Source organism: Nocardia sp. NPDC058633 (assembly GCF_042717045.1).
In the GTDB taxonomy this organism is placed as follows: domain Bacteria; phylum Actinomycetota; class Actinomycetes; order Mycobacteriales; family Mycobacteriaceae; genus Nocardia.
This window is the reverse complement of record NZ_JBHXRA010000014.1, coordinates 56,280-112,145: the sequence shown is the minus strand read 5'-3', so window position 1 is coordinate 112,145 and position 55,866 is coordinate 56,280. Positions and strand designations below refer to the sequence as shown.

The window sequence follows — 55,866 nt, the reverse complement described above, 5'->3', positions numbered from 1 at the left end:
ACGCCGTGCAGAAGTCCGGCGCGCCGTACGACACCGTGGTCAAGCAGGAGAGCTGGCTGTCGCAGCTGCTGCTGTTCATCGTGCCGATGGTGCTGCTGGTCGGCCTGTTCATCTTCGTGATGTCGCGCATGCAGGGCGGTGGTCGCGGCGGCATGATGGGCTTCGGTAAGTCCAAGGCCAAGCTGCTGACCAAGGACATGCCCAAGACCACGTTCTCCGACGTGGCCGGTGCCGACGAGGCCGTCGAAGAGCTGTACGAAATCAAGGATTTCCTGCAGAATCCGGCCCGCTACCAGGCACTCGGCGCGAAGATCCCCAAGGGCGTGCTGCTCTACGGACCGCCGGGAACCGGTAAGACGCTGCTGGCCCGCGCGGTCGCGGGCGAGGCCGGGGTGCCGTTCTTCACCATCTCCGGTTCGGACTTCGTCGAGATGTTCGTCGGTGTCGGCGCCTCGCGCGTGCGTGACCTGTTCGAGCAGGCCAAGCAGAACAGCCCCTGCATCATCTTCGTCGACGAGATCGACGCGGTCGGCCGCCAGCGCGGTGCGGGCCTCGGCGGCGGTCACGACGAGCGCGAGCAGACGCTCAACCAGCTGCTCGTCGAGATGGACGGCTTCGGCGATCGTTCCAACATCATCTTGATCGCGGCGACCAACCGCCCCGACATCCTCGACCCCGCGCTGCTGCGTCCCGGCCGTTTCGATCGGCAGATCCCGGTGGGCAATCCCGACCTGGCCGGTCGCCGCGCGATCCTGCGCGTGCACTCGGCAGGCAAGCCGATCGCCCAGGATGCCGATCTCGAGGGGCTGGCCAAGCGCACCGTCGGCATGTCGGGCGCCGATCTGGCCAACGTCATCAACGAGGCCGCGCTGCTCACCGCCCGTGAGAACGGGTCGGTCATCACCGGCGAATCGCTCGAGGAGTCGGTCGATCGGGTGATCGGTGGCCCGCGCCGCAAGAGTCGCATCATCAGCGAGCACGAGAAGAAGATCACCGCCTACCACGAGGGCGGCCACACCCTGGCTGCCTGGGCGATGCCCGATATCGAGCCCGTCTACAAGGTCACCATTCTGGCTCGCGGTCGCACCGGCGGCCATGCCATGACGGTGCCCGAGGACGACAAGGGCCTGATGACCCGCTCGGAGATGATCTCCCGGCTGGTCTTCGCGATGGGTGGCCGCGCCGCCGAGGAACTGGTGTTCCACGAGCCGACCACCGGCGCGTCCTCCGATATCGACCAGGCGACCAAGATCGCTCGCGGCATGGTCACCGAGTACGGCATGAGCGCGCGCCTCGGCGCGGTGCGCTACGGCCAGGAGCAGGGCGACCCGTTCCTCGGTCGCTCGATGGGCGTGCAGCCCGACTACTCGCACGAGGTCGCTCGGGAGATCGACGAGGAGGTGCGCAACCTCATCGAGGCCGCGCACACCGAGGCGTGGTCGATCCTCAGCGAATACCGCGAGCAGCTCGACGCCTTGGCCACCGCGTTGCTCGAGCGCGAGACGCTGCACCGCAAGGATCTCGAGACGATCCTGGCCGGTGTCGAGAAGCGTCCGCGGATCACCGCGTTCAACGACTTCGGTGATCGGCACCCCTCGGACAAGCCGCCGGTGAAGACGCCGGGTGAGCTGGCTGTGGAGCGCGGCGAGCCGTGGCCGCCGGTGCAGCCGGCGCCGGTGCCTGTGCCCAACGGGGCGACCCCGCTGGAGCCTGCCAATGGGTACCCGGGTCAGCCGCCGTACGGCCAGCCCGCACCGCCTGCGGCCGGTTACCCGCTGCCCGCCGCGCCGACCCAGGCGTTCCCCCGGCAGTCGGGGACGCACGGTTCGCGGCCCGATTACGGTGCACCGGCCGGGTGGTCGGCTCCCGGTTGGCCCCCGCGCGACGAGCAGCAGCAGGCACCACAGCAACAGCCGCCGCAACAGCAACAGCCGCCGCAACAGCAACAGCCGCCGCAACAGCAACAGCCGCCGCAACAGCAACAGCCGCCGCAACAGCAACAGCCGCCGCAGCAATCCCCGCCGCAGCAGCAACCTCAGCCGCCGCAGGATCAGGGCAGCGCTTGGGGACGCCCCGAACAGCAGCAGCAGCCGCGCCACGCCAATGACGGCTTCCAGCCATGGGGTGCCCAGCCGCAGCCGCCGGTGCGTGATGCCGAGCCGGAGAACAAGGACTGGGAAGGGCCGAACGGCCGCCACTGACCGGCGGCCAACTACGCTCGAACGTCGAATGCCGGACAGGTCCGGCATTCGGCACTGGTTCTCGGACTACGCTCGGCCGTCGAATGTCGGTACCGCCGACTTTCGGCTCTGGTTCTCGGCCCGCCCGCCTCTGGACTGAGCGGAGGGTGCGACGAAGGAGTACCCGGAGGGAGGGAAGAGGCGGGGAACAGGGCCGAGAACCGGCGGCACCAGCCGCCAATTTACGGAGGTGCGGAGAAGTTGTCGGCCAACAAGCAGGATCTCGATCCGGCAGGTGAACTGGGTGCGACGAGTCCGTCGGCGCTGACGGCGCTGGCGACCGGTTTGCCGTTCGATCAGGTGCGAGCCGAGAACGCGGTGCGTGAGCTGCTGCTGGCCGTCGGCGAGGACCCGGACCGGCCCGGCCTGCTCGACACGCCCGCGCGCGTGGCGCGGGCCTACCGGGAGATGTTCGCCGGGCTCTACACCGAGCCCGATGCGGTGCTGGCGACCACGTTCGACGAGGGCCACCAGGAACTCGTGCTGGTTCGCGACATCCCCATGTTCTCCACGTGTGAACATCACCTCGTCTCGTTCCACGGGGTGGCGCATGTCGGCTACATCCCCGGCCCGCACGGCCGGGTGACGGGGTTGTCGAAGCTGGCCCGTGTCGTCGATCTCTACGCCAAGCGCCCGCAGGTGCAGGAGCGGCTGACCAGCCAGATCGCCGACGCGGTGATGCGCAGGCTGGATCCGCGCGGTGCGATCGTGGTGATCGAGGCCGAGCATCTGTGCATGGCCATGCGGGGAATCCGCAAGCCCGGCGCCAGCACCACCACCTCGGCGGTGCGTGGCCAGCTGCAAACCGACGCTGCCTCGCGATCCGAGGCGCTGGACCTGATCCTGCGCAAATGAGCGAGCCATTGGTGACCGCCCGCGACCACCGCTCGTGTGTGGTCATGGGGGTGGTCAACGTGACCGCTGATTCCTTCTCCGACGGCGGTCGCTACCTCGATCCCGAACTCGCGATCGCGCACGGTGTCGAGCTGTACGCCGCGGGCGCCGACATCGTCGATGTGGGTGGTGAATCCACCAGGCCGGGCGCCGACCGGGTCGATCCCGCCGCCGAGATCGCCCGGATCACCCCGGTGATCCGCGGGCTGGTCGCCGCGGGTGTGCCGACCAGCGTGGACACCATGCGCGCCGAGGTCGCCGAGGCCGCGTTGGCGGCGGGTGTCTCGGTGGTCAACGACGTCTCGGGCGGTCGCGCCGACCCGAACATGGTGAAGGTCGTCGCCGAAGCTCGCGTGCCGTGGATCCTGATGCACTGGCGAGCGGGCGCCGACTACCGGCACACCGGCCCCGCCGACCACTACGACGATGTGGTCGCCGAGGTTCGCGCCGAGCTCGGCGCCCAGGTCGAACTGGCTGTCGCCGCCGGCGTGACCCCGGACCGCCTGATCCTCGACCCCGGCCTGGGTTTCGCCAAGAACGCCGAACACAACTGGGAACTGCTGGCCGCCCTGCCGGAACTGGTGGCAGCGGGCTTCCCGATCTTGATCGGCGCCTCCCGCAAACGTTTCCTCGGTGCGCTCCTGGCCGATGAATCCGGCCCCCGACCACCCGACGGCCGAGAAACCGCCACCGCAACGCTGTCCGCGCTGGCGGCCACCCACGGTGCCTGGGGCGTGCGAGTCCACGACGTTCGCGCCTCGCTCGACGCGATCTCGGTCGTCGACGCCTGGAGTCGAGCCAGCGCGTCACGAGCTGCCGCACGAGGAGCTGTTCGGTGACCGCCGCTGCCATCCGCTCCGACCGGGCGACTGTCCACAAGGTTCACCTCGTCCGCATCCGAGTCACCATCCGAGGAGCTGTTCGATGAACTCGCCTTTGCTGCCGCCGCCCGCGGGCAGGCCCGCCTCTTCGCGGATCGAGTTGCGCGGGCTGACCGCGTTCGGCAGGCACGGCGTGTTCGATTTCGAGCGCCGCGACGGCCAGGAGTTCGTCGTCGATCTGACGGTATGGGTCGATTTCGCGGCGGCCGCCGCGTCCGACGACCTCGCCGACACCGTCGACTACGGCGCCCTCGCCGAGCGGGCCGTGCGCATCGTGACCGGTCCGCCGCGCGATCTGATCGAGACGGTGGTCTCCGAGATCGCCGACGACGTGATGGCCGATCCGCGGATCGAGGCGGTGGAGGCGGTGGTGCACAAGCCGTCGGCGCCGATCCCGCACACGTTCTCCGACGTGCGCGTGGTGGCCACCCGGTATCGCACGGTGGCCCCGGAGTCGCGGCGATGACTCGCGCGGTGCTCTCGATCGGCTCGAACATGGGCGATCGGCTCGCGCATCTGCGCAGCGTGCTCGATGCGCTGGGGCATCGGACCGTAGCGGTCTCGCCGGTGTACACCACCGCGCCGTGGGGCGGTGTCGACCAAGACGACTACCTCAATGCTGTTGTCGTAGCAGAGGATTCGGCTTTCGATGACTATGCCTGGCTACGTTTCGGGCAGGAACTCGAGCAGTCGGCGGACCGCGTCCGCGAGGTGCGCTGGGGTGCGCGCACCCTCGATGTCGACGTGGTCCAGTGCATCGACGACTCCGGCGTCGCCATCGCCCGCGACACCGATCCCACGCTGATCCTGCCGCACCCGCAGGCCCACAACCGGGCCTTCGTGCTGATCCCGTGGCTGGCGGTCGAACCGTCCGCGCACCTTCTCGTCGACGGTGCCGCCCGCCCCGTCGCGACCTTGCTCGCCGAACTCGCCCAGGCCGAACGAGACGGCGTGGTGCGCACCGATCTGGTGCTCGGCGACGAAAGCGCCGGCTCGTGCTGAAACCCACCCGGCTCCTCGACCTCGCGCTGAACGTGGTGGTGGCCGCCGCGGTCGCCTGGGTCGCCACCCGGTTCGCCTATTCCAGCTTCCCGTCGATCTCGGTGGCCGCCGGTGCCTCGCTGCTGCCGGTCGCCGCGATCGAGGCGGCGCTCGGCTTCGCGATCAAGGCCAAGATCGCCGATGAACAGATCGGCGACGGCTCTGGCCAGATGCATCCGATCAATGTCGCCAGGGGAGTGGCGTTGGCCAAGGCGTCGTTGCAGGTGGGTTCGCTGGCCGCCGGTGTGTGGCTGGGCTTTTTGCTGTGGGTTTTCCCACAGCGCGCGACGGTGACGGCCGCTGCCACCGATTCGCCGGGCGCGGTGGTCGGTCTGCTGGCCGGTTCGGCACTGGTTGCTGCGGCTTTGTGGCTGGAGTATTGCTGCCGGGCGCCCGAGGATCCACACGACGATCCCGCTACTACGTAGCAACTTGCGAATGGAATCACCCCGCCCTTTGGTGGGCCGACCAGCCGATTCCGGCTACCCTGGCCCTCATGGTTTCACCCTCCCGCAGCACGGCGCCCCGACGACGGCGGGACGACGCGGGAAAATTCTTCGTCGGTTTCCTCATCCTGCTCGGCCTGACGGCCAGTGTTTTCCTGATCTTCAGCGAAAACGTCCAGTACGTGCGGATCGGCCTGGTAGCCGCCCTGTGGGCGGCGGTGATCGGCGCGCTCGCGGCCACCCGCTACCGCAAGGACGCGGCCGTCGACAAGGCCAAGGTGCGCGATCTGCAGACGGTGTACGAGTTGCAGCTCGAGCGGGAGATCAACGCGCGCCGTGAGTACGAGATGGGTGTCGAGGCGCGGGTGCGCGCCGAAGTCGGCGCCGACAACTCCGAGATCGCCGCACTGCGCGCCGAGCTGACCCTGCTTCGCCAGAATCTGCAGGTCCTCTTCGACGGTGCCCTGCCCGACGAGCAACCGGCACTGCAGGCCGACGCCGTGCGGATCGATGCGTTGCCCGCCGGTGGCTTCAATGCTTTCGACGAGCCCGACCACGATTTCGACGATAGCCCCGAGGATGCCACCGCGGCCTGGTTCGGCCCGTGGCAGCAACCGCCCAGCGCACTCAAGCCCGTCTTCATGCAACCGGTTTCGGCCAATTTCGCCGACCCCTACGACGATCCGGTCACCGCCGAAACCTCGGCGATCCAGCTCGACGAATACGCCGAAAGCCAGGCCGCCGCACCCCAGCCCGCCCCGTCGAAGACGTCGTCCAAGACCCCTCCGCCCCGCCTGTCCTCCCCGAATACCCGCAAGGTGAGCGACACGACCCCGGTGGCCGAGCCCGCAACCGACACCACGCAGAGCAATGGCGAGCCGTCGACCACTACGGAGTCGGGACCGGTCGTTGCCGAGTCCGCCCCGGCGCCCGTCGCCGAAGTCGAGCCGGCCCCGGCCGCCGAGCCCGCCGCCGCTCAGCCCCCGGCGACCCGCCCCGAGAAGGCCCCGTCGGTCGGCACCAGCTCGCGCCGACGCCGCCGGGCCGAAACCGAAGGCACCACCCGACTGTCGGTGGCCGACATCATGGCCAACCTCGAATCGGAATCCACCCGCTGACGCCGCAGATCACGCCACCCCGCTCGCTCCGAGGCGCGGCGAGGCGGAATGAGCGATAGATCACTGGGGTGCGCGTAGCGACCCGACCGGATATCCCTCTATCCTCGACTTCGTAACGTCTGGTACCCGCACCGCGGGACTGGAACGCAATCGAGAGGACAACGTTGACCTCGAGAAGTGTCAACCCTGATGGCGCGAACACGAGTGTCGACCCAGCGCCCGCACGACTGACGGTAGGAATCGTCTCGGCGGGACGAGTGGGTTCCGCACTCGGCGTAGCGCTCGAGCGAGCCGGCCATGTGGTCTTCGGTGTCGCCGCGATCTCCGACGCGTCGGTGCATCGCGCCCGTACCCGACTGCCCGAGGCCCAGGTGCTGCCGATCGAGCAGATCGCCCAGCACAGTGAACTGCTCCTGCTCGCGGTTCCCGATGCCGAACTGGCGGGCCTGGTCCGCGGCCTCGCCGCCGCCGCGGTGGTTCGTCCCGGCACCATCGTCGTACACACCTCCGGTGCGAACGGCGTGGCGATTCTGGAGCCGCTGACCGAGCAGGGCGCGCTCGGCCTCGCGATTCACCCCGCGATGACCTTCACCGGCCACGACGAGGACATCGCCCGGCTCGCCAACGCCTGCTTCGGCGTCACCGCCGCCGACGAGGTCGGTTACGCCATCGCGCAGGCGCTGGTGATCGAGATGGGTAGCGAACCGGTCCGGGTCGAAGAAGACCGGCGTTCGCTCTATCACGCCGCTCTCGCCCATGGCAGCAATCACCTGGTCACGGTCATCGTCGACGCGGTCGCCGCGCTGCGCGAGTCCCTGTCCGGCCCCGGCCTGCTCGGTCAACCCCTGGTCGACGACCAGCCGGGCGGCCTGCCCGAACGCCTGCTCGCCCCTCTCGCTTCGGCCGCCCTCGACAACGCCCTGCGCCGCGGCCAGGCCGCGCTGACCGGGCCGGTCGCCCGTGGCGATGTCGCCGCCGTCGCCGCCCATCTCGCCGCACTCGCGCAGGTCGACGATCGCCTGGCCGAGGCCTACCGTGCCAACTCGCTGCGCACCGCCGAACTCGCAAGAACCGATCCGGCACTGCTGGAGCTCCTCGCCAAGGAAGGCCACTGATGGAACCCCGAGAAGTGCACCACCACCAGGGCGGCGCGCGCGCCACCGGCGCCTTCAAGGCCGGCGTCCTCACCGTGCACCACAACCCCGAGGTGCTCGAGACGGTCGCCAAGGCGTTGCGCGGTGCCGGTCGCACGGTCGGTTTCGTGCCGACCATGGGCGCGCTGCACGAAGGTCATCTGGCGCTCATCCGCCAGGCCAAGCTCGCCAATCAGGTCGTGATCGTCTCGATCTTCGTCAACCCGCTGCAGTTCGGCGCGAACGAGGACCTCGACGCCTATCCGCGCACCCTCGACGCCGACCTCGAACTGCTCCGCGTCGAGGGCGTCGACCTGGTCTTCGCGCCGTCGGTGTCGGACATGTATCCGGACGGCATGCGCACCACGATCGCGCCGGGCCCGCTCGGTGCCGAGCTCGAAGGTGGTAGCAGGCCGACACATTTCGCGGGCATGCTCACCGTCGTCGCGAAGCTGCTCAACATCACCCACGCCTCCGAGGCGTACTTCGGTGAGAAGGACTACCAGCAGCTCACCCTGATCCGGCAGATGGTGCGCGACCTGAACATGGACGCCAAGATCGTCGCCTACCCGACCGTCCGCGAGCCGGACGGCCTGGCGCTCTCCTCGCGCAACCGCTTCCTCGACGCCACCCAGCGCGAGTCGGCGCTGGCTCTGTCGGCCGCGCTCGCCGCGGGCCGCCACGCCGCCGGCCTCGGCGCGGAGGCGGTCGTCCGGACCGCGCGCGCGGTGCTCGACGCGGTCGACGGACTCGACGTGGACTACCTCGAACTGCGCGACTCGAACCTGGGGCCGGTCCCCACCGCGGGCAACGCCCGGCTGCTGGTCGCGGCCAAAGTCGGCGACACCCGTCTGATCGACAACGCTCCCGTCGTGCTCGGCGCCCAGATCGACGGGCATCCGGACGCGAACTCCCTTCCTGCCTCGCAGGCACACTGAAAGGCGACGACGATGTTGCGCACCATGATGAAGTCGAAGATCCACCGGGCCACCGTGACCCACGCCGACCTGCACTATGTCGGCTCGGTGACCGTCGACCAGGACCTGCTCGACGCCGCCGATCTGCTCGAGGGTGAGCAGGTCTGCATCGTCGACATCGACAACGGCGCCCGCCTCGAGACCTACGTGATCGCGGGCGAGCGCGGTTCGGGCGTGATCGGCATCAACGGTGCCGCCGCCCACCTCGTGCACCCCGGTGACCTGGTCATCCTCATCGCCTACGGCCAGATGGACGAGGCGGAGGTCCGCGAATACGACCCCAAGGTGGTCTTCGTCGACGACCGCAACCGTCCGGTGGAGCTGGGTTCGGACCCCGCGCACGCACCGGAGGGCTCCGGCCTCACCTCACCGCGTTCCCTGTCGTTCGCCTGAGCGCGGCGGGGGGCTGCAACCATGCTGCTGACGATCGACGTCCGCAACACCGGGATCGAACTCGGCCTGTTCTCCGGCAGTGGTGAACACGCGAAACTGGTGCGGCACTGGCGGATTCACACCAATCCGCTGATCACAGCCGACGAGTTCGCGATGCAGGTACGTGGCCTGGTCGGCGCCGACCTCGATCAGATCGTCGGCGTCTCGGCGCTGTCGACGGTGCCGCCGGTGCTGCGCGAACTGCGCGCCATGCTCGCACGCTACTGGTCCCATGTGCCGCACGTGCTGGTGGAACCCGGTGTGCGAACGGGCATTCCGCTGCTGGTCGACAATCCGAAGGAGGTCGGCGCCGACCGCATCGTCAACTGCCTCGCCGCCTTCCGCAGCTTCGGTGGCCCCGCGATCGTCGTCGACTTCGGGACCGCGATCTGCGTGGATCTGGTCTCGGCCAAGGGCGAATTCCTCGGCGGCGTGATCGCGCCCGGTGTGGAGATCTCCGCCGAGGCGCTGGTGGAACGCAGTGCGATGCGCCGCGTCGAGCTGGCAAGGCCGCGTTCGGTGGTGGGCAAGAACAGCATGGAGTGCATCCAGTCCGGCGCGATCTTCGGCTTCGCCGGCCTGGTCGACGGCCTGGTCGATCGCATCCGCGACGAATTCGAGGCGTTCGCGGGCACCGACGTCACCGTCGTGGCGACCGGGGCGGGCGCACCGCTGATCGTGCCGGAGTCGGAAACCATCGACTCCCACGTCCCGCACCTCACGCTGACCGGCCTGCGTCATGTCTACGAGCGCAACAAAAAGTAGACTCTGCTAAACTATCGCTCGTGATCTTCCGTGTGAGCACCCAGGAGTGTTGTCGAGGCTAATCTGCCTCGACCGTTCGAGGCTGACGTTTTTCCCTCGACCGATTCTCACCTCCTGGAGATGCGCTCATGCGTTCTTCTGTCCTTTCCCTTCCGTCCGCACGCGACGTCTATTCCGCGACGCCCCCGCTCGACCGGGCGATCGCCTCGGCGCTGCCGACCCGGTTGCGCCCCGCCGACCTGCTGCGGCTCACCGACGAGGGCGCCGAAGACATCCTCTCCGGCCGCTACGACCATCTCCTCCCGTCCGACGGCGTCTGGCCGACCGACGAGCGCTGGGCGACGCGCCTTTCCCACGATGACGAGGTCGATGTCTGGCTGATCAGCTGGACGCCGGGCAAATTCACCGATCTGCACGATCACGCGGGCTCACTCGGCGCCCTCACGGTGCTCAGCGGGGCGCTGTCGGAATACCGCTGGAATGGTTCGCAGTTACGCAGCCGCACGCTCGCCGCGGGTGATCAGGCGTCGTTCCCGATCGGCTGGGTGCACGACGTGGTGCGCGCGCCCGCCGCCGCCGAATCTGTCGGTCCGCTGGATCCCACGTTGAGCGTGCACGCCTATTCCCCGCCGTTGTCGGCGATGTCGTATTACGAAGTTACCGGCCGCGGCACACTGCGCCGCACCAAAACCGTCCTCACCGACCAGCCCGAAGGTGATCTGTGATGAGCCGTTCGACGATTGATCAGATGCTCGAGAACGCTCGCGCGCGGTTGCGCCGGGTGTATGTATACGACGTGGCCGCCGCGCTGGAGCGGGGCGCCATTCTGGTCGACATCAGGCCTGCCGCCCAACGAGTGCGCGAAGGCTCGCTGCCGGGCGCGCTGGTGATCGAGCGGAATGTCTTGGAATGGCGGCTGGATCCGACCTCCTCGGCGCGGTTGTCGCTCGCCGTCGACCACGATGTGGAATGGATAATTTTCTGCTCGGAGGGGTACACGTCGAGCTTGGCCGCGGCCGCCTTGCAGGAGTTGGGGTTACACCGCGCCAGCGATGTGATCGGCGGATACCAGGCGTTGAAGTCGGCGGGGTTGTCGACGGTCGGCATCGGCGTCCCGCATTTCGCCCGTGAGGTGGACGCGCTGGCCTCGCTGTAAGCGAGGCCCATGAATTGTGAAGTGCCTCACTGATTTTGTCGGGGGCGCGGGTAACTTCCCGCCCACCTTCGAGGCGACGCGCGCATATCGTGCGGCCGAGACCCGACGGCCGTGCTTCCGGAGCGCACGTCGAATACGCGGGCAGGCGGGGCGTGAGGCGGGGGAGCGGGGGTAAATGCATTTCCGGCGACCGCTAATGTTGTCGGATGTGAGCACTCCTACCCCCGCCTCGCCCGGCCGCGCCGCCACTTCCGCTGTGGACACCGATGTTCCCGAGCAGATGCGGATTCGCCGGGACAAGCGGGAGCGGTTGCTCACCTCTGGTGGTGAGGCCTATCCGGTAGTGGTGCCGCGCACCCATACGCTGGCCGAAATCCGGGCCGCCTACCCGGATCTGGAGGCCGACACCCAGACCGGTCTGCAGGCCGGTATCGCGGGCCGCGTCATTTTCGTTCGTAATACCGGCAAGCTGTGCTTCGCCACGCTGCAGGAAGGCGACGGCACCAAGCTGCAGGCGATGATCAGCCTCAACGGTGTCGGCGCCGACGCGCTGGCCGCCTGGAAGTCCGATGTCGACCTCGGTGACTTCGTTTTCGTGCACGGTGAGGTCATCTCCTCGCGCACCGGCGAATTGAGCGTGATGGCCGATTCCTGGTCGATGGCGGCCAAGTCGCTTCGCCCGCTGCCGGTGGCGCACAAGGAGATGAACGAGGAGTCGCGGGTCCGCGCGCGCTACGTCGACCTGATCGTGCGTCCCGAGGCCAGGGAAATGGCCCGTACCCGCGTGAATGTGGTCCGTGCGCTGCGCAACGCGCTAGAGCGTCGTGGGTTCCTCGAGGTCGAGACCCCGATGCTGCAGACCATCCACGGTGGCGCCGCCGCGCGCCCGTTCGTCACCCATTCCAATGCGCTCGACATGGACCTTTTCCTGCGGATCGCACCGGAGCTGTTCCTCAAGCGCTGTGTGGTCGGTGGCCTGGAGAAGGTCTTCGAGATCAACCGGAACTTCCGTAACGAAGGGGCCGACTCGACCCATTCGCCCGAGTTCGCGATGCTGGAAACCTACGAGGCCTACGGCACCTATGACGACTCGGCGACGATGACTCGGGAATTGATCCAGGAAGTCGCGCAAGAGGCATTCGGCACCCTCCTGGTGACACTTGCCGACGGCACTGAATATGATCTCGGTGGCGAGTGGACGACCGTCGAGATGTATCCCTCGCTGTCGGAGTCGATCGGTGTCGAGGTCACTCCGGAAACCACTGTCGAGGAATTGCTCGCACTCGCCGATCGGGTGGGTCTGGAAATTCCTTCCGGCAAGGGCTACGGTCACGGGAAACTGGTCGAAGAACTCTGGGAACATGCGTATGGCGACAAGCTCTACGCACCGACTTTCGTTCGTGACTTCCCGGTCGAGACTTCACCGCTGACCCGTCAGCATCGCAGCAAGTCCGGCGTCACCGAGAAGTGGGACCTCTATGTTCGCGGTTTCGAGTTGGCAACGGGCTATTCGGAACTGGTCGACCCGGTGATCCAGCGGGAACGCTTCGTCGACCAGGCCCGGTTGGCCGCGGCAGGCGATGACGAGGCCATGGTGCTCGACGAAGACTTCCTCGCCGCGATGGAACACGGCATGCCGCCGACCACCGGAACCGGTATGGGAATCGATCGCTTGTTGATGGCACTCACGGGTTCGGGAATCCGAGAAACGATCCTGTTCCCGATTGTTCGACCCACTAGTCGCTGACCAGTGAATTCACGGGATGAAGACCCCGTGTTGGAAATTTCGCATTTCGGGGTATTCTTGCCTCGGGTATTCGGCCTGGAGGCAGGCTTGACGATTTCGAGAGGACGTTCATCTCATGGCAAAGAAGGTCACCGTTAGCCTGATCGACGATGTCGACGGTGAGTCCATCGCGGACGAGACCATCGAGTTCGCTATCGATGGGGTGTCGTACGAGATCGATCTGTCGGACGCAAATGCGGCGCGCCTGCGTGAAGGCCTGGACGAGTGGGTGGCCAACGCCCGTCGTGTGAGTGGCCGTCGTCGGGTGAAGGCTGCCGGTGCACCCGCGCCGCAGGGCAAGAGCCGCGTTTCCATGGACCGTGAACAGAGCGCCGCAATTCGCGAATGGGCTCGCCGTAAGGGTCACAAGGTCTCGGCCCGCGGTCGTATCTCGGCGGAAATCACCGACGCCTACAACAAGGAAGTCGGCAAGAGCTGATTTTTTGGCGGGCCGGGGCCCGCGTGGTTCGCGGCCCCGCCGGTCCGGTCGTTGAGGCGCCGTTGCTTGCTCCTTCGTCGCCTACGCAACGGCACCTCAACAACCGGACGGCCGCGAACGGCAGGCTGCGCCTGCCTGCCCCTCCTCGGGGTCGGGGCGTGCGAGGCCGGGTTTTGTGGGTCAGCCGATGTCGGGCCGGGTTTTCGAGTCCAGGTTGTGTGGGGTCGGTGTGGTAGGGAAGTAGACTGTTGGCCGTGCACAAGGCGTTTCGAGTATCCGGTGGTGTCGCGCGGTGAGTTCTTTCCTGCGGTATACCGACGACACCGGTAAGCAGCATGAACTGGCCTTGGAGGCCGGGCAGCAGCGTGTGACCATCGGGCGCAATGTGCAGGCCGACCTCGTGCTCGGGTGGGACGCCGAGGTTTCGCGTCTGCACGCGGCCGTGGAACATCTCGGTGCGCACTGGACCATCGTCGATGACGGGCTTTCCCGTAACGGCACCTTCGTCAACGGCGAGCGGCTGGTCGGGCGACGCCGACTGAGTCCCGGCGACCGGATTCGGGTCGGGACCACGCTGGTGCATTTCTTCGATTTCGGCGGCGTGGTGGACGACGCCACGCATACCGCCTCCGGGTCCATCCCCACGATGCGCTCACTGACCGAGACCCAGCGCGCGGTGCTGGTCGCGCTGTGCCGCCCGTACAAACACGGCACCGGATTCGCTACGCCCGCGTCGAATCAGCAGATCGCCGAGGAATTGTTCCTCTCCATCGACGCCATCAAAACCCACCTGCGCGCCTTGTTCGCGAAGTTCGGGGTGGAGAACCTGCCACAGAACCAGAAGCGCACCCGACTTGCCGCGCTGGCCATGCAGAGCGGTTTGATCTCCGACCACGATTTGTGACCGCGACGCTCGCGTAGGTCGGTGAGCGCCTGAACTATGTCGTGGACGGGCGTCCGACGGTTGACTTACTCGTATCACCGGAGCGCGGGATCGACGCTCCGGACCACGAGTCAGGAGACATCGCATGTTCGCAGTTCGGATGGCCGCCCTGGTGCTGGCCCTGCTCAGCACCGGACTCATCGCCGGGGTGTTCTACGCCTACGCGATCTCGGTGATGCCCGCGTTGGCCCGCACCGGCGACCGCACGCTGATCGATGTCATGCAGAAGATCAACGTCGTGATCATCAACCCCTGGTTCATGTTCGGCTTCATGGGCACGGTCGGTTTCACCGCGCTGGCGGCCGCTGTGCACCTCGGCAAGGACCACCGCTCGACGCTGATCTGGATCGGAATCGCGTTGGCGCTCAACGTGATCGCGTTCGCCGTCACCGCGGGGCTGAACGTGCCGCTCAACGACGCGCTCGCCGCGGCGGGTGATCCCGGCTCGATCGTCGACACCGCCGCCGTCCGTGCGGATTTCGAGGCGACCTGGGTTCGTTGGAACATCGTGCGCGCGGTACTGCACACCGTGGCATTCCTGGTGCTGTGCGGTGCGCTGTTCGCCGCGGGGGTGCAGGAGGGCAAGTCGACTACGACCACGGCGACGGCATCGATGGTTTCCGGCCGGTAGCGCCACGCGATCACTGGAACGTGTTCCATGATACGTGGAACACGTTCTAGTGAGGAGTCGTTCATGCGACGTAGTTCGCTCCTGGCGCTGGCCGCGGCCCTGTTCGCTTGCCTACCCGCCACCGCCTCGGCCCAGCCACTGCCGGTGGACTACAACTTCTTCGCCGGCATCCCACCCGAACTCACCAACCCCGGCGGCTCGCTGCCCGGCGCGAACGACCCGACCTGCGTGCCCTCGCCCGAACACCCCGACCCGGTGGTCCTGCTGCACGGCACCGGCGGCGGAGCGCAGACGAACTGGGGCGTATACGCCCCGCTGCTGGCCAACGAGGGTTATTGCGTGTTCACCCTCACCTATGGCGCCTACGGCCTCCCGTGGCCCGTCTCGGCGATCGGCGGCATGCGCCCCATCGAGCAGAGCGCCGCCGAGGTCGCGGCCTTCGTCGACTCGGTGCTGGCCCGCACCGGGGCCGAGCGCGTCGATCTGGTCGCCCATTCGCAGGGCAATATCGTCGGCAACTTCTACATCAAACGGCTCGGCGGCGCGGACAAGGTCGGCAAGCTCGTCGGGATCGCGCCGCCCTGGCTCGGCACCAACGCGTTCGGGGCGGGCGATATCGCCCACTTCAGCAGGACGCTCGGCGCGGGGCCCGCCTTCGACGCGGTCAGCTCGTCGCTGTGCCAGGCCTGCGGTCAGATGTTCACCGGCTCGCCCTTCATGACCGCGCTGAACGCCGACGGCGTCTACGACCCGCGGGTCACCTACACCAATGTCGTCTCCGCCATCGACGAGCTGGTCGTCCCGCACACATCAGGCCTGGTCCCGGGACCGAATGCCACCTCGATCGTGGTCCAGGACGGTTGCGCGCAGGACTACTCCGAACACCTGGCCATCGCGGGCAGCCCCCGCGCGGCCGGACACGTGCTCAACGCCCTCGACCCCGGCAGACAGGCCGCGGTGCCGTGCGAGTTCGTCCCGCCCTTCACCGGATAGCGGCGGCTGCGCGGCGCGTGGCCGGGATGGTTCGGGCCCATGGCGAGATTTCGCTACAGGCAAAACTGAACAGGAAACGAATGCCGCGACGTGCGCGTTGTGAGTGAGTGACCATGTTGTCGCCGGTCTTCAATAGGGTGGACCGGCGGCGGCGGAATCCCCTGCCAACTAGAGTGGATGGCGGGGGCCGCAACCCCCGGGCTTCATGGCAGGCTGACGGCGAAAGTTGTCGGTCCGACGCCCTAGGTTGTATCGAGCATACTGCGGCGTCTGTTGCCAGAATGTCGGAGCAGGAGAGTGAGGGAGCGATGTTCGAGAGGTTCACCGACCGCGCGAGGCGTGTCGTTGTCCTGGCCCAAGAAGAGGCCCGGATGCTCAACCACAACTACATCGGCACCGAGCACATCCTGCTTGGGTTGATCCACGAGGGCGAGGGCGTGGCGGCGAAGTCGCTGGAGTCCCTTGGCATCTCGCTGGAGGGTGTGCGTAGCCAGGTCGAGGAGATCATCGGGCAGGGCCAGCAGGCGCCGTCCGGCCACATCCCCTTCACCCCGCGTGCCAAGAAGGTGCTGGAGCTGAGCCTGCGCGAGGCGCTGCAGCTCGGCCACAACTACATCGGCACCGAGCACATCCTGCTCGGCCTCATCCGCGAGGGCGAGGGCGTCGCGGCCCAGGTGCTGGTCAAACTGGGTGCCGACCTCAACCGTGTCCGTCAGCAGGTCATCCAGCTGCTGTCCGGGTACCAGGGCAAGGAGCCCGTCGAGGGCGCCGGCCCGCGCGGCGAGGCGGGCACTCCGTCCACGTCGCTGGTGCTCGACCAGTTCGGACGCAACCTCACTCAGGCGGCCCTGGAAGGCAAGCTCGATCCCGTCATCGGGCGCTCGAAGGAAATCGAGCGCGTGATGCAGGTGCTCTCGCGCCGCACCAAGAACAACCCGGTGCTGATCGGCGAGCCCGGTGTCGGTAAGACCGCGGTCGTCGAAGGCCTCGCGCAGGCCATCGTCAACGGCGAGGTCCCCGAGACCCTCAAGGACAAGCAGCTCTACACCCTCGACCTGGGTTCCCTGGTCGCGGGCAGCCGCTACCGCGGTGACTTCGAAGAGCGCCTCAAGAAGGTGCTCAAGGAGATCAACACCCGCGGCGACATCATCCTGTTCATCGACGAGCTGCACACCCTCGTGGGAGCCGGAGCCGCGGAGGGAGCGATCGACGCGGCCTCGATCCTCAAGCCGAAGCTGGCCCGTGGCGAGCTGCAGACCATCGGTGCCACCACCCTCGACGAGTACCGCAAGTACATCGAGAAGGACGCCGCCCTGGAACGCCGTTTCCAGCCGGTGCAGGTGGGTGAGCCGACCGTCGAGCACACCATCAACATCCTCAAGGGTCTGCGCGACCGCTACGAGGCGCACCACCGGGTCTCCATCACCGACAGCGCTCTCGTCGCCGCCGCCACCCTGGCCGACCGCTATATCAACGACCGGTTCCTGCCGGACAAGGCGATCGACCTGATCGACGAAGCGGGCGCGCGCATGCGCATCCGCCGGATGACCGCTCCGCCGGACCTGCGCGATTTCGACGACAAGATCGCCGATGCGCGTCGGGAGAAGGAAAGCGCGATCGACGCGCAGGACTTCGAGAAGGCCGCGCGTCTGCGCGACAAGGAGAAGCAGCTCGTCGCCAAGCGTGCCGAGCGCGAAAAGCAGTGGCGTTCCGGTGATCTGGACGTCGTGGCCGAGGTCGACGACGAGCAGATCGCGGAGGTGCTGGCCAACTGGACCGGCATCCCCGTCTTCAAGCTCACCGAGGAGGAGACCACCCGTCTGCTCCGCATGGAAGACGAGCTGCACAAGCGGATCATCGGCCAGGAGGATGCCGTCAAGGCCGTCTCCAAGGCGATCCGCCGCACTCGCGCCGGTCTGAAGGACCCCAAGCGTCCGTCGGGCTCGTTCATCTTCGCCGGCCCCTCGGGTGTCGGTAAGACCGAGCTCGCCAAGTCGCTGGCGAACTTCCTGTTCGGCGACGACGACGCGCTCATCCAGATCGACATGGGCGAGTTCCACGACCGCTTCACCGCTTCTCGTCTGTTCGGTGCCCCTCCCGGGTACGTGGGCTACGAGGAGGGCGGTCAGCTCACCGAGAAGGTGCGGCGCAAGCCGTTCTCGGTGGTGCTGTTCGACGAGATCGAGAAGGCGCACCAGGAGATCTACAACACCCTCCTGCAGGTGCTCGAGGACGGCCGTCTCACCGACGGCCAGGGTCGCACGGTCGACTTCAAGAACACCGTGCTGATCTTCACCTCGAACCTGGGCACCTCCGACATCTCCAAGGCGGTCGGCCTGGGCTTCACCCAGTCCAACGCCGAGGGCTCGAACTACGAGCGGATGAAGCTCAAGGTCAACGACGAGCTGAAGAAGCACTTCCGCCCCGAGTTCCTCAACCGCATCGACGACGTGATCGTCTTCCACCAGCTCACGAGCGAACAGATCGTGATGATGGTGGACCTGATGATCGCCCGCGTCTCGAAGCAGCTGAAGAACAAGGACATGGCCATGGAGCTGACCGATCAGGCCAAGAGCCTGCTCGCCAAGCGTGGTTTCGACCCGGTCCTCGGCGCCCGTCCGCTGCGTCGCACGATCCAGCGCGAGATCGAGGACCAGCTGTCGGAGAAGATCCTCTTCGGCGAGATCGGCGCGGGCCAGACCATCATGGTCGACGTCGAGAACTGGAACGGCGAGGGTCTCGGCGAGGATGCCAAGTTCACCTTCACCGGCAAGACGAAGCTGACCAAGGCGTCCGCGGGCGACGACAAGCCCGAGGTGGTTCTCACCGCCGCGGCCGACGGCACCGCGCCCGAGGCTGCCGCCTCCGGCGAGTAACCAGCTGAACGAACAAGCCCGCCCCCTGTATCAGGGGGCGGGCTTTTCGTTTCCCGGATCAGCCGAAGTGCTGAAGAAGCGCGGATTCATGACGCGCGGCGTGACCGAACACTTCGACCAGCACGGCGTAGTACTGGCTGAGGTAGTCCAGGCCCACGTCGCCGTCACGAAGCCAGATCCGTGGATACACGCCGATTTCGTCCATTCCCTTCGGGTCGTAGTGCGCGGCGAGCGTGTGGAACGGGGTCTTGCCCAGCAATTCCGCGGTGTCCGCCACGTTCTCCGGCGTCCATCCGCTGTATTCGTCGATGGGCAATGGCGTAGCGGTGAAGAACAGGTCGATACCGGTGTCCGCTGCTTCCAACAGGTACTTCAAACCCGCCCACGACTTGTCCAGGTACCCGCTCGGATCGGTGTCCGGCGGCAGGTACTCGGCGAGAAACTCCTCCGTGCAGTCTTTGTGCTTCATCACCAGTTCCAGATCTGCCGCGCTCACCCTGGTGAACGACATGATCACACCCATAACAACTTCCTTTCCCAGGTTGCGCCCGAAGTCAGCAGCGGGCTCCGACGACGCCCGCACCTCCGCGCGGCTGCCACGCTCGGTAGTGGTCGGCCGGTGCTGTCGGTGTCGTCGCGCCGGCGGCCCGGCCATCCCGCGACTAGGCGAAACGGCCGAGCACCGCAGAGTTCGTCGAAGACGCATAGGCGAAGAATGACCGCAACCGGGCATAGCCGTCGCCCAAGTAGTCGAGCGCTGCGTCTCGGTCGTCCCAGATATCCGGGCGCGCCGCCTCCTCGTCCATCAACTCAGGGGAGAAATGCTCGGCGAGTCGGTCGAAAGGCGTCGAGGTGAGGACCTTCGCTGCCGCGGCGACCTCTTCCGGGGTCCATACGCTGAGGCAGTCTTCTCGTTCGGTCGGCCGGTCTTCGCGCAAGAGATCGAAGTCGACGGCGGCCGCGGGGAACAGCAGGCGCAGTCCGTCCCATGCCTGGTCGAGGTCGCCGCACGGTTCGCCCTCGGCCAGGGTCGGCGCGTCGAGGAATTCATCGGGCACATCGGGTGATCCGGCGATGTGCTCGGCGTCGGTGGGCGAGATACGGGTGAAGACGAAAATGATGCTCACGAAGGAAGCTCTTTTCGGACGGAGTGGCCGGACCGTGGTGACGGTAGGAATCGCCGCTTGGCGATAGCTTGGCGTCTGCTTTCCGCTGGTTCGGCAACGCAATTCCGCGGCGTACGGTGGGAATTGCTTATCCAACCGACACGGGGGTGTTCGTACACATGACTGATTCCGACCGCACACTGATCGCCGTTCTGCTCGACCGTTCGGGCTCGATGCAGACGATCAAGGCCGACACCGAAGGTGGGTTGGCCGCCTACTTCGAACAGCAGCGCTCTGTGCCGAAGAAGATCGAGGTCACGCTCGCCCAGTTCGACACCACCTACGACGTGGTCTACGCGAATGTGCCGCTGGCGCAGGTGCCGCCGCCGAGCCTGCAGCCGCGTGGTGGGACCGCGCTCTACGACGCGCTCGGCAAGCTCGTCACCAGCGTGGGCACCGAACTGGCAGAGCGCCCCGAACACGAACGTCCCGGCACGGTCATCGTCGTCGTGCTCACCGACGGCCACGAGAACTCCAGCCGCGAGTGGACCCACGCCGGGGTGAAATCCCTCATCACCCAGCAGCAAGACGTCTACAACTGGACCTTCGTCTTCCTCGGCGCCAACATGGACGCCGTCGAAGTAGGCTCCAACCTCGGCTTCGACCCGGGCTCTGCCATCACCTACGCCCCGGTCGCCGGAGGTGTCCGTGGCGCCTTCGACGCCCTCTCCGCCTACTCCGCCCGCGCCCAGGCCGCCCCCGCGGGCGCCGCCGTGCGCACCAGCTTCTCCGCCTCCGAACGCCGACAAGCGGACGAGGGCAAGTAGCCCTACGCTGCGTCGAGAACGCGGATCCGCGTCGGACCCGCGCCGATCGACGGCAGTTCGGCGTGATCGCTCACGCGCTGATCTCCTTGCCGTTCGACTCCGACGACCGCACCGACGCCGAGGCCGCTGGGCGGGCGGGCAATCTGGCCGCCACGCGGAACCCACCGGAGGGCCGCGGTCCGGCCGTGAGGGCCCCGCCGAGCGCGTGCGCCCGCTCCCGCATCCCGATGATCCCGTTGCCGCCGATCCCGGTGCGGACAGTCGTCCCGGTCGGCCGGGTGTTGTCGACGGTGATGTCCACCGATTCCGGTGTGTAGCGCAGGGTGATCAGCGCTGTCGCGCCGGGCGCGTGCCGCACCACGTTGGCCAGCGATTCCTGAATGATCCTGGTTGCCGCCACATCGATCACGCTGGGCAGCTTCATGGGCGTACCGATGACCTTGGTGTCGACGTCGAGCCCGGCGGCGCGGGTGCGCTCGAGCAGCGCGTCGAGGTCGTCGAGAGTCGGCGCGGGAGCGCGCGGGGCGGGGCGTGCCGGCACGGGCGGTGCCTCGGCGACAGCGACGGGTTCCGGGTACTCCGGCACCACCGCCGCACCGCTGCGAATCGCGTGTAGCAGCGTATGTACCTCGGTCAGCGCCTCTTTCGACGTCGTCTTGATGGTCGCCAGCGCCGCTGCCGCCTGCTGTGGCTTGCGGTCGAACAGCTCGAGCGCCACCGACGACTGCACATTGATCAGCGAAAGGCTGTGCGCGAGAACATCGTGCAGCTCTCGTGCGATGGCCAACCGCTCCTCGGCCGCCGCCCTTGCCTGTTGAGCCTGTTCGTCGCGCTGGGCCGCCTCGGCCCGCTGCTCGCGCGCGAGCACCACCGCCCCTCGCTGACGCACGCCCTCGGCGATCGCGACAAGTACACCCATCCAGGCCAGCAGGCCGAATATCTGCCACACGTCGGTATGACGCCCGAGCAGGGCGGGCAACGGCCACACCATCATCAGGTAGCCGATCGCGACCACCGGGTATGTGCGCCAGCGTGATCCGGTGACGGCCGCCGACAGGAAGGCGATCACCAGGGAAAGCAAAATCGGCCCGTACCCGTAGTCGCGCAGCACGTAGGTCACCGCGGCGATCAACGCCACCAGCAGCACCGGTTCGGGTCGCACCCGCCGGAAACCGAGCGCGATCGGTCCCGCGAGCACCAGCAGATAGGCGAAAGCGTCCAGCGACCGCACCCCGGTTTGATGCGAATTCACGCCGGAACTTCCGACCAGCTGGATCACCGCGACCACCACTGCCAGGCCCCAGTCCTGAACGACCGAGCCACGCTCCCACTTCGCAGACGCTCCCACGTGCCCAACCCTATTGTGTCCACACGCCGCCCGCGTCGGCCTGCGCACGTATTTCCCGCCAGAGATGCCGCGCGCCACCGCCGGCCGGTCGACAGGCCCTTCGCGCCGAACGCTCGTGGTCGCTTGTCGACGGCCGACCACTCGCCATTTCTCGTGCGCGCGAAGCCGGTGGATGTGGCATCTCACCTGACCCGCGTCGGGTCAGGACCAGCCGGCGGGGTTCGAGGCCGACTCGCGGGAGATGCCCGAGCCGGTCTTGGGGAACTCGCCGAAGCGCTCGTTGTGCAGGTGGGCGAAGAAGTAGCACATTCGCTGGCAATCGGCGTCGGTGGACGCGGCCCGGGGGTCGGCGTCGACGGCGTCGTAGTAGTCGCGACCCATGGCCACGATGAAGCCGCGGGCGTAGAGGAAGCCGTCGTCGGAGCCGCCGGTGATCGCCTGGAGCTCGGCGCGGTCGATGTCGTAGAGCGCGCGTTCGGCGACGCGGTCGAGCGCGGTGAGTTCGGCGCTGGTGAAATCCGCTGACAGGGTGCTCAACTGGGCGAGAAACGCATCGAGGTGGGCGTCGAGTGCGCCTTCCGTCGATCGCAGGGCGGCGGCGGGCTCGGTACCGGTGGCCGCCCAGGCCGACGCGATCAGATTCCAGAATCGGGCGATGTCTTCGGGGGTGCTCGTCACTGGTCGAACGGTACTGCGGGGGTCCGACATACAGGGTTCCCGGATCAGGGCCCCAACAGGCGCTGGGCGAGTGTGGACAGCCCCGCGGTGACCTGTTCGGGCGACAACCCGCGTTCGCGCTGCTGGAGGTAGACCTCGGCCGCGAGTGGCGCCAGGACGGTATCGACCAGCGAATCAGGTTGTGGTACACCGGCTTCGACCAGTAGCGATCGCACGTGTACCGACCAGAAGCCGTAGGCGCCGGTGGCGAAACGAGCGCCACCGGTCTCCGCGCCCAGCGCGAGATGTGCGTGGGCGCTGAGCAATTCGGTCATCGCCGCGTAGAAGGCGGCGAGCCGATCGGCTGGGGCGGCGCCGGGTCCCAGTGGGGGTGCGCCACGCAAGAGTTGTTCCTGGAGGGCGCGTTCGTGCTCGTCGAGGAGGGCGACGGCGATCGCGTTGCGGTCGGGGTAGCGGCGGTACAGGGTGCCGCGGCCGACACCGGCGGCCTTGGCGATGTCGTCCATGGTGACCGCGCGGGGGTCCCGAGTGGCGAAGAGTTCGGCGGCGGCCGCCAGCACTTTCGCGCGATTGCGGGCCGCGTCGGTGCGCTCGGTGGGTGGCGGGGCATCCAGCGCTGCGCCGGTGAGCAGGTCGGATCGGGGCTCCATGAGTCGACTGTAGCCGAGAAACGAATATGTGGACAAGCTGTCCACTTGTGTTCTATCGTCGAGAAATCGACAAGCGGACATTCTGTCCAGTTAGGAAACGTCATGACCCATCTGCTGCACCTCGACGCCAGCGCTCGGGCGAACTCCCTCAGTCGCGAGCTCGGCGCCGACTTCGTCCGGGCCTGGCGCGACGCGGAACCCGGCGGCACTTACACCTATCGCGACCTCGCCGCCGAGCCGACGCCGTTCATCGACGAGGGCTGGACCGAACTCTGCGACGCCGTCCTCGCCGCCGGGGTCACCGACCTCGACCGGCTCGCCGAACTCGCCGTCACGCCCGGCGCCGAAGCCGCATGGCAGGTGGTGCGGCCGTTGCTGGCGCAGGTGCTGGCCGCCGACGTGATCCTGATCGGCACTCCGATGTACAACTACTCCATTCCGGCCTGTCTCAAGGCTTGGCTCGACCAGGTCACCTTTCCTCGAATGTCGCTGGGGGAGCGCAGGTTCGTCGTGGTGTCGGCTCGGGGTGGCGCGTACTCGCCCGGTGCGCCGAAGGCCGCGTTCGACTACCAGGAGCGCTTCCTGCGTGACTTCTTCGCGGGCCACTTCGCGGTCACCGACACGGTTTTCGTCCACGCGGAACTGGCCAATGCCGTCCAGGACCCGAACCTGGCCCACCTGCGCGAGGCCCACGAAGCCTCGCTCGCCGCCGCACGGTCCGAAGTACGTTCGCTCGCCGAGGAATACGCGCGATGAGCTGGTTGGTGCTCGGCCTGGCCGGGCTCGTCGAAATCGCCTGGTCGCAGACCATCAAGCCGACCGAGAACTTCACCAGACTCGGCCCCACGCTGCTCTGTGTCGCGCTCGGGTCGCTGGCCGTCTACCTGCTCTCGCGTGCGATGCAGACCCTTCCCGTCGGCACCGCCTACGCCGTCTTCACCGGGATCGGCGCGCTCGGCGCGATCGGTCTCGGCGTGCTCGTACACAAGGATCCGCTCAGCGCGGGCCGAGCGCTGGCGCTGGCGCTGATCCTCGGCGGCATCGTGCTCGCGCGCGTGACGAATCCCGAGTAACTCTGTGGCACACCCGATGCGAGGATCGGCCGGTCACGACCGGTAGAGTCGGCTGATGGACCAGCCAGTTCGCCCCCCGGACCTGTCCACGCGCCCCCACGAGCTCACGGTCGAGCGTGTGATGAAAGCCTCGCCCAGCCTGCTCTACGCGGCCTGGACCCAAGGTATGGACCTGTGGCTGGCCGTCCCCGGATCGGTGCTGATGCGACCCGCGGTCAACGAGCCCCTCTACTTCGACACCGGCTCGCCCGAGAAGCGCAACCCCCACTACGGCCGCATCCTGCTGCTGGAGCCGAACCGGCGCATCGAATTCACCTGGGTGACCGCCGCCACCGACGGCGTCGAGACCGTGGTCGCCGCCGAATTCCTCACCCAGCCGCGCGGCATCCGTCTGCGCTTGCGCCACTCCGGTTTCCCCACCGCCGCGATTCGGGATCTGCACCAGCAGGTATGGCCGGACAAACTGGAGCGTCTCGACGAGATCACCAGCGCCACCGTGTGACCGGTGGAGCAGGCCGAAACTTCGGCTCAGCACTGCCCGCCTCGCGTAGGTTCGAATCGCACACAACACCTGTCGAATCGAAGGGATCGCAATGCCGACTCGTAGCGCACGCACACTCTGGTCAGGCGGACTGCAGGACGGGTCCGGGCAGGTCGAGTTGGTCAGCTCGGGGGTGGGCAAGTTCGATGTGAGCTTCCCGCGCCGGGCGGCCGACACGGCCGAGGGCACCAGCCCGGAGGAACTGATCGGGGCGGCGCATTCGTCGTGCTACTCGATGGCGCTGTCGGCGGAGATCGCCAACGCCGGTGGGACGCCGGAAAGCCTGGACGTCAACGCCGATGTGACCCTCTCGCCCGACCCGGCCGGTGGGTTCCAGATCAGCAAGATCAAGCTCACCGTGCGCGGACGCGCGTCGGGTCTGGACGCCGACGGGTTCGCCGCGGCTGCCCTCGCGGCCAAGAACGGTTGCCCGGTGAGCAAGGCGCTCGCCGGTGTGGCCGAGATCGAACTCGACGCCGCCCTGGCCTGATCGGCAGATCGGCCGCGGCGGTATCGGAGCACCGATACCGCCGCGGCCGCACCGTACGATGGCTGGGGTGCTCACCGCACGATGACTCGGGTGCTCAGCGCACGATGACGGCGGTGCTCAGCGCTGGGTGAACCAACGATGCGCGGCGGGGGTGTACATGGCCGGAATCGCGATGACGACGGCCAGGACGTGCACGGTTCGACACCCTGCCAGCACCGCCGAACTGGGGGACATGCCCTCGAACAGCGTCGTGTAGTCGTCGGTGGACAACGCGACCGCCAGCGGCTCGATGATCAGCGATACCAGCCCGACCACGCCGATGCCGACGGTCAGTACAGCGCGCGCCACCCGACTGCCGTTCAGCATGTACAACGCGACCCCGGCGACGGCCAGGTAGATGGCGAGCCGGGGTAGCAGGCCCGTCGCGGTGGCGCCGAATTCGTCGCCGCCACGAACAGCGCGCAACAGGCCTTCGGCAACACCCGCGGCGAGGGCGGTGAGCAGTCCGACGAACGCGACGTTCACGGCGCGCGGGCGAGTGCTGGAAACAAGAAGGGCAGTGCCGGTCATGATGCCGACACTGCCGTTCTCCGCTGCTCGCGAGGATCACCCTGCGGTAGGAACCTTGTCCACTACCGGAGTGCTACGCCGCGAGGCGAATTCCGTGAGGGCCGCGAACGCCAGCCCCAAACTCACCCACAGCGTGGTGGTTTGGGCCAACGAGGCCACCCGGAAATTCCACAGCAGGGTGGCGGGGAAGTCGTCGGCCACTTCGTTCACACCGGGCAGCAGCACGTAGCCGACCGTGGTGACCACCACGAGCGCACCCACCCCGGCGATGAGCCGGAGCGTGTCCGACGCGGCGAGCGCGCGATAGGCGGCCACGGCCGCCGAGACGGCCAGCAAGCCGAGTACCACCGCCGCGACCCACAACCAGGTGCGGTCGTTGATGGTTTCCGGATCACCCACCGCGGGCGGGTTGGCCGGATACTTGAAGAACGGCACCACGACGATGGCCGCCCACGCGAGAACTGCTGCGGTCAGCGACAAGTGGGGCCCCGACAGCGTGGTGAACCGGCGTGCCACATTCACCGCCGACGCGAACAACGCGCCGAACGCCATGCCGGCCAAACCGAGCGCGAGGAACTGCCCCGCCTTCTGGCCCGACCTGCTGACCAGCGCTTCCTCGTCGCCGTGCGAATGGCCCTGCGATTGCGCGGCGTCGTGGCCGTGCTCGGCCGGAGCCGCGGCGGCTTCCTCGATGGCGATCGCGGCGTCCACCTGGGGCTCGCCGACGAAGTAGCCCACTGTCGCGGCCAGCAGGCCGGCGATCAGGCCGGCCAGCAGGCCGCGTAACAGCAGGGTCTTGAGTGATCCGATCAGTGGCACGGAACACCCAGCAGGTGACGTCCGTCGTGCATCAGCTCGTGCAGGAACATCCCGCTACGCGAGACGGCCCCCTGGTCGAATCCGACCAGGTACAGGGCGAGCAGTGCAAGCAGGACGACACCGACCGTGACGAGCACGGTTGCGAGGGTGTCGAGGCCGGTCGACCGGCTGGGTGAATGCGCGATAGCCATTCGGGTCCTCCTGTAGGGATACGCGTCCCACGGTTGAAGTGTGGTGCGAAGGTGCCGGTGTCTGGCTCCCCGGCACCGGAAACCCGGTACATGGATGACAGTGGCGCGACCGCTCCGGACTCACACCGGAATTACCGCGCACCCTCGCGGATGTTCCCTCGAACTGTGACAGCCGCGAGCCACTCACGTCAATACGCGCAACCGCATGTCCAGCGGAAACGCCGCTGTCAGGCCTTCGCGGGCACGTCGAGGACGACCTCGAACTCGAGCAGCGAGGCACCGGTCGACACCGGCTTGGGCCGTTCGCCGTCGCCGCCGTTTCCGGCGTGCGCCGCACGGGCCGGACCGTCACGCCACGCGGCGAACGACTCCTCCGAGTCCCATTGCGTCACCACGAAATACCGGTTGTCACCGGCGACCGGGCGCAGCAACTGGAAGCCGAGGAAACCGGGGGAGTTCTCCACCGCACCCGCACGCGCGGCGAACCGCTTCTCCAACTCGGGGCCTGCGCCCTCGGGAACCTCGATCGCATTGATCTTCACAACAGCCATGCCAGTGACAATACGACCGCTCGGGAAAGCTCCCGGTCTGGGGCACAATCGGAAAGGTGTTGTACGACGAAGGTGGGTCCGGCGTCCCGATCCTGCTGTTGCACGGGCTGATGGGGAGCGCGCGGACCTGGGCTGATCAGGTGCCGTGGTTGCGCGAATACGGGCATGTCTACGCCGTCGACGCCGCGGGGCACGGCCGGCCAACGCCCGCCGCGCTCACGACGGAGGCGTTCGTGGCCGACCTGGCCGAACTCACCGCCGCGATCACCGAACCGATGGTGATCGTCGGTCATTCGATGGGCGCGATCCACGGCTGGGTCTTCGCGGCGACCCACTCCGAGCGCGTGCGCGCGATCGTCGTCGAGGACATCGCCCCCGATTTCACCGGCCGCACCGCCGCCCACTGGGCCGAGCTGATCCACTCCTGGCCGCAACCGTTCGCCGATGAGCGAGCGGTGCTCGACTACTTCGGCCCGGTCGCGGGCGCCTATTTCCTGCGCGCCTTCACCGCGGCACCCGACGGCTACCGCCTGCACGGCGAGGTGGACACCTTCCGCGCGATCTCCGAGGAGTGGGGCACCCGCGATTTCTGGACCGAGTGGAAGTCGCTTCAGGTGCCCGCGCTGCTCATCGAGGGCGAGCACACCATCACCCCGCCGGGGCAGATGCGCACGATGTCGGAGGTGCATCCCGATGCGCAGTATGTGCGCATCGCGGGAGCGGGGCATCTGGTGCACGACGAACAACCGGAGGCATACCGCGAATACGTCGGCCGGTTCCTGCGCCGCGTCACGCGCTGAGCACGACCGCGGTCTCGCTGCTCGACCCGGCGCCGGTGCGCGCAGGCGGTCCGTGCCACCCTCGCGGACAACCCGCGAGTCGACTCGACGGTGAGTGCCGTACTACCCGGTGGCGCTTCCTTCGCCCGCGAGCGCGAACAGCCCGTCATCGGTCTGCTCGATCAGCCCGTCCACCAGCAACGAGTCCAGCGCCCGCGCGCGCTGGCCCGGATCTCGGGTCCAGGCCAGGTCGAGGCGGATCCGCTCGACCGGGCCCGAGGCGTCGCGCAGCACATCGAGTAGCCGCCCCCGTGCCTGCCGATCGGTGCCCTCGTACTTCTGCACCTTGCGCACCACGTCGGCGGCCGGTTTGCCCGCCGCGACCCACGCACAGCTCGGCAGTGGGCAGCGGGCGCAGTCGGGATTGCGGGCCGTGCAGACCAGAGCGCCCAGTTCCATCAGCGCCGCGGAGAAGGTCGCCGCTCGCGGTACCGGGGTCGGCAACAGCGCTTCGGTCTCCGCGAGGTCGCGCGTGGACGGGTTGCCCGGCTCACGGCCGTGCACCGCACGCGCGACAACGCGGCGAACGTTGGTGTCCACCACGGGAACTCGTTGACCGTAGGCGAAGCAGGCCACCGCACGAGCGGTGTACGCCCCGATCCCCGGCAGGCTCAGCAGCACCTCGACGTCGGCGGGGACCACGTCACCGTGCTCGGCCGCCAATACCCGCGCGCATTCGTGCAACCGCAACGCCCGCCGCGGATACCCCAACTTGCCCCAGGCCCGCAGCACCTGCGCCTGTGACGACGCCGCCATCGCCGACGGCACCGGCCAGCGCGCCACCCATTCGCGCCAGATCGGTTCCACCCGCACCACCGGCGTCTGCTGCAGCATGATCTCGCTCATCAGGATGTGCCATGCGGTCGCGTCCGGCTCACGCCACGGCAGCGCGCGCGCCGTGTCATCGAACCAGTCGAGCAGGGCCTGCGCGTCGATGCTCACCGTTTCCGTTTCCTCTGAGCCAGTCCCTCTTTGCCGCCGCGTAACGTGGCGGACTCGCTGGTAACCGAGTGCCTGTGCACAATGGTCGGTATGCCTGGTTCCAATCCGATAAGTGCCTGGAAGTCCTTGCGCGAAGGCAACGAGCGCTTCGTCAACGACACCCTGCAGCATCCTAGCCAGGGTGCCGCGGACCGAGCCAAACTCGTCAAGGGCCAAAACCCCCACGCGATCCTGTTCGGCTGCGGTGACTCTCGCGTCGCCGCCGAATTGATCTTCGACCAGGGGCTCGGCGACATGTTCGTGGTGCGCACCGCCGGCCACGTCGTGGACAGTTCGGTGCTCGGCTCGATCGAATACGGCGTCGAGGTGCTCAATGTGCCCCTGATCGTGGTCCTCGGCCACGACAGCTGTGGCGCGGTGAAAGCGACCATCGACGCGCTCGACGGCGGCGAGGTGCCCGGTGGGTTCATTCGCAGCGTCGTCGAGCGGGTGACGCCGTCGATCCTGGTCGGCCGCCGCGAAGGCCTCAATACGGTCGACGACCTCGAGGCACGCCACGTGGTGGAGACCAGCAAGCTGCTGATGCAGCGGTCGATGATCATCTCCCAGCGTGTTGCCACTGGTCAGGTCGCTATTGCCTGCGTCACCTACAAGCTGGAGGACGGGCGGGTACAGCTGCGGCGCACCGTCGGCAATATCGGCGAGGAGGCCTGAACCGGGACTTCGCACCTGGTTCGGCCCCCGACACGCCGAGGTCATCGAGCGCGCCCCCGCGCGCTGCGCTTACCTTTGAGGTGTGCTGGAACCGAATGGACCGCTGTCACCGGAGATCTACTGGCGCCGCCGTGCACTCGCGATCGGCGTCATCGTCGTGGCGCTCGCGATCGTGATCTGGCTCGTCACCCTGGTCGCGCGCGGTGGAGACCCGGCCGAGGCCGACAAGGCGGCCGGGAGTACCACCACGTCGGCGGAGTCGAGCACGTCGGAGAAGAGCGCGACTTCGAGCGCGCCCAGCAGTGGGTCGGCCGCGCCGAGCACGACCACGGGCGCGGCCCAGCCCGCGGCACAGCCGTGCTCGGATCAGTCGCTGGCGCTGAAGGTGACGGTCGGTCAGCCGACCTACCGCGTCGGCGACCAGCCCGCGTTCGGCACCGTGATCACCAACATCTCGTCGGCGGCCTGCTCGCGGGACCTCGGCGCGGGCCCACAGTTCCTGGTCTACACCCTCGACGGGCAGCGCAGGCTCTGGGCGAGCAACGACTGTAACCAGGACAACCCGGCGGAGATGAAAACGCTCGAGGCCGGTGAACAGCTCTCGTACAAGGGCACCTGGTTCGGCACCACCTCGCAGCCGCAGTGCGCGGGCGACCGGCTGCCGGTGCCCGCGGGCGCGTACATGGTCGTCGCGGAACTCGGCGCTGTTCGCAGCGCCGCCGAGCCCTTCAATCTGGCGTCCTGAAGCCAGGCTCGGCGCCTGTCCGGGCATTGTGCGGGTGCGCCATAGATCACATGTTCGAGATGGGTCGATTTGCAGTGTTCGCAGGATCGGCGACGCCGTCAATGGTCATTGGCAGCGAAAAAGGCGATCAGCGCTGATTCAGGCGGTTGCCGCGGTTATTCCACGGCCACCACCTCGCGGGGTGCGCGAGATTTGCGGAGTTCGGCCAATCGCAGCGCCGAGCGCAGGTCCCCGACCTCGTGAATCCGCATGGTGCCGGTCTTGGTCTTCTCCGAACCGGGCGGAACGAGCGCGGTGGTGAACCCGAGGCGCTCGGCTTCGGCCAGCCGCCTGCCGAGCCCGGTGACCTTGCGGACCTCGCCCGCTAGCCCTACCTCGCCGAGGATCACCCAGCCCGCGGGCAGGGCGATATCGGCCTCGGCGGAGGCGATGGCCAAGGCGATGGCCAGATCGGCGGTCGGCTCGAGCAAGCGCATGCCGCCGACGGTCGCCGCGTACACATCGTGCTTGCCGAGGAAGACCCGCCCGCGGCTCTGCAGCACCGCCAGCACCATGGCGACGCGGTTGTAGTCCAGCCCGCTCACGGCCCGGCGGGGCTGCGGAATCTCGGTCTTGACGGTCAGCCCCTGCACCTCGGCCACCAGCGGCCGTTTGCCGTCCATCGCGACGGTCACCGCGGTGCCGGGGACGGTGTCGGTGCGGTGGTGCAGGAACAGCCCCGACGGATCGTCGACGCAGGCGATGCCGTCGTCGTGCAGTTCGAAACAGCCCACCTCGTCGGCGCTGCCGAATCGGTTCTTGATGCCGCGAACCATGCGCAGCGACGAATTCTTGTCACCCTCGAACTGCAACACCACATCCACCAGGTGCTCGAGCGTGCGCGGGCCCGCCACATTCCCGTCCTTGGTGACGTGCCCCACCAGCAGCACCGCGATCCCGGTCGCCTTGGCCAGCGAGGTCAGCGCCGCGGTCACCGCGCGCACCTGGGTGACACCGCCGATCACCCCGTCCACCTCGGGCGCCAGCATGGTCTGCACCGAATCGACCACCAGCAGCGTGGGCCGCACCTGCTCCACATGCCCGAGCACGATCGACAGGTCCGACTCGGCGGCCAGATACACCCGGTCGTGCACCGCGCCGGTGCGATCGGCCCGCAATCGCACCTGTCCGGCGGACTCCTCCGCGGTCACATACAGCGCGGTCTCCTCGCGGGCCGCCGCCCACCGGAACGCGACCTCGAGCAAGAGCGTGGACTTGCCGACCCCCGGCTCACCCGAGAGCAGCACCACCGAGCCGGGCACCACACCGCCCCCGAGTACCCGGTCGAGCTCGCTCACGCCCGTCGACCGGGCCTGGGTGACCTTGGCGTCGATCTGCGACAGCGGCGCCGCCGCGGTAGTCGGCAGCATCGCCCGGCGACCGGGCGCCGCGGTGGACGCCGAGACGGCCACCTCGTTCACCGTTCCCCAAGCGCCGCAATCAGGGCACTTGCCCACCCACTTGGACACCTCGTGCGTGCACGCGGAGCACCGGAAGACTGCTTTGGTCTTGGCCACAGGCGCACCCTACGGACCGAGACCGACACAAAGAGAAGAGCCGCCGCGAAGTTCGCGACGGCTCCCTTGCACTGCTGGTCTCAGTGACCGCCCGCGCCCTCGGGGGCGGGGCCGGACTTCTCGTTCTCGATGCGCTCGACAGCGGCGGCGTCGACCGGGACCGACACCTGGACGGTGCCCGCGTCCTTGAAGTTGAAGGTGACGTTGTAGGTAAGGCCGGGGACGATGTCGGTGGCCAGGCCCGTGATCTCGATCGTGCCCGGCTCGGTCACCGGATCGATCGAGGGGGTGTCCTGGCCGGGGGCACCGGTCGGCGCGGCAGCGGAGGTGGTCGGCGCGGCCGACGTGGTGGTCGGCGCGGCCGAGGTGGCACCGTCGCCCGCGGGCGCGGCCTGGCCGGTACCCACGACCACGGTCTGCTGCGGCTTCAGCACGAACTCGGCATCGCCGCCGGGGCCGGTGATCGCGATCTGGCCCAGATCGGTGCTCACGCTGGTCAGCTCGTCGGTGACGGTCTCGCTGTTGTTGATGATCGACAGCGCGATCACCGCCTTGCCGCCCTTGTTGTGCTCGGCGGCGGCCTCGGGGTACACGATGTGCACGTTGCGCAGCGAGATGTCGCCGACATCGGCGTTGTTGCCGTTGATCGCGGCGGCCTGCGCCGAGGTCTGGGTGATCTGGCCGGCACTGCAGCCGGTCAGGGCGATGCCCGCGGCAGCGGCGAGCGCGGCAACCGTCACCATGCGACGTCGCGCCGACTGGGCGGTCACAGCTTTCAGGGCAGTCACGGTTTGTCCTCCATGTCGACCGGGCTCACTCCGTCCACACAGGGATCGGAGGGTAGTAACTAGGCAGCGTAGTAGTTCACTTCGCGCGGGTGACGTTCGGGCTCGCGACGCGCGGGTGCGGAAGTAACAGTTCGGTGTCTCGAGCGGGTTTGCCGGATCGATGCCGGGTTCGCGCTGTGGGACAACCGGTCGCTGTGCTGGTGGTTAACCCGTTCTGGCACAACACAATGCACAACAATTCTGCATTGTCAACCCCTACGATGGCCTCGTTGTGGCCCTGACCTGCACAGTTGATCGCGCCGTTATCGAGTCGCATGTTAAACTGTGAACATCGAAAGGGGCACGGGACACATGATTTTTAAGGTCGGAGACACCGTCGTTTACCCCCACCACGGAGCGGCGCTGATCGAAGCAATCGAGACCCGCACCATCAAGGGTGTGCAGAAAGAGTATCTGGTCCTGAAGGTCGCGCAAGGCGACCTGACCGTTCGGGTTCCCGCAGAGAACGCTGAATACGTCGGCGTCCGTGACGTCGTCGGCCAGGAAGGTCTCGACCGCGTCTTCCAGGTGCTGCGCGCGCCACACACGGAGGAGCCGACCAACTGGTCCCGCCGTTACAAGGCCAACCTCGAGAAACTCGCCTCCGGCGATGTGAACAAGGTGGCCGAAGTGGTTCGTGACCTGTGGCGTCGTGAGCAGGACCGCGGCCTGTCCGCCGGTGAGAAGCGAATGCTCGCCAAGGCTCGTCAGATCCTCGTCGGTGAGCTCGCGCTCGCCGAGGGCACCGACGACGGCAAGGCTGAATCGCTGCTCGACGAGGTCCTCGCCGCGGCATCCTAGAAATAAACAAGTGCGACCTGTCGTAGCACTGGTCCCTGCCGCCGGTCGCGGCGTACGCCTGGGTGAACCCACCCCGAAGGCGTTCGTCTCGGTCGGCGGTACACCTATGGTCCGGTTGGCCGTCGACGGTCTGATCGCGTCCGGTGCGGTGCACCGGGTTGTCGTGATCGTGCCCGCCGACCTGGTCGACGCCGCGACCTCTTTGCTGTCCACCACCACCTCGCTGACCGGCGGTTCGATGCCCCCTGTGCCGGTGCAGGTGGTGGTGGGCGGCGCCGAGCGCACCGATTCGGTGCGCGCAGGCATCACCGCGGCGCCCGACGCCGCGTTCTACCTCGTGCACGATGCCGCACGCGCGCTCACGCCACCGCAACTGATCGCGCGGGTGGCAGGCGAGCTGCAGGCGGGCAGCCAGGCCGTGGTCCCGGCGCTACCCGTTGTCGACACCGTGAAATCGGTCGACGACGCGGGCATCGTCACCGGCACCCCCGATCGCGCCCACCTGCGCGCCATCCAAACCCCCCAGGGCTTCGCCGCCGACCTGCTGCGCCGCGCCTACGCCACCGATGTCGGCGCCACCGACGACGCAGGCCTGGTGGAACGGCTCGGTGTCGCCGTGCACACGGTCGCCGGTGACCCGCTGGCGTTCAAGATCACCACCCCCCTCGACCTACGCCTGGCCGAGGCGCTCCTCGCCGAGGGCGACGAGAGCCCGGCCGCCGGACGCCCCGACGTCGACGTGTCCTCCGTCGAGCAGGCGGTGGCCCGATGAGAGTCGGAATCGGCAGCGACGTGCACCCCATCGAGCCGGGACGACCCTGCTGGATGGCCGGTCTGCTGTTCTCCGACGCCGACGGTTGCGCGGGCCACTCCGACGGTGACGTCGCCGCTCACGCCCTCTGCGACGCCCTGCTCTCCGCCGCCGGCCTGGGCGACGTGGGCGCTGTCTTCGGCGTCGGCCGCCCCGAATGGGCCGGTGTCACCGGCGCCGCCATGCTCACCGAGGTCCGCAGGCTGCTGGCCGAAGAGGGCTTCGAAGTCGTGAACGCCGCGGTGCAGGTGATCGGTAATCGCCCGAAGATCGGCCCGCGTCGCGTCGAGGCGCAAAAAGTACTCGGCGAACTGCTCGACGCCCCTGTTTCGGTGTCCGGCACCACGACGGACGGTCTCGGTCTGACCGGTCGCGGCGAGGGTGTCGCCGCCATCGCCACCTGTCTGATCGCAGCGTGTTCGTAGCCCGTAAGGGCCGCTGAATCTTTCTTCCCGCACTGTGGGGTCGACCCCACCGAAATCCAACGTCCGCCGATCGGGACGAGCCACGCTCCGGCCGGTCGACTCCGAGACCATCCCACCGACTAGGATCGAATGCCGTGACCTTGCGCCTTTTTGACACCGACACGCGGACCATGCGGGAATTCACCCCGCTGGTCCCCGGCCGTGCCTCGGTGTATCTGTGTGGGGCCACCGTGCAGGGGCAGCCGCATATCGGTCACGTGCGCAGTGGCGTCGCCTTCGACGTCCTGCGGCGCTGGTTGCTCGCGCACGACTACGACGTGCGGTTCATCCGCAATGTCACCGATATCGACGACAAGATCCTGAACAAGGCCGCCGAAGCGGGCAGGCCGTGGTGGGAATGGGCAGCGACCCATGAGCGCGCGTTCGACAACGCCTACGAGACCCTCGGCGTACTGCCGCCCTCGGCCGGACCACGCGCCACCGGTCACATCACCCAGATGGTCGAGCTGATGCAGCGCCTGATCGAGCGCGGCCACGCCTACGCCGCCGACGGCGATGTGTACTTCGACGTGATGAGCTGGCCGAATTACGGCGAGCTGTCCGGCCACCGCCTCGACGACGTGCACCAGGGCGAAACCCCGACCCGCGGCAAACGCGACCCCCGCGACTTCACGTTGTGGAAGGCCGCCAAGCCCGGCGAACCGAGTTGGCCGTCGCCGTGGGGTCCCGGTCGCCCCGGCTGGCATCTGGAATGCTCCGCGATGGCCGAGTTCTATCTCGGTCCGGAATTCGATATCCATTGCGGTGGAATGGATTTGATTTTCCCGCACCATGAAAACGAGATCGCCCAGTCCAAAGCGGCAGGCGACGGTTTCGCGCGTTACTGGCTGCACAACGGCTGGGTGACGATGGGCGGGGAGAAAATGTCGAAGTCGCTCGGCAACGTGCTCTCGGTGCCGAATGTGCTCACCCGGGTGCGCCCCGTAGAATTGCGTTACTACTTGGGCAGCGCGCATTACCGCTCGATGCTCGAATACTCCGACAAGGCACTCGACGACGCGGTCGCCTCGTATCAGCGCGTCGAAGCCTTCGTGCGGCGCGTGCTGGATCGGGCGGGCGAGGTGCCGGTCGGTAAATGGACCGACGGATTCGCCGCCGCGATCGACGACGATCTGGCGATTCCCAAGGCGCTCGCCGAAATCCACCACGTGGTGCACGAGGGCAATCGGGCGCTGGAATCGGGTGCGGTCGAGACCGCGACCGAACTGGCCGGACAGGTGCGGGCGATGCTGGGAATTCTCGGCGTCGACCCGCTCGACGAACACTGGTACACCGCCGCCGACAACTCGGCGGCGATCGACGCGCTCGACGTACTCATCCGCACGGAGCTGGATCGCCGGGCGAACGCGCGGGCCGACAAGAACTGGGCAGAAGCCGATGCCGCACGCGATCGGCTCATCGCCGCGGGTATCGAGGTAACCGATACCCCGCAGGGACCGGAATGGTCGCTGGGCGCATGAGCGAGCGGATCGAGCGGATCGATGTGTCAGGGCGCGGCGCGCATGCCGCAGCCGAGCGCCAGCGAGGCGCAGGCATGAGCGGAAAGGCGAACTGATGGCAGGAAATTCACAGCGACGCGGAGCAGTACGTAAGGGCGGCACCAAGAAGGGGCAGGTCGCCGGTTCCGGTGGCAAGCATCGCCGCGGGTTGGAGGGCAGGGGTGCGACCCCGCCCGCCGTCGCGCGTACCAAGCACCCCGCCGCCAAGCGGGCCAGGGCCGCCGAGAAAGCCAAAGCCAATGCGGCACAGGGTCGTCCGACCGGCAAGTCCGGTGTGCCGCGCGTAGGCCGCAAGTCCGACGAGGGACCCGAGTTGGTCCTCGGCCGCAACCCGGTGCTCGAGTGCCTGCGCGCCGACGTGCCCGCCACCGCCCTGTTCGTGGCGGTCGGCACCGAGAACGACGACCGCCTGTCGGAGAGCGTGCAGCGCGCCGCCGACATGGGCATCTCCATCCTCGAGGTGCCGCGCACCGATCTGGATCGGCTCAGCGCCAACGGAATGCACCAGGGTGTCGCCCTGCAGGTGCCGCCGTACCGCTACGCCCACCCCGACGACCTGATGGACCGGGTGAAGTCCACCGCCGAGCCCGCGCTGCTGGTCGCCCTGGACAACATCACCGACCCGCGCAACCTCGGCGCCGTCATCCGCTCGGTGTCCGCGTTCGGCGGGCAGGGTGTGGTGATCCCGCAGCGGCGCAGCGCGAGCGTCACCGCGGTGGCATGGCGTACCAGTGCCGGCGCCGCCGCCCGGCTGCCGGTCGCGAGGGCGACCAATCTGACTCGTACCCTCAAGGACTGGGCCTCCAACGGCATCCAGATCGTGGGCCTCGACGCCGACGGCGACACCACCCTCGACGATTTCGACGGCAGCGTCCCGACGGTCGTCGTCGTCGGTTCCGAAGGCAAGGGCCTGTCGCGCCTCGTGCGCGAGAACTGCGACTCGATCCTGAGCATCCCGATGGCGGGCCCGGTCGAGTCGCTGAACGCCTCGGTCGCGGCCGGTGTGGTGCTCGCCGACATCGCCAGGCAGCGCCGTCTGGGCTGAGTCCGCGCGGTTGACGGGCAAAACTGCTCTGTCACCGTACAATTCGTGCTGTGGCGATCCCTAATCAGCCGATCGGTGAGACGGTCGAGCACCCGCAGGCCAACATGATCCTTGTGCTCGGCCTGCTCAGCCCGTTCTGCTGCGGGGTCTTCGGGCCGGTCGCGTGGGTGCTCGGCAAGCGGGCGCTCAACGAGATCGACGCCTCCTACGGTGGGCTCAGTGGCCGATCCCAGGTGGTGATCGGCTACATCGCGGGCATCGTCGGCACGATTCTCATGCTGATGTTCGCGCTGCTGTACCTGGCCGGTTCCTGCAACGGGAACTTCTGAGGCTCAGTCCAGGCTCGGGCGCTCACCGGGAGCGTCCCAGGCCGGCCATTCGTCGCTGACGCTGCCGGTCCAGTTCGGTGGGCGCCGCTCCTTGAACGCCACCATCGCCTCGCCACCGTCGACGCTCTTGGCAACCTGCGCGTTGAGCTCGGATTCGAGCTGCCCGACCACCGTGGGCGTCATGCCGAGGCTTTCCCAGATCAGCCGCTTGGTCAGCGCGACCGGCAGGGGAGCGGTTCCGGTGGCGATGTCGTGCGCCACCGCCAGCGCGGTCATCAGCACCTCGTCGGCGGGCAGGGCGGCATTGGCCAGCCCGAGCGATTTGGCTTCGTCACCGTCGAACGTGCGCCCGGTGAGCATGATGTCGGCGGCGTTGGCCAGCCCGGCCAGCCGGGGTACCGTCCAGTGCGCGAACCCGTCGGCCAGCACCCCGCGACGCACCTGGTTCAGTCCGTACACCGCGTCGCGAGCGAAATACCGCAGGTCACACTGCAGGGCCAGGGCCAGCCCGATGCCGACCGCGTGGCCGTTCACCGCGGCGATCACCGGCTTGCGAACCTGCCAGGGCGGCGGATCGAGGGTCGCGCTCACGTCGCCACCGCGCGCGGCCAGATCCGCGCCCGCGCAGAACGCCGGTGGCGTGCCGGTGATGACGACGGCGCGGATCGCGTCCTCGATATCGCAGCGGCGTAGCGCCGCGCTCAGCTCGGCCGCCATCGTCGCCGTGACGGCATTCTGCTTGGCTGGTCGGTTGAGCGTCAGTACAGCGACGCCCCCTTCGACATCGACGAGCAATTCCGAACTCATGGGACCGAATCGTACTAGCGACCGGCCAGCAAGTGTCTGCCGATCGCGTACTTATGGACTTCTGTCGGCCCATCGTAAAGTCGGAACGCGCGCATATCCCTGAACAACATCTCCACGACGGTCTCGTCGCTGATCCCGATTCCGCCGAGCACCTGCACGCAGCGGTCGGTGACCTTGAACAGTTCCTCGGAGACATACGACTTCGCCATCGACGATTCGTGCCGGGCCTGCTGCCCCTGGTCCATCAGCCAGCAGGCGTGCCAGATGGTCAGCCTGCACTGGTGCAGCGCCACCTCGTTGTCGGCGAGCATGAACGACACGCCCTCGTGTTCGCCGATCGGCTTGCCGAAGGCGGTGCGGGTACGCGCGTAGTCCAGCGCGATGGACTGCGCGCGTGCGGCCGCGCCGAGCCAGCGCATGCAGTGGGTGAGCCGGGCGGGCGCGAGCCGCAATTGCGCGTACCGCAGGGCTTGTCCGGTGCGGCCGAGCACGGCGGTCGGTGGCAGCGTGAGGTTGTCGAACCGCACCACCGCGTGCCCACCGACGTAGTTGCGGTCCATCGTGTTCATGATCCGCTCGATCACGATGCCCGGCGCGTCGCCCTCGGTGATGAACAGCGTCGGTCCCGCGGGCAGGTACGGGTTCTCAGCGAGCAGCGCCATGATGATCCAGGTCTTGGCGCCGTCGGCGCCGGTGATCAACCATTTGAGACCGTTGATCACGAAGTTCTCGCCGTCGAACACCGCCTCGGTGCTGAGCTGCCCGGGATCGGATCCGGCCCCACCGGGTTCGGTCATCGCGAAGACCGAACGTTGTTCACCCCTGATCATCGGCATCAGATGCTGGTCGATCTGCTCCGGATCGGCGATCTTGCCGAGCAGGAACATGTTTCCCTCGTCGGGCGCGGCGCAGTTCATGGCGACCGGTCCGAGCGTGGACCAGCCCGCCGCCTCGTACACCAGCGCCTGCTCGACGTGACCGAGTCCCAGCCCGCCGTATTCGACCGGCGCCTGCACGGTCAGCAGCTTCTCGGCGCGGGCCAGTTCGACGAGTTCGGCCCGCAGTTCGTCGGTCGGGCCGTGCGCGGTGAGGCGCGGGTCGCGTTCGAACGGCACGATCTGCTCGTCGACGAAGTGGCGAACCCGGTCACGCAGGGCGGCGAGATCGTCCGGCACAGAGAAATCGATCATGAACCGATTGTGTTCTATCGGTTCAGCGCGCGTGTGCGAGTTGCCGATTGCGATGTCCGACGACCCGGCACACCAGGTAGATGCTGAACGAGATGGTGGTGACGAAGGTCGACACCGGAACCCCGGGGGCCAGCGACAGCAGCAGTCCGCCGACCGCGGCGACCTCGGCGAAGATCACCGACAGCACCGTCGCCCGCATCGGGCTCGAGGTCACCTGCGCGGCCGCCGCGGCGGGGGTGATCAACAGCGCGAGCACCAGCAGCGCGCCGACGATCTGCACGCCGAACGCGGCGGTGATGCCGAGCAGTACCGCGAACACGACCGACAGCGCCCGCACCGGCACCCCCCGCGCGATCGCGACCTCGGGATCGGCGCTGGCGAACAGCAACGGCCGATACACCACGGCCAGCACGGCGAGCACGCCCGCGGTACAGGTGACCAGCAGCGCGAGCCCGTCGTAACCGACGCCCGCGACCTGTCCGGTGAGCAGCGAGAACTTCGACCCGGCTCGCTCCGGCGCGAGCCACAGGAACAGCACCGACAGCCCGAGCCCGAACGACAGCACCACCGCGATCACCGAATCACGTTCGCGCGCACGAGAACCCAGCCACCCGAACAGCACGGCCGCGACCACCGAACCGGCGATCGCCCCGAAACCGACTCCGACTCCGACGAGCAGTGCCGCCGACGCACCGGTCAGCGACAGCTCGCTGGTCCCGTGCACCGCGAACGACATCTGCCTGGCGACGATCAGCGGCCCGATCAACCCGGCCAGCAACCCCAACAGCGCACTCGCCAGCAACGCTTGCTGCACGAAGTCGTAACCGAGCAGGTTCGCGGTGGTGCCGAAATCGAACATCTGCTCGAACACCTTGGTGAGCTTTTCCATCAGGTGGTTCCGCCGAGCGCGTCCATGTCGTCGCCGGTCCCGACGACCACCAGCCGCCCGCGCACCCGCAACACCTCGACCTCGGTGTCGTAGAGCTCCGAGAGGGTTTCCGAGGTCATCACCTCGTCGGGGGTACCGATGCGGAAACTGCCGTCGACCAGATACAGCACTCGGTCCACCAGCGGCAGGATCGGATTGATCTCGTGCGTGACGAACAGCACCGCGGTGTCGTGTTCGCGGCGGCGCCTGTCGACCAGTTCGGCGACCAGTCGCTGATTCGCCATGTCCAGGCTCAGTAGCGGTTCGTCGCACAACAGCACCGACGGATCCCCGACCAGCGCCTGCGCGACCCGCAGTCGCTGCTGTTCGCCACCGGACAACGTCTCCAGCGGCGCGTGCGCGAACGACCCGGCACCCACCGCGGCGATGGCGTCGTCGACCTTCTCGGCCCGGCTGCGTCGACCGCGTCTGCCGATGCCCCAACGGTGTCCGTCCACCCCGAGCCCCACCAGATCGACCCCGCGCAGTTGCACTCCGGCGTCGATGGTCTTCTGCTGCGGGATGTAGCCGATGCCCGGATTGCCCACTCCGGCCCGTCGCCCCGCGATCTGGGCGCTGCCCGAGCTCAGCGCGAGCGTGCCGAGCAGTACGCGCAGCAGCGAGGTCTTGCCCGAGCCGTTGGGTCCGAGGACGGCGATGAACTCGCCCGGTCGTACGTCGAGGTCGAGATCACGCCAGAGGGTGCGGTCACCGAAGGACATGGTCGCCGCGCGCAAGCGGATCGCCGCGTCGGCGGCGTCCGAAGCGGTGATCGTCTCCGACAGAGCGGTTGCCTCGGTCATCGGCGTCCTCAGCGCAGTGCGGCGGCGAGCGCCTTGGCGTTGGCGGTCTGCCACTGGATGTAGTCCATGCCGGCGGGCAGGGTTTCGGTGACCTCGACCACGGCGATGCCAGAGGACTGCGCGGTGGCCCGCAGGTCCTGGGTGATCTTGTCCTCGGTCTGGGTGTTGTAGATCAGCGCCTTGACCTGCTTGGCGGTGATCAGGTCGCGAGTGGCGGCGACGGCGGCGGGGGCCGGGTCGGTCTCCTGCTCGATCGCTTCCTGGAACTCGTGCGGGGTCTTGTCCTGCGCGGACGCGGCCTGCAACAGGTAGTGCGCGAGCGGCTCGGACTGGGCGACCGGCGCGTTCGGCGTCTGGGTGGCGATGGTGCCGGTGATGGTGCTGATGCCGATCAGCTGATTCTTGAAGGCGACCGCGCGCTCGGTGTAGGCGCCGGCGTGCGCGGTGTCGACCTGGCCGAGCTCGACGGCGATCTGGTCGGCCACGGCGGCGACGGTGGTCACGTCGTACCAGACGTGCTCGTTCTCGTCGTTCTTGTCCGTGCGCGCCTCGAACGCCTCGACGGTCCGCTTGTCCTTGCCCGAGATGGCCTTCTCGATGAACTCGTCGTAGTGCCCACCGTTGAACACCACAAGATCGGCATCGCTGATCTTGGCGGTGTCGGTGGCCGAGGTCTCGAACGAATGCGGGTCGGCGGCGGGATCGCTGATGATCGAACTCACCTGCGCGTCCGGCCCGGCGACGGCCGCGGCGACCGAGCCCCACACATTGGTGGAGGCCACGATCTGGGGGGTCTCGGAATCGGTGGAGCCGGTGCCGCAGGCGCTGAGGACGGCGACGGCCGCCACGCCCGAGGTGAGACCGGCAAACAAGCGGGCGAATCGTGGGTTCACGCGGCACTCCTGGCGATACTGGCGAGCAAGCTCTAGATCATAATGGAAATCGTTACCGTTTTAGATTAGCAGGACCTTTGCGGATCGGGTAACGAGCCAGGTGATCTCGTGAACACACGGGTAACTCGCCGGGCCCGGGCCGATGTCCCCCATGGAGAACGCCGGCCCGGACCCAACGGTCCTCGCGCCTAGATCTGGCCGAGGGACACGGGAAGGCGGATCTGCTGGCTGAGCAGTTGGGCGCAGCGCAGCAGGCCGAGGTGGCTGTAGGCCTGTGGATGATTACCGAGGGAACGCTCGGCGACCGGGTCGTATTCCTCGCTGAGCAGACCGGTGGGGCCCGCGGCGGCGACGAGCTGTGTGAACAGCGCCTCGGCGTCGGAGCGCCTGCCGATCAGCAGGTAGGCCTCCACCAGCCAGGCGGCGCACAGGTGGAACCCACCTTCGCCGCCGGGCAGTCCGTCGTCGTGGTGGTAGCGATACACCGTCGCACCGCTGCGCAGTTCCGCCTCGGTGGCCACCACCGTCGCGGCGAAGCGCGGGTCGGCGGGGTCGATGAGGCCGCTCAGGCCGATGTGCAGGGTGGCCGCGTCCAGATCGGTGCCGTCGTAGGCGGCGGTGTAGGACTGGACCTCGTCGTTCCAGCCCTTCGCCTTCACCTCGTCGGCGATCGTGTCGCGCAGCGTCACCCAGTCGGGATCGGCGACACGATCGAAGCGCTCCGCCAGGGTCAGGGCGCGGTCGATGGTGAGCCAGCCCATCACCTTCGAGTACACGTGGTGGCGCGGATTGCCGCGGATCTCCCAGATGCCGTGGTCGGGCTCGGTCCAGCGACGCTGCACCGCCGACACCATCGCGTGCACCAGTTCCCAGTCGGCGTCCGGCAGGACCTTGGCGGCCGCGGTGATGCCCTGGCGCTCACGTTCGTGCGCCATCGACGTGATCAGGTCGACGATCGGCCCGAACACGTCGAGCTGCACCTGCATGTTGGCCGCGTTGCCCACGCGCACCGGGCGTGACCCGGCGTATCCGGGCAGCAGGTCGATCACGGCTTCGGGCGGCAGGGTCTCGCCGTAGATCGTGTACAGCGGGTGCAGGCGCTCCGGTCCCGGCAGGGTGTCGAGCACCTTGTGCACCCAGCCGAGGAACTCCTCGGCCTCGGTGAGCGAGCCGAGCGTCACCAGTGCCTGCGCGGTGAGCGATGCGTCACGCAGCCAGCAGTAGCGGTAGTCCCAGTTGCGCACGCCGCCGATGTCCTCGGGCAGCGAGGTGGTCGCCGCGGCCAGGATCGACCCCGACGGGCGATGCACCAGCCCGCGCAGCGTCAGCGCCGAACGCTTCATCAGGTCGGGCTTGAGCGGCGGCAACTGCAACCCGGCCGCCCACTGCGACCAGTACTGCTCGGCGAGCTGGCGACGCTGGGTCTCCGGCGTCATCGAGGGTGCGAGATCGGCGGTTCCACAACGCAATTCGAGGACGACCGGGCCGATCGACGGATCGACCACCGCGCGGGCCTGCTCGTTGGTCCCGTCGGACAGGATCTCCCACTCGACGCCGGGGGAGCGCAGCACCATCGGATCGTTGGTGCCGCTCACCAGGAGCCCGTGACGCACGGCTTCCATGCGCACCGGCACCTGGCCGAATTCCGGCTGCGGCGCGAAGGTGACAACGGCCTTCGCGCTGCCGGTGATCACCCGGGTGAGATCGGTGCGATCGGGGGTGACGTCGTGCGGCAGATAATCGGCCACTTGCAAGCTGGCCCACCGTGTTTCGACCGTCATCGTGCCGTCCACATACCGCTGCGACAGCGGCAGGCTCGGCCGCTCCGGCGCCACCGAGAAGTGGCCTGCCGCCGCGCCGCCGAGCAGATGCGCGAACACCGCCGCCGAATCCGGTTCGGGATGGCAGAACCAGGTGACCGTCGCGTCGGGAGTGAGCAGCGCGACCGAGCGCGGGCTGGCCAACATGCTCAGCCGCTCGATCCGCGGCGCGCTCGCTCCGGCCAGCCAGGTGCGCCGCTCCTCGACCAGGAACGCCAGCGCGCGCGCCACGTCCTCGGTGGTGTCGACGCGCAGTTTGGCGATGGACTCGCCCTCGCCGACCTTGATGCCGACGTCGGGCCCGGACAGCACTCGGAAGGCCTTCTCGTCGGTCACGTCGTCGCCGAAGAACACTGCGGCGGAAGCGCTTTCCTGATGCCGGATGGTGTCGAGCGCGGTGCCCTTGTCGGTGGGGATCACCGCGAGCTCGATCACCGCCTTGCCCTCGGTCACCTGCACGCCCACCCAGCACGCCGGGCCCTGGCGCACCGAAGTCAATGCGCGCCTACCGATTTCGGGGCTGGCATTGCGCACGTGCAGCGCGGCGCTGGCCGGCTTCATCTCGACGGTCACGCCCGGGTTGTCGGCGGCGATCTTCGACAACGCGGAATTGATCTCTGTCAGTAGCTGTTTGGCGTCGTTGTCGATCGCATGCACGAAGCCGACGTCGAACTCCGAGCCGTGACTACCGATCAGCTGCACCTCGACCGGCAGGCGCGAGAGCGCGGCCAGGTCGCGTAGTGCCCGGCCGGAGATCACCGCCGCGGTAGTGTTCGCCAACCCCGCCAGCGCGCGTAGCGCGCTCACCGATTCCCGCTGGGGAAACGCTTTCGCCGGGTCGGACACGATCGGGGCGATTGTCCCGTCGTAGTCCGAGGCAACCAAGAGCCGTGGCACGCGCGCAACCGACGCCAGTGCACGGCGGACATCCAAGGGCAGTTCCTGTGCGCTCACGCATCCAACCTAGTGATGGGAGGAGTTGATCAGGGGGCGCGCAAAACAATACTGCGTCAATTCTGGCGCGCGAGCGGCGCGGCGGGTTGTGAACACCCGAGTGGGTCGTTTGCTCGCGACCGCACGGCAAATTCTGGACCGTCGGTTCGGTACCGACCGCCGGGTTTGCCGAGCTCACCGGGTACGCGGGCGCATCGGCGAGGCGCGCGGGCCCGGTAGATGCGCTGTTTCGCATATGCGACGTCGGCTATGCATCTTCCTACTGGAAGGCGCACAGCCGACGCGTGTCAACAGTGGTGGGCGATTTGTAATGGTTTCGCCCTGGGGTATGCCGGGTTGCTGGGTTATCCGCGATCGCCCAGCAACAGGTCGACGGTGAGCTCCAGTCGTTCCGTGACATCGGTCGCGGAGGCTCGCCGGGTGAGCCAGGCCACGAGGTTGGACAGCCACACGTCGGAGATGACGCGGGCGATGGCGAGCTGACGGTCGTCGGGTTCGCCGTCGCTCATCGCCCGGGCGAAGACGCGGTCCATCACCTTGCCCACCCGATCGACCTCCGCGGCGGCGGAGGCGTCGGCGAACATGAACGCGCGCGTCATCGCCTCGGTGAGCAGCGGATCGCGCTGCATCATCCGGGTGATCTGGGTGAGTAGGCCGTGCATTCGCTCGGATGGTCCGTCGCCGGGTAGTGGCTTGCGCTTGCCCTCGAACATCTCGAATTCCCTGGCCAGCGCCGAAACGAGCAGGTGCACCTTGGAGGGGAAGTAGCGGTAGAGGGTGCCGACGGCGACATCGGCGCGTTCGGCGACCGCCCGCATCTGCACGGCGTCGTAGCCACCCTTGGAGGCCAGCGCGAGGGTTGCGTCGAGGATGCGCTTGCGCCGGTCGCGCTGTGCGCTGGAGCTGAGCTCTTCCTCGGACAGCGTTGTCACGGTGGGCGTTGGTGCGGGACTGTCCATCGTGGAAACCCTTTCGCTTCGTGGAATTTCGTCGGCTGAGCCGCGCGAAAAGCGTGGAGCGAGTGTAGCGCTCTTGACTTATGCCCGGCCCAGATATTAGAACATGTTCTAGGAGTGGGAACCACGCCGGAAGGGCGGATCTTCTTGTGACCATCGCCACCACTGACGAGCATAAAGCCGTCGCGGCGTCGCTGCGGGGCTGGGCGAGTACGGTCGCGCCGATTGAAACAATGCGGACAGGCGGTTCGGGTGCCTGGCGCGACTACTGGCCCGCACTCGGTGAGTTCGGGCTGTTCGAAGTCGCGCTGTCCGAGGACAATGGCGGGCTCGGCGGAACGGTCGCCGACCTCGCGGTCATGCTCGAGCAGACCGGCGACGATCTCGTCGGTGGGCCGGTGCTCGCCACCGCACTGGCCGGATTGATCACCGAGGGCGCGCTCGCCGAGGGCACCCCGTGCGCGGTCGCGGTACCCGGCCACGAGCCGACCGCGAAGGCCGCGGCCACCGATACGGGCTGGAGTGTCACCGGCACTTGGGATTTCGTGTACGGCGCCGATGCCGATACGCAGGTCCTGGTACCCGCCAACACCATCGACGGCACCCGCTGGCTGCTGATCGACGCCGCGGCGGTGGCGATTACGCCGTTGTCGCCGGGCGACCACACCGTGCCGTTGGCGCGTGTGCAGGCCGACCAGGTGGCCGTCGCCGCGGATCACGGCTTCGCGCCGACGGCCGACGTCACCGACCTCTTCGTGGCGCTCGCGGTCTCCGAGCTGGCGGGCGTGGCCGGCTGGTGCTTGCGCACTGCCGTCGAATATGCCCGTGTCCGTGAACAATTCGGCAAGCCCATCGGCAGCTTCCAGGCGATCAAGCACCTGTGCGCCTGGATGTTGTGCCGCACCGAGCTGATCCGCGCGGTCGCCGCCGACGCCGCCGCCGCGATCGACTCCGGTGGCGACGAGCTCCCGATCGCCGCCGCCGTCGCCGCGTCGGTGGCCCTCGACGCCGCGGTCGACAACGCCAAGGACGCCATTCAGGTGCTCGGCGGCATCGGCTTCACCTGGGAGCACGACGCGCACTTCTACCTGCGCCGGGCGAGCTCGCTGCGCCAGCTCCTCGGCGGATCGGCGCGCTGGCGTGCCCGCGTGGCCGAGCTCACCAGGGACGGTCAGCGCCGCACCACCGGCGCCGAACGGGTGCTCGGCGACGCCGCCGTCGACACCGAGCTGGTGGCCGAGATCACCGCCATCGCCGCCCTCGACCCGGCGGATCGGGCGCGGGCGCTGGTGGAGGCGGGCCTGGTGATGCCGCACTGGCCGCGGCCCTACGGTCGCGCTGCCGATCCGATGACCTGCCTGCAGATCGCCGAACAACTGCGCCGCGCCGACCTGGCGGTCCCCGACCTCGCTGTCGCGGGCTGGGCCGTACCGACGCTGCTGCGTTTCGGCACCGAGGAGCAGATCGAACGCTTCGTCCGGCCGACCCTGCACGGCGAGGTCATCTGGTGTCAGCTGTTCAGCGAACCCGGCGCAGGCTCCGATCTCGCCGCCCTGCGCACCACCGCCGAGAAGGTCGACGGTGGCTGGGTGTTGCGCGGCCAGAAGGTATGGACCTCGCTCGGCTCCACCGCGAACTGGGGCATCTGCCTGGCCCGCACCGATCCGTCGGCGGCCAAACATCGCGGCATCAGCTACTTCCTGGTCGATATGCGCGCCGCGGGCGTGCAGGTGCGGCCGCTGGTGCAGATCACCGGCGAGGACCGGTTCAGCGAGGTCTTCCTCGATGACGTGTTCGTGCCCGACGACTGTTTGGTCGGCGCGCTGAACAACGGCTGGAAGATCGCGCGCACCACGCTGTCGGCCGAGCGGGTCGCCATGGGCGGCGGCGGTATCGGGGGCGCGCTCGAAGCCCTGCTCGACCGTTTCCCGGCCGGCGGATGGGGAACAGAACTGCGTGAGGACCGTTTCGGCGCACTGATCACCTCTTCGATTGCTGGATCATTGCTGGAACAGCGAATCGCGGTGGCGACGGTGGCGGGCGTCGACGCGGGCGCGCAAGCGGGCGTCCGCAAACTGGTCGGCGTCCGGCATCGGCAGGAGCTGGCGGAATACGCGCTGGAACTTGTCGGCCAAGAAGGTTCCTTGGACAGCGACGCTCTGAAAGAATTTCTGCTTACCCGGTGTCTGTCGATCGCGGGCGGTACCGAGCAGATCCTGTTGACCGTGGCCGCCGAACGGATTCTCGGCCTGCCGCGCGATGCGGACAGTTAGCTCGATGAGGGAGGACGCCGTGGATTTCACCCGCGACGAAAGCGCCGACGCCGTAGCCGAGGTAGTGGTAAGCCTGCTCGAACGTGAGTCGGCCAGGGATATGGCCCTGTGGCCGAGCCTGATCGACTCCGGTCTGCTCGCCGTGCCGGTGCCGGAACGATTCGGCGGCGACGGCATGGGACTGCTAGAGGTGTCGGCCATGCTCATGGAGCTGGCCACCGATGCCGCGGCGGTGCCCGCACTGCCGACCTTCGGGTTCGGTGTGTTGCCGCTGTTGGGCGTGCTGTCCGACGAGGTGGCCGAGCGGGTGCTCGCCGAGGTCGGTAAGGGCATCGTGCTCACCGCCGCGCTCAACGAACCGGGCGCGCCGTTCACCACCGCGCCCACCACCAAGGCTGTGCGCGACGGCGAGACGGTGCGGATCACCGGCCGCAAGACCGGCGTGATCTACGCCGCGCAAGCGCGCTGGATTCTGGTGCCCACCGATATCGGTGTGGCACTGGTCGATTCGGTGGCGCCGGGAGTCGAGATCATCCCGGTCACCGGTTCGGCGGGCATCCCGGAGGCGACGCTGGTCCTCGACGATGTCGAGATCCCGGCCGACCAACTGCTGCCCGACGCGTTGCCCGTGCTGCACCGCCACGCGCTGGCGTGCATCGGCGCGATGGCCGACGGCCTGTTGAAGGGCGCGATCACCCTCACCGCCGAGCACGTACGCACCAGGGAACAGTTCGGCAGGCCGCTCGCCGAATTCCAGGCCGTGGCCCAGCAGATCGCTGATCTGTACGTGGTGTCGCGCACCCTGCACGTCGCGGCGGAGTCGGCCTGTTGGGCCCTGGCACAGCCCGATGCCTCGCCCGAGCACCAGCACCGCGTCGACGAGGACCTCGACGTGCTCGCCTATTGGGCCGCCGCCGAAGTTCCGCGCGCCATGCAGAAATGTCACCACCTGCACGGAGGACTCGGCGTGGATATCACCCACCCGATGCATCGGTACTACTCGCAGGCCAAAGACCTCGCCCGGCTTCTCGGCGGTGCGGGTCTGCGGCTCGACCTTCTGGGAGCAAGATGTTCATCGATCTGACGGCCGAACAGCGGCGGTTGCGCGAAGAATTGCGTTCCTATTTCGCCGAACTCGTCACCCCGGCGGAAGCCGCCGCGATGGCGGTGGACCGGCACGGCGACGCCTACCGCGAGGTGGTGCGCCGGATGGGTCGCGACGGCTGGCTCGGGGTCGGCTGGCCCAAGGAGTTCGGCGGCCAGGGTTTCGGCCCGATGGAGCAGCAGATCTTCTTCAACGAGGCTGTCCGCGCGGATGTTCCGCTGCCCTTGGTCACCCTGCTGACCGTGGGGCCCACCTTGCAGAAGTACGGCACCGACGCGCAGAAGAAGAAGTTCCTGCCCGGAATCCTCTCCGGCGACATCCATTTCGCCATCGGCTACTCCGAGCCGTCGGCGGGCACCGACCTCGCCGCGCTGCGCACCACCGCGGTGCGCGACGGCGACGGTGACTGGATCGTCAACGGGCAGAAGATCTTCACCACCGGCGCCCATGAAGCCGACTATGTCTGGATGGCGTGCCGCACCGGTTCGGTCGAGTCCCGCCACCGCGGCATCACGATCCTCATCGTGGACACCAAGGATCCCGGCTACTCCTGGACCCCGATCATCACCTGCGACGGCGCCCACCACACCAACGCCACCTATTTCGACGACGTCCGAGTACCCGCGGACATGTTGGTCGGCGAGGAGAACCGCGGCTGGCGGCTGATCACCACCCAGCTCAACCACGAGCGCGTCAGCCTCGGTCCGTCGGGCAAGATCGAACAGCTCTACGACCGCCTGCGCGCCTGGTCCGCGGAGCACGGCCTGCTCGGTGAGCCGGAGGTCCGTCGCGCGCTCGGGCGGGTGCGAACCATGGTGCGGCTCAACGAGTTACTGAACTGGCAGGTCGCCGCCGCCGATGACTCGGCGGCCCAGAACGCGGTGATCGCCGACGCCTCGGCCACCAAGATCTTCTCCACCGAATCGCTGCAGGAAGCCGGTCGTGTGGTCGAGGAGATCATCGGCCGCTTCGGCGACCCGGCCGAGCCCGGCACCGCCGACCTGCTCGGCTGGCTCGACCGGCGCACCAAGCAGAACCTCGTCGTCACCTTCGGTGGCGGCGTCAACGAGATCATGCGTGAACTGGTCGCCACCGCGGGCCTGGATCTCCCGCGCGTCCCCCGATGAACAAGGAGCGGCGCGTGCCGGACAGCATCACCCCCGAAGGCATTGCGGAAGCGCTGGCGAAACTGTCGGCGGCCGGGCAGTCGGCGCCGCGCGCCGGCCGCGACCCGGTGAACCAGCCGATGATCAACAACTGGGTCGAGGCGCTGGGCGACACCAACCCGATCTACGTCGACGCCGAAGCCGCCAGGGCGGCAGGTCATCCCGGCATCGTCGCCCCGCCCGCCATGGCTCAGGTGTGGACGATGAACGGCCTGCGCGGGGTGCGCACCGCCGACGACCCACTCGGCCTGGCGACCCAACTGCTCGACGACGCGGGCTACACCTCCGTGGTCGGCACCAACTGTGAGCAGACCTACCACCGCTACCTGGAGCCGGGCGAGCAGGTGACGGTGACCAGCAGGCTCTCGGAGTTCAAGGGCCCCAAGCGAACCGGACTCGGTGACGGCTGGTTCCTGACCTTCACCACCACCTGGTCGGTCGGCGACGAAGTCGTCACCGAAATGCTCTTCCGCATTCTGAAGTTCGTGCCGGTCGCCGCCGCTACCGAGGCGGAGACCGCTGAATCCGGTACGACGGTGGACGGGCAGACTCCGGCGACCATCGCGCCCGCCGGTCGTGTCGGCCCGGTCATCTCGCGTGACACCGAGTTCTTCTGGGCAGGGACCGAAGTCGGCGAACTGCGGATTCAGCGGCTGCCCGACGGCACGCTGCGTCACCCGCCCGTTCCCGCACTGTGGCAGGACAAATCGGCGACCACCGATTACGTGGTCGCCGCGGGCACCGGCACGGTATTCAGCTTCGTCGTGCACCACGCGCCCAAGGTGCCCGGCCGCGATCTGCCCTTCGTGGTCGCCCTGGTGGAACTCGACGAGGGTGTGCGGATGCTCGGCGAACTGCGCGGCGTCGACCCGGCCGAGGTCGCCATCGACCTGCCGGTGCGCGCCGCCTTCGAAAAGCTCGCCGACGGCACCGTACTGCCGTACTGGCAGGCCGTGTGATGACCGCCGCCGCATCGCCGACCCGCTCCGCCCGTTGGGAAAGGACGCCCCGATGACTCCCACCGTCGAACTCGCCACCGTCGCGGTGGGAACCACTCTGCCGGAGTTGGTGATCCACGCCGACCCGACCTTCGTCATCAGTACGGCCATGGCCACGCGGGACTTCCAGGACGTGCACCACGACCGCGACAAGGCGGTCGAGCGCGGGTCGAGCGACATCTTCGTCAACATCCTCACCGACACCGGTCTGGTGCAGCGCTTCGTCACCGACTGGGCAGGCCCTCGGGCGCGGGTGAAGTCCATCGCCCTGCGGCTCGGCGTCCCCCTGTACGCCGGTGACACCCTGACCCTTTCCGGCACGGTCACCGAGATCGACGGCGCCCGCCTCACCATCGATGTGCACGGCAAGGACAGCCTCGGCGAGCACATCACCGCCACCGCTGTTATCGCGATCCCCGATCTGGAGTCGAAATGAGCACCACAGCCCGGGGCGATTCCGCCGGTCTGTCCGGCCGCGCCGCCATTGTCGGTATCGGTGCCACCGATTTCTCCAAGGATTCCGGCCGCAGCGAATTGCGATTGGCCGCGGAGGCGGTGAGCGCCGCTCTCGCCGACGCCGGCCTCACCCCCGACGATGTCGACGGCCTGACCACCTTCACCATGGACACCAACACCCAGGCCGCCGTCGCCAGGGCCGTCGGTATTCCGAGCCTGAAGTTCTTCAGCCACATCGGTTATGGCGGCGGCGCGGCGTGTGCGACCGTGCAGCAGGCCGCCATGGCGGTGGCTACCGGGGTCGCCGATGTGGTGGTCGCCTATCGGGCGTTCAACGAGCGCTCCGGCGCCCGCTTCGGTCAGTTCTCCCCGGCACTGGCCGCCGCGCCCACGTCGTCGGGGATCGACGCGGGGTGGGCCTACCCGCAGGGTCTGGGCACGCCCGCCGCGCAGGTGGCGATGGTCGCGCGCCGGTACATGCACGTCACCGGCGCCACCAGCGCTGATTTCGGCGCCGTCGCCGTCGCTGATCGCAAGCACGCCGCGGTCAACCCCCATGCCTTCTTCTACGGCAAGCCGATAACCCTGGAGCAGCACCAGGACTCGCGCTGGATCGCCGAACCACTGCACCTGCTCGACTGCTGCCAGGAATCCGACGGCGGCGTGGCCATCGTGGTCACCAGTGCCGAGCGCGCCCGCGATCTCGCGCAGCGCCCGGCGATCATCGCCGCCGCCGCCCAGGGCAGCGCCACCGACCAGTACGTCATGACCAGCTACTACCGCGACGCCATGACCGGTCTGCCCGAAATGGGCCTGGTCGGCGACCAACTGTGGGCGCAGAGCGGCCTGACCGCCGCCGACATGCAGGCTGCCGTCCTCTACGACCATTTCACCCCGTTCGTGCTCATGCAGCTCGAGGAACTGGGCTTCTGCGCCCGTGGCGAGGCCAAGGACTTCATCGCCGACGGTGCCATCGAGATCGGCGGTCGCCTCCCGCTCAATACCCACGGCGGCCAGCTCGGCGAGGCCTACATCCACGGCATGAACGGCATCGCCGAAGCGGTCCGCCAGATTCGGGGCACCTCCGTCAACCAGGTGGACGCCTTGGAGCGGATCCTGGTCACCGCGGGCACCGGCGTCCCCACCTCCGGACTGGTTCTCACCTCGTAACCCGGGTGACCGTTTCCGGTCCGTTCTCGTACGCTCGGCCGGGTGACTCCCTGCCACCTGGTCGACGTACACATCCTGCTGATCCGCGTTGACCAGGTGCTGCTGAGCCTGCGCCGCAGCGGCGACGCGTTCGATCACCGCTGGCACCTGCCGTCGGGGAAACTCGAAGCCGACGAATCGGTGGCGGCGGCTGCCGTGCGCGAAGCGGCGGAGGAGGTCGGGGTCGACATCGATCCCGCCGCGTTGGCTCTGTTCCACGTTGCCCACGTCACCGCGCCGGGCCTGGTTTCGCGGCTCGGGCTGTTCTTTCGCACCGAAAGCTGGCGCGGTGAACCTTTCAATCGAGAACCTGACAAATGCTATGCACTGCAATGGTTCCCGCTGGCCGATCTGCCCGCCGACCTGATCGAATATTCCGCGCTCGGATTGGCCGCGTTGAATTCGGCCGCTACCTATTCCGAATTCGGTTGGCAGGGCCGATAGTTGCGACCACTTGTCAGAAAGTCGGCCAGCGGTCGGGCGAGCTGATCGATGTCGCCGGTCGCACCCGCGCGCAGTCCCGCGAAGCGATCGAAGACGAGCCCTTCCAGCAGTGCGAGGAAGTCGTGGGCCGACGTGCGGGGCTCGGCGGCGCCGAGGGCGGCGAACAGCTCGCTCGCGCGGTCCAGGGAGAACAAGCTGCCTGCCAGGCGAGCGTGCAGTGGCGGATCGGACATGACCTCGATGATCAGGGCGTGCCTGGCGATCAACTCGTGACGGCGATGGGCGAGTAGGTGATCGAGCCAGTCGGCGACATCGCGTGCCACCTGGGTGGGGTCCGGAGGCCGGCCGGGCGGGGAGTCGGGCTGTGCGGCAACGAAATCCGCGCGTGATCGAGCGGTGATCCCTTCCGCGACCGCCTCGATCAAGGCCTGTCGCGTGCGGAAGTAGTACGAGGTGGAACCCGGCGGCAAGGCCAGTTGGGTGTCCAGTGCGCGGTGGGTGAGTGCGCGGACCCCCCGTGTCGCGATGAGTTCGATAGCGCCGACCACGATCTGGTCCCGCCGGTCTGTGGACATCGTCACCTCTCCTGGCCGTCGACGACGTCCATCCTCTACAACTGTAGAGGATCCAGGAGGTGCGCATGAAACCCGACAACGTGGTCCTCGACCCCGCGCAGCAAGCGGCCCTACACGCGCTCGAATCGCTGCTCGACCGGGACGGGCGGCCCGCGAGCCGCGGCGATCGGCGCGCACCTCGGCGTCGTACCGGGCGCCGAGACCCGCGAGTGGTGCGATCCGGCGTCTATCTGCACGGCCGCCCGGGCCGGGGCAAAACCATGGTGATGGACCGCTTCTTCGCCTCGGTCGACACAGATCGCAAGCGCCGCTTCCACTTCCACGCCTTCTTCGCGGCGCTACACACCGCCACCCACGTCCTCGGCTCGATCGAACGTGGCATCGACGAACTCCTCGGCGATGCCGACCTGGTCTGCTTCGACGAATTCCATGTCACCGACATCGGCGACGCCATGCTCGTCGCCCGCATGCTGGAGACCCTGTTCGCCGAGCACCGCACCCTCGTGGTCACCTCGAACTACCGGCCGGCGGACCTCCTGCCCAACCCTCTGTTCCACGACCACTTCCTCCCCACCATCAAGCAGATCATCGCCAACCTCCACCCCGTGACCCTCGACGGACCGCTCGACTACCGCACCCGCACTGCCCCGCGCGACACCGGCTTCCTCGCGGGTCGTTATGTGCTCACACCGGCGAAGTTCGCCGTCGATCTCGCCGAGGTGTCCATCGGCGACGGTCGAACCCTGCGCGCCCACATCGCGGCCAACACCATCACCGTCGACTTCCATCACATCTGCGCCGCCGCGACCAGCGCCGCCGACTACCTCCGGCTCGCCGAGCGCTACCACCGCTGGACCCTGCACTCGGTCCCACCGCTGCGCGAGGTCCCACTCGATTGGTCCATGCGCCTGGTGAACCTCGTCGACGTCGTCTACGACGCCGACCTCCCGTTCACCATCCACGCCTCGCTACCCCCGCAGCGACTGACCGGGGGCGTGCCCGCGATCCCCGATCTGGCGCGCACCGCCAGCCGCCTCGGCGAGTTGCCATTAAATGGCGCGTCGCCGGTGCGCAATGCGTAGCAAGTCCTTGTTGCTGGGG

At 68.0% G+C, this 55,866-nt stretch carries 61 protein-coding genes (1 of these 61 cut by a window edge); 41 read left to right on the top strand and 20 right to left on the bottom strand.

The window, feature by feature from the left end; translation table 11 throughout:
* The 19 genes from ftsH to ACFWUR_RS19790 form a co-directional block, all read left to right on the top strand.
* Positions 1-2,201, top strand: the 3' portion of a protein-coding gene (ftsH, locus tag ACFWUR_RS19880) for an ATP-dependent zinc metalloprotease FtsH (protein WP_378908695.1). The gene continues 286 nt to the left of window position 1, outside the view; the window shows 2,201 of its 2,487 coding nt (coding positions 287-2,487); its start codon lies beyond the left edge, outside the window; its stop codon occupies positions 2,199-2,201.
* 279 nt (positions 2,202-2,480) lie between these two features.
* A complete protein-coding gene (folE, locus tag ACFWUR_RS19875) occupies positions 2,481-3,095 on the top strand; it encodes a GTP cyclohydrolase I FolE (protein WP_378908780.1) in 615 nt (204 codons plus the stop codon).
* Positions 3,092-3,973, top strand: coding sequence for a dihydropteroate synthase (folP, locus tag ACFWUR_RS19870; RefSeq protein WP_378908694.1), 882 nt, complete (start codon positions 3,092-3,094; stop codon positions 3,971-3,973). The genes folE and folP overlap by 4 nt, the downstream gene beginning before the upstream one ends.
* 85 nt (positions 3,974-4,058) lie before the next feature.
* Entirely contained in the window at positions 4,059-4,481 is a 423-nt protein-coding gene (gene folB, locus ACFWUR_RS19865) for a dihydroneopterin aldolase (protein ID WP_378908693.1), read from the top strand.
* A complete protein-coding gene (gene folK / locus ACFWUR_RS19860) occupies positions 4,478-5,017 on the top strand; it encodes a 2-amino-4-hydroxy-6-hydroxymethyldihydropteridine diphosphokinase (RefSeq protein WP_378908692.1) in 540 nt (179 codons plus the stop codon). Before folB ends, folK begins: the two co-directional genes overlap by 4 nt.
* Positions 5,011-5,484 carry a DUF3180 domain-containing protein gene (locus ACFWUR_RS19855; protein ID WP_378908690.1) on the top strand — a complete coding sequence of 158 codons (474 nt, stop codon included), beginning with the start codon at positions 5,011-5,013 and terminating at the stop codon, positions 5,482-5,484. The genes folK and ACFWUR_RS19855 overlap by 7 nt, the downstream gene beginning before the upstream one ends.
* Before the next feature lie 68 nt (positions 5,485-5,552).
* Positions 5,553-6,620: a DUF6779 domain-containing protein gene (locus ACFWUR_RS19850; protein ID WP_378908689.1), complete on the top strand. Its 1,068-nt coding sequence runs from the start codon at positions 5,553-5,555 to the stop codon at positions 6,618-6,620.
* 164 nt (positions 6,621-6,784) lie between these two features.
* On the top strand, positions 6,785-7,735 hold the full coding sequence (locus ACFWUR_RS19845; RefSeq protein ID WP_378908688.1) for a Rossmann-like and DUF2520 domain-containing protein: 951 nt from the start codon (positions 6,785-6,787) through the stop codon (positions 7,733-7,735).
* Positions 7,735-8,691 carry a pantoate--beta-alanine ligase gene (gene panC, locus ACFWUR_RS19840; protein ID WP_378908687.1) on the top strand — a complete coding sequence of 319 codons (957 nt, stop codon included), beginning with the start codon at positions 7,735-7,737 and terminating at the stop codon, positions 8,689-8,691. The genes ACFWUR_RS19845 and panC overlap by 1 nt, the downstream gene beginning before the upstream one ends.
* 12 nt (positions 8,692-8,703) lie before the next feature.
* Complete coding sequence (panD, locus tag ACFWUR_RS19835; RefSeq protein WP_378908685.1) at positions 8,704-9,123, top strand: aspartate 1-decarboxylase; 420 nt, start codon at positions 8,704-8,706, stop codon at positions 9,121-9,123.
* Positions 9,124-9,144: 21 nt separating this feature from the next.
* Positions 9,145-9,927: a type III pantothenate kinase gene (locus ACFWUR_RS19830; RefSeq protein WP_378908684.1), complete on the top strand. Its 783-nt coding sequence runs from the start codon at positions 9,145-9,147 to the stop codon at positions 9,925-9,927.
* Between the two features lie 128 nt (positions 9,928-10,055).
* Entirely contained in the window at positions 10,056-10,652 is a 597-nt protein-coding gene (locus tag ACFWUR_RS19825; RefSeq protein WP_378908683.1) for a cysteine dioxygenase, read from the top strand.
* On the top strand, positions 10,652-11,083 hold the full coding sequence (locus ACFWUR_RS19820; RefSeq protein ID WP_378908681.1) for a rhodanese-like domain-containing protein: 432 nt from the start codon (positions 10,652-10,654) through the stop codon (positions 11,081-11,083). Before ACFWUR_RS19825 ends, ACFWUR_RS19820 begins: the two co-directional genes overlap by 1 nt.
* Positions 11,084-11,363: 280 nt before the next feature.
* On the top strand, positions 11,364-12,830 hold the full coding sequence (gene lysS, locus ACFWUR_RS19815; protein WP_378908778.1) for a lysine--tRNA ligase: 1,467 nt from the start codon (positions 11,364-11,366) through the stop codon (positions 12,828-12,830).
* A 115-nt stretch (positions 12,831-12,945) separates the two neighbouring features.
* Complete coding sequence (locus ACFWUR_RS19810) at positions 12,946-13,308, top strand: Lsr2 family protein (protein ID WP_266297504.1); 363 nt, start codon at positions 12,946-12,948, stop codon at positions 13,306-13,308.
* Between the two features lie 292 nt (positions 13,309-13,600).
* Positions 13,601-14,212, top strand: coding sequence for an FHA domain-containing protein (locus ACFWUR_RS19805; RefSeq protein WP_378908680.1), 612 nt, complete (start codon positions 13,601-13,603; stop codon positions 14,210-14,212).
* A 124-nt stretch (positions 14,213-14,336) separates the two neighbouring features.
* The gene (locus ACFWUR_RS19800) at positions 14,337-14,882 is read left to right on the top strand and encodes a DUF1772 domain-containing protein (RefSeq protein ID WP_378908678.1); all 546 of its coding nucleotides are present in this window, start codon (positions 14,337-14,339) and stop codon (positions 14,880-14,882) included.
* A 63-nt stretch (positions 14,883-14,945) separates the two neighbouring features.
* The gene (locus ACFWUR_RS19795) at positions 14,946-15,875 is read left to right on the top strand and encodes an esterase/lipase family protein (RefSeq protein WP_378908677.1); all 930 of its coding nucleotides are present in this window, start codon (positions 14,946-14,948) and stop codon (positions 15,873-15,875) included.
* Positions 15,876-16,183: 308 nt separating this feature from the next.
* Positions 16,184-18,751: an ATP-dependent Clp protease ATP-binding subunit gene (locus ACFWUR_RS19790; RefSeq protein WP_378908676.1), complete on the top strand. Its 2,568-nt coding sequence runs from the start codon at positions 16,184-16,186 to the stop codon at positions 18,749-18,751.
* A gap of 58 nt (positions 18,752-18,809) precedes the next feature.
* Here the strand turns inward: ACFWUR_RS19790 and ACFWUR_RS19785 are convergent, their stop codons facing one another.
* Positions 18,810-19,274, bottom strand: a complete 465-nt coding sequence (locus tag ACFWUR_RS19785; protein WP_378908674.1) for a YfbM family protein — start codon at positions 19,272-19,274, stop codon at positions 18,810-18,812.
* Between the two features lie 139 nt (positions 19,275-19,413).
* Complete coding sequence (locus ACFWUR_RS19780) at positions 19,414-19,878, bottom strand: DUF1877 family protein (protein ID WP_378908673.1); 465 nt, start codon at positions 19,876-19,878, stop codon at positions 19,414-19,416.
* 158 nt (positions 19,879-20,036) lie between these two features.
* On the opposite strand from ACFWUR_RS19780, the gene ACFWUR_RS19775 reads away from it, so the two are divergent.
* Positions 20,037-20,684, top strand: a complete 648-nt coding sequence (locus tag ACFWUR_RS19775) for a VWA domain-containing protein (RefSeq protein WP_378908671.1) — start codon at positions 20,037-20,039, stop codon at positions 20,682-20,684.
* Positions 20,685-20,754: 70 nt separating this feature from the next.
* Here the strand turns inward: ACFWUR_RS19775 and ACFWUR_RS19770 are convergent, their stop codons facing one another.
* From ACFWUR_RS19770 to ACFWUR_RS19760, 3 genes are all read right to left on the bottom strand, one after another.
* A complete protein-coding gene (locus ACFWUR_RS19770) occupies positions 20,755-22,032 on the bottom strand; it encodes a sensor histidine kinase (RefSeq protein ID WP_378908670.1) in 1,278 nt (425 codons plus the stop codon).
* Between the two features lie 201 nt (positions 22,033-22,233).
* Complete coding sequence (locus ACFWUR_RS19765) at positions 22,234-22,710, bottom strand: DUF4240 domain-containing protein (protein ID WP_378908669.1); 477 nt, start codon at positions 22,708-22,710, stop codon at positions 22,234-22,236.
* A 44-nt stretch (positions 22,711-22,754) separates the two neighbouring features.
* Positions 22,755-23,360, bottom strand: a complete 606-nt coding sequence (locus ACFWUR_RS19760) for a TetR/AcrR family transcriptional regulator (RefSeq protein WP_378908668.1) — start codon at positions 23,358-23,360, stop codon at positions 22,755-22,757.
* A gap of 102 nt (positions 23,361-23,462) precedes the next feature.
* Between ACFWUR_RS19760 and ACFWUR_RS19755 the strand changes: the two genes are divergently transcribed.
* From ACFWUR_RS19755 to ACFWUR_RS19740, 4 genes are all read left to right on the top strand, one after another.
* Positions 23,463-24,116, top strand: a complete 654-nt coding sequence (locus ACFWUR_RS19755) for an FMN-dependent NADH-azoreductase (RefSeq protein ID WP_378908666.1) — start codon at positions 23,463-23,465, stop codon at positions 24,114-24,116.
* Positions 24,113-24,433 (top strand): DMT family transporter, encoded by a 321-nt coding sequence (locus tag ACFWUR_RS19750; protein WP_378908665.1) that lies wholly within the window; start codon positions 24,113-24,115, stop codon positions 24,431-24,433. Before ACFWUR_RS19755 ends, ACFWUR_RS19750 begins: the two co-directional genes overlap by 4 nt.
* 55 nt (positions 24,434-24,488) lie before the next feature.
* Positions 24,489-24,935, top strand: coding sequence for an SRPBCC domain-containing protein (locus tag ACFWUR_RS19745; protein ID WP_378908664.1), 447 nt, complete (start codon positions 24,489-24,491; stop codon positions 24,933-24,935).
* Between the two features lie 91 nt (positions 24,936-25,026).
* Positions 25,027-25,464: an OsmC family peroxiredoxin gene (locus ACFWUR_RS19740; RefSeq protein ID WP_378908663.1), complete on the top strand. Its 438-nt coding sequence runs from the start codon at positions 25,027-25,029 to the stop codon at positions 25,462-25,464.
* A gap of 117 nt (positions 25,465-25,581) precedes the next feature.
* On the opposite strand, the gene ACFWUR_RS19735 is transcribed toward ACFWUR_RS19740, so the two are convergent.
* The 4 genes from ACFWUR_RS19735 to ACFWUR_RS19720 all read right to left on the bottom strand — a co-directional run bounded on the left by ACFWUR_RS19735 (position 25,582) and on the right by ACFWUR_RS19720 (position 27,595).
* A complete protein-coding gene (locus ACFWUR_RS19735) occupies positions 25,582-26,034 on the bottom strand; it encodes a hypothetical protein (protein ID WP_378908661.1) in 453 nt (150 codons plus the stop codon).
* A gap of 36 nt (positions 26,035-26,070) precedes the next feature.
* Complete coding sequence (locus ACFWUR_RS19730) at positions 26,071-26,853, bottom strand: CbtA family protein (RefSeq protein ID WP_378908660.1); 783 nt, start codon at positions 26,851-26,853, stop codon at positions 26,071-26,073.
* Positions 26,844-27,044 (bottom strand): CbtB-domain containing protein, encoded by a 201-nt coding sequence (locus ACFWUR_RS19725; RefSeq protein ID WP_019044677.1) that lies wholly within the window; start codon positions 27,042-27,044, stop codon positions 26,844-26,846. The genes ACFWUR_RS19730 and ACFWUR_RS19725 overlap by 10 nt, the downstream gene beginning before the upstream one ends.
* Before the next feature lie 227 nt (positions 27,045-27,271).
* A complete protein-coding gene (locus ACFWUR_RS19720; RefSeq protein ID WP_101464713.1) occupies positions 27,272-27,595 on the bottom strand; it encodes an antibiotic biosynthesis monooxygenase in 324 nt (107 codons plus the stop codon).
* 56 nt (positions 27,596-27,651) lie between these two features.
* Between ACFWUR_RS19720 and ACFWUR_RS19715 the strand changes: the two genes are divergently transcribed.
* On the top strand, positions 27,652-28,395 hold the full coding sequence (locus ACFWUR_RS19715) for an alpha/beta fold hydrolase (RefSeq protein WP_378908659.1): 744 nt from the start codon (positions 27,652-27,654) through the stop codon (positions 28,393-28,395).
* A 102-nt stretch (positions 28,396-28,497) separates the two neighbouring features.
* Here ACFWUR_RS19715 and ACFWUR_RS19710 read toward each other — a convergent pair whose 3' ends face one another.
* Positions 28,498-29,376, bottom strand: a complete 879-nt coding sequence (locus tag ACFWUR_RS19710; RefSeq protein WP_378908658.1) for an A/G-specific adenine glycosylase — start codon at positions 29,374-29,376, stop codon at positions 28,498-28,500.
* A gap of 90 nt (positions 29,377-29,466) precedes the next feature.
* Here ACFWUR_RS19710 and ACFWUR_RS19705 point away from each other — a divergent pair, with 90 nt between their 5' ends.
* Both ACFWUR_RS19705 and ACFWUR_RS19700 read left to right on the top strand, forming a co-directional pair.
* Positions 29,467-30,090: a carbonic anhydrase gene (locus ACFWUR_RS19705; protein ID WP_378908656.1), complete on the top strand. Its 624-nt coding sequence runs from the start codon at positions 29,467-29,469 to the stop codon at positions 30,088-30,090.
* An 82-nt stretch (positions 30,091-30,172) separates the two neighbouring features.
* Positions 30,173-30,835: a hypothetical protein gene (locus ACFWUR_RS19700; protein ID WP_378908655.1), complete on the top strand. Its 663-nt coding sequence runs from the start codon at positions 30,173-30,175 to the stop codon at positions 30,833-30,835.
* 155 nt (positions 30,836-30,990) lie between these two features.
* On the opposite strand, the gene radA is transcribed toward ACFWUR_RS19700, so the two are convergent.
* Positions 30,991-32,391, bottom strand: coding sequence for a DNA repair protein RadA (gene radA, locus ACFWUR_RS19695; protein ID WP_378908654.1), 1,401 nt, complete (start codon positions 32,389-32,391; stop codon positions 30,991-30,993).
* 80 nt (positions 32,392-32,471) lie between these two features.
* On the bottom strand, positions 32,472-33,179 hold the full coding sequence (locus tag ACFWUR_RS19690) for a hypothetical protein (protein ID WP_378908653.1): 708 nt from the start codon (positions 33,177-33,179) through the stop codon (positions 32,472-32,474).
* A gap of 351 nt (positions 33,180-33,530) precedes the next feature.
* On the opposite strand from ACFWUR_RS19690, the gene carD reads away from it, so the two are divergent.
* The 6 genes from carD (at position 33,531) to ACFWUR_RS19660 (ending at position 38,188) form a co-directional block, all read left to right on the top strand.
* Positions 33,531-34,019: an RNA polymerase-binding transcription factor CarD gene (gene carD, locus ACFWUR_RS19685; protein ID WP_019044685.1), complete on the top strand. Its 489-nt coding sequence runs from the start codon at positions 33,531-33,533 to the stop codon at positions 34,017-34,019.
* Between the two features lie 10 nt (positions 34,020-34,029).
* Positions 34,030-34,791, top strand: a complete 762-nt coding sequence (gene ispD, locus ACFWUR_RS19680; RefSeq protein WP_378908651.1) for a 2-C-methyl-D-erythritol 4-phosphate cytidylyltransferase — start codon at positions 34,030-34,032, stop codon at positions 34,789-34,791.
* Positions 34,788-35,255 (top strand): 2-C-methyl-D-erythritol 2,4-cyclodiphosphate synthase, encoded by a 468-nt coding sequence (gene ispF, locus ACFWUR_RS19675; RefSeq protein WP_378908650.1) that lies wholly within the window; start codon positions 34,788-34,790, stop codon positions 35,253-35,255. The genes ispD and ispF overlap by 4 nt, the downstream gene beginning before the upstream one ends.
* A gap of 134 nt (positions 35,256-35,389) precedes the next feature.
* A complete protein-coding gene (gene cysS, locus ACFWUR_RS19670; protein ID WP_378908648.1) occupies positions 35,390-36,775 on the top strand; it encodes a cysteine--tRNA ligase in 1,386 nt (461 codons plus the stop codon).
* Positions 36,776-36,869: 94 nt separating this feature from the next.
* Positions 36,870-37,859, top strand: coding sequence for a 23S rRNA (guanosine(2251)-2'-O)-methyltransferase RlmB (gene rlmB, locus ACFWUR_RS19665; RefSeq protein WP_378908646.1), 990 nt, complete (start codon positions 36,870-36,872; stop codon positions 37,857-37,859).
* A 50-nt stretch (positions 37,860-37,909) separates the two neighbouring features.
* Positions 37,910-38,188: a DUF4190 domain-containing protein gene (locus ACFWUR_RS19660; protein WP_378908645.1), complete on the top strand. Its 279-nt coding sequence runs from the start codon at positions 37,910-37,912 to the stop codon at positions 38,186-38,188.
* 3 nt (positions 38,189-38,191) lie between these two features.
* On the opposite strand, the gene ACFWUR_RS19655 is transcribed toward ACFWUR_RS19660, so the two are convergent.
* From ACFWUR_RS19655 to kstR, 7 genes are all read right to left on the bottom strand, one after another.
* Positions 38,192-38,995 (bottom strand): enoyl-CoA hydratase/isomerase family protein, encoded by an 804-nt coding sequence (locus ACFWUR_RS19655; protein WP_378908644.1) that lies wholly within the window; start codon positions 38,993-38,995, stop codon positions 38,192-38,194.
* A 14-nt stretch (positions 38,996-39,009) separates the two neighbouring features.
* Positions 39,010-40,185 (bottom strand): acyl-CoA dehydrogenase family protein, encoded by a 1,176-nt coding sequence (locus tag ACFWUR_RS19650; protein WP_378908642.1) that lies wholly within the window; start codon positions 40,183-40,185, stop codon positions 39,010-39,012.
* Positions 40,186-40,207: 22 nt separating this feature from the next.
* The gene (locus ACFWUR_RS19645) at positions 40,208-41,074 is read right to left on the bottom strand and encodes a metal ABC transporter permease (RefSeq protein WP_378908641.1); all 867 of its coding nucleotides are present in this window, start codon (positions 41,072-41,074) and stop codon (positions 40,208-40,210) included.
* Positions 41,074-41,916 (bottom strand): metal ABC transporter ATP-binding protein, encoded by an 843-nt coding sequence (locus ACFWUR_RS19640; RefSeq protein ID WP_378908640.1) that lies wholly within the window; start codon positions 41,914-41,916, stop codon positions 41,074-41,076. Before ACFWUR_RS19640 ends, ACFWUR_RS19645 begins: the two co-directional genes overlap by 1 nt.
* Positions 41,917-41,924: 8 nt before the next feature.
* Positions 41,925-42,809 carry a metal ABC transporter solute-binding protein, Zn/Mn family gene (locus ACFWUR_RS19635; RefSeq protein WP_378908639.1) on the bottom strand — a complete coding sequence of 295 codons (885 nt, stop codon included), beginning with the start codon at positions 42,807-42,809 and terminating at the stop codon, positions 41,925-41,927.
* Positions 42,810-42,997: 188 nt separating this feature from the next.
* Positions 42,998-45,583 (bottom strand): trehalose-phosphatase, encoded by a 2,586-nt coding sequence (gene otsB / locus ACFWUR_RS19630; RefSeq protein WP_378908637.1) that lies wholly within the window; start codon positions 45,581-45,583, stop codon positions 42,998-43,000.
* Between the two features lie 344 nt (positions 45,584-45,927).
* Positions 45,928-46,542 (bottom strand): cholesterol catabolism transcriptional regulator KstR, encoded by a 615-nt coding sequence (gene kstR / locus ACFWUR_RS19625; protein ID WP_378908636.1) that lies wholly within the window; start codon positions 46,540-46,542, stop codon positions 45,928-45,930.
* A gap of 146 nt (positions 46,543-46,688) precedes the next feature.
* On the opposite strand from kstR, the gene ACFWUR_RS19620 reads away from it, so the two are divergent.
* Genes ACFWUR_RS19620 through ACFWUR_RS19590 form a run of 7 tightly spaced genes read left to right on the top strand, consistent with a single transcriptional unit; the run spans position 46,689 to position 54,190 of the window.
* Entirely contained in the window at positions 46,689-48,812 is a 2,124-nt protein-coding gene (locus tag ACFWUR_RS19620; RefSeq protein WP_378908635.1) for an acyl-CoA dehydrogenase family protein, read from the top strand.
* Positions 48,813-48,816: 4 nt separating this feature from the next.
* Complete coding sequence (locus ACFWUR_RS19615) at positions 48,817-49,896, top strand: acyl-CoA dehydrogenase family protein (protein ID WP_378908633.1); 1,080 nt, start codon at positions 48,817-48,819, stop codon at positions 49,894-49,896.
* Positions 49,881-51,044, top strand: coding sequence for an acyl-CoA dehydrogenase family protein (locus ACFWUR_RS19610; protein ID WP_378908632.1), 1,164 nt, complete (start codon positions 49,881-49,883; stop codon positions 51,042-51,044). Before ACFWUR_RS19615 ends, ACFWUR_RS19610 begins: the two co-directional genes overlap by 16 nt.
* A 14-nt stretch (positions 51,045-51,058) precedes the next feature.
* Positions 51,059-52,042 carry a bifunctional MaoC family dehydratase N-terminal/OB-fold nucleic acid binding domain-containing protein gene (locus ACFWUR_RS19605; protein ID WP_378908630.1) on the top strand — a complete coding sequence of 328 codons (984 nt, stop codon included), beginning with the start codon at positions 51,059-51,061 and terminating at the stop codon, positions 52,040-52,042.
* Positions 52,043-52,094: 52 nt separating this feature from the next.
* Positions 52,095-52,517, top strand: a complete 423-nt coding sequence (locus ACFWUR_RS19600; protein WP_378908629.1) for a MaoC family dehydratase — start codon at positions 52,095-52,097, stop codon at positions 52,515-52,517.
* A complete protein-coding gene (locus tag ACFWUR_RS19595) occupies positions 52,514-53,707 on the top strand; it encodes a lipid-transfer protein (RefSeq protein ID WP_378908627.1) in 1,194 nt (397 codons plus the stop codon). Before ACFWUR_RS19600 ends, ACFWUR_RS19595 begins: the two co-directional genes overlap by 4 nt.
* Before the next feature lie 42 nt (positions 53,708-53,749).
* On the top strand, positions 53,750-54,190 hold the full coding sequence (locus ACFWUR_RS19590; protein ID WP_378908626.1) for an NUDIX domain-containing protein: 441 nt from the start codon (positions 53,750-53,752) through the stop codon (positions 54,188-54,190).
* On the opposite strand, the gene ACFWUR_RS19585 is transcribed toward ACFWUR_RS19590, so the two are convergent.
* Positions 54,160-54,765, bottom strand: a complete 606-nt coding sequence (locus ACFWUR_RS19585; RefSeq protein ID WP_378908624.1) for a TetR/AcrR family transcriptional regulator — start codon at positions 54,763-54,765, stop codon at positions 54,160-54,162. The genes ACFWUR_RS19590 and ACFWUR_RS19585 overlap by 31 nt on opposite strands.
* Positions 54,766-54,830: 65 nt before the next feature.
* On the opposite strand from ACFWUR_RS19585, the gene zapE reads away from it, so the two are divergent.
* Positions 54,831-55,847 (top strand): cell division protein ZapE, encoded by a 1,017-nt coding sequence (gene zapE, locus ACFWUR_RS19580; RefSeq protein ID WP_378908623.1) that lies wholly within the window; start codon positions 54,831-54,833, stop codon positions 55,845-55,847.
* The last annotated feature ends 19 nt before the right edge of the window (positions 55,848-55,866 follow it).

Coding starts and splice junctions, on each gene's coding strand:
- folP (WP_378908694.1), top strand. CDS start 3,092: ATGAGCGAGCCATTGGTGACCGCCCGCGACCACCGCTCGTGTGTGGTC.
- folB (WP_378908693.1), top strand. CDS start 4,059: ATGAACTCGCCTTTGCTGCCGCCGCCCGCGGGCAGGCCCGCCTCTTCG.
- folK (WP_378908692.1), top strand. CDS start 4,478: ATGACTCGCGCGGTGCTCTCGATCGGCTCGAACATGGGCGATCGGCTC.
- ACFWUR_RS19850 (WP_378908689.1), top strand. CDS start 5,553: ATGGTTTCACCCTCCCGCAGCACGGCGCCCCGACGACGGCGGGACGAC.
- panC (WP_378908687.1), top strand. CDS start 7,735: ATGGAACCCCGAGAAGTGCACCACCACCAGGGCGGCGCGCGCGCCACC.
- panD (WP_378908685.1), top strand. CDS start 8,704: ATGTTGCGCACCATGATGAAGTCGAAGATCCACCGGGCCACCGTGACC.
- ACFWUR_RS19830 (WP_378908684.1), top strand. CDS start 9,145: ATGCTGCTGACGATCGACGTCCGCAACACCGGGATCGAACTCGGCCTG.
- ACFWUR_RS19825 (WP_378908683.1), top strand. CDS start 10,056: ATGCGTTCTTCTGTCCTTTCCCTTCCGTCCGCACGCGACGTCTATTCC.
- ACFWUR_RS19820 (WP_378908681.1), top strand. CDS start 10,652: ATGAGCCGTTCGACGATTGATCAGATGCTCGAGAACGCTCGCGCGCGG.
- lysS (WP_378908778.1), top strand. CDS start 11,364: ATGCGGATTCGCCGGGACAAGCGGGAGCGGTTGCTCACCTCTGGTGGT.
- ACFWUR_RS19810 (WP_266297504.1), top strand. CDS start 12,946: ATGGCAAAGAAGGTCACCGTTAGCCTGATCGACGATGTCGACGGTGAG.
- ACFWUR_RS19800 (WP_378908678.1), top strand. CDS start 14,337: ATGTTCGCAGTTCGGATGGCCGCCCTGGTGCTGGCCCTGCTCAGCACC.
- ACFWUR_RS19795 (WP_378908677.1), top strand. CDS start 14,946: ATGCGACGTAGTTCGCTCCTGGCGCTGGCCGCGGCCCTGTTCGCTTGC.
- ACFWUR_RS19790 (WP_378908676.1), top strand. CDS start 16,184: ATGTTCGAGAGGTTCACCGACCGCGCGAGGCGTGTCGTTGTCCTGGCC.
- ACFWUR_RS19785 (WP_378908674.1), bottom strand. CDS start 19,274: ATGGGTGTGATCATGTCGTTCACCAGGGTGAGCGCGGCAGATCTGGAA.
- ACFWUR_RS19775 (WP_378908671.1), top strand. CDS start 20,037: ATGACTGATTCCGACCGCACACTGATCGCCGTTCTGCTCGACCGTTCG.
- ACFWUR_RS19760 (WP_378908668.1), bottom strand. CDS start 23,360: ATGGAGCCCCGATCCGACCTGCTCACCGGCGCAGCGCTGGATGCCCCG.
- ACFWUR_RS19755 (WP_378908666.1), top strand. CDS start 23,463: ATGACCCATCTGCTGCACCTCGACGCCAGCGCTCGGGCGAACTCCCTC.
- ACFWUR_RS19750 (WP_378908665.1), top strand. CDS start 24,113: ATGAGCTGGTTGGTGCTCGGCCTGGCCGGGCTCGTCGAAATCGCCTGG.
- ACFWUR_RS19745 (WP_378908664.1), top strand. CDS start 24,489: ATGGACCAGCCAGTTCGCCCCCCGGACCTGTCCACGCGCCCCCACGAG.
- ACFWUR_RS19740 (WP_378908663.1), top strand. CDS start 25,027: ATGCCGACTCGTAGCGCACGCACACTCTGGTCAGGCGGACTGCAGGAC.
- ACFWUR_RS19735 (WP_378908661.1), bottom strand. CDS start 26,034: ATGACCGGCACTGCCCTTCTTGTTTCCAGCACTCGCCCGCGCGCCGTG.
- ACFWUR_RS19725 (WP_019044677.1), bottom strand. CDS start 27,044: ATGGCTATCGCGCATTCACCCAGCCGGTCGACCGGCCTCGACACCCTC.
- ACFWUR_RS19720 (WP_101464713.1), bottom strand. CDS start 27,595: ATGGCTGTTGTGAAGATCAATGCGATCGAGGTTCCCGAGGGCGCAGGC.
- ACFWUR_RS19705 (WP_378908656.1), top strand. CDS start 29,467: ATGCCTGGTTCCAATCCGATAAGTGCCTGGAAGTCCTTGCGCGAAGGC.
- carD (WP_019044685.1), top strand. CDS start 33,531: ATGATTTTTAAGGTCGGAGACACCGTCGTTTACCCCCACCACGGAGCG.
- ispF (WP_378908650.1), top strand. CDS start 34,788: ATGAGAGTCGGAATCGGCAGCGACGTGCACCCCATCGAGCCGGGACGA.
- rlmB (WP_378908646.1), top strand. CDS start 36,870: ATGGCAGGAAATTCACAGCGACGCGGAGCAGTACGTAAGGGCGGCACC.
- ACFWUR_RS19655 (WP_378908644.1), bottom strand. CDS start 38,995: ATGAGTTCGGAATTGCTCGTCGATGTCGAAGGGGGCGTCGCTGTACTG.
- ACFWUR_RS19650 (WP_378908642.1), bottom strand. CDS start 40,185: ATGATCGATTTCTCTGTGCCGGACGATCTCGCCGCCCTGCGTGACCGG.
- ACFWUR_RS19645 (WP_378908641.1), bottom strand. CDS start 41,074: ATGGAAAAGCTCACCAAGGTGTTCGAGCAGATGTTCGATTTCGGCACC.
- ACFWUR_RS19640 (WP_378908640.1), bottom strand. CDS start 41,916: ATGACCGAGGCAACCGCTCTGTCGGAGACGATCACCGCTTCGGACGCC.
- kstR (WP_378908636.1), bottom strand. CDS start 46,542: ATGGACAGTCCCGCACCAACGCCCACCGTGACAACGCTGTCCGAGGAA.
- ACFWUR_RS19615 (WP_378908633.1), top strand. CDS start 48,817: ATGAGGGAGGACGCCGTGGATTTCACCCGCGACGAAAGCGCCGACGCC.
- ACFWUR_RS19610 (WP_378908632.1), top strand. CDS start 49,881: ATGTTCATCGATCTGACGGCCGAACAGCGGCGGTTGCGCGAAGAATTG.
- ACFWUR_RS19600 (WP_378908629.1), top strand. CDS start 52,095: ATGACTCCCACCGTCGAACTCGCCACCGTCGCGGTGGGAACCACTCTG.
- ACFWUR_RS19595 (WP_378908627.1), top strand. CDS start 52,514: ATGAGCACCACAGCCCGGGGCGATTCCGCCGGTCTGTCCGGCCGCGCC.
- ACFWUR_RS19585 (WP_378908624.1), bottom strand. CDS start 54,765: ATGTCCACAGACCGGCGGGACCAGATCGTGGTCGGCGCTATCGAACTC.
- zapE (WP_378908623.1), top strand. CDS start 54,831: ATGAAACCCGACAACGTGGTCCTCGACCCCGCGCAGCAAGCGGCCCTA.